This window comes from Mycobacterium senriense, from assembly GCF_019668465.1.
Classification (GTDB): domain Bacteria; phylum Actinomycetota; class Actinomycetes; order Mycobacteriales; family Mycobacteriaceae; genus Mycobacterium; species Mycobacterium senriense.
This window is the reverse complement of sequence record NZ_AP024828.1, coordinates 1,140,624-1,197,874: the sequence shown is the minus strand read 5'-3', so window position 1 is coordinate 1,197,874 and position 57,251 is coordinate 1,140,624. Positions and strand designations below refer to the sequence as shown.

The following is a 57,251-nucleotide window of genomic DNA, read 5'->3' as shown; positions in this document are numbered from 1 at the left end:
AGCCAATGTGAGCTAGATTTCATTGTCTAATTAACCAACCGGTTGGGAACCTGCAGGTCATGCCGTCGGAATCCGATTTACCTGCGACGATGCCGCGCACATGACCGGTGTGCGTGGCGTCACTGCGCTGCCCGTCGTAGACCTGCGGGCCGACCCCGGCCGGCTGCGCGACGGTCTGCGCGAGACCGGCCACGAGGTCGGCTTCTTCTATCTGACCGGGCACGGCGTACCGCCGGACTTGGTGACACGCGTCCTGGACGCCGCGCGCCGGCTGTTCGCGCTGCCGCACCCCGACAAGGACGCCGTCGCGATGGTGCGCAGCCCCCACTTCCGCGGATACACCCGGCTCGGCGGCGAGCTGACCCGCGGGGAGGTGGATTGGCGCGAGCAGATCGACGTCGGGCCGCAACGCCCGCCGATCGGCGGGCTGGACAAGTCCGACTATCGGTGGCTGCAGGGCCCCAACCAGTGGCCGGCCGCGCTGCCGGACCTGCCCGGGATCGTCGCGGAGTGGGACGCCGCGCTGTCCGCGGTGGCCCGCACCCTGCTGCGGCACTGGGCGGCCGCGCTGGGCAGTCCGTCCGACGTGTTCGACGCGGCCTTCGCCGAGGCGCCGGCCACGCTGATCAAGATCATCCGCTACCCGGGCAGCGCCGCCAGCGCGCAGGGCGTGGGCGCGCACCGCGACTCTGGGGTGCTGACCCTGTTGCTGGCCGAGCCGGGCAGCACGGGCCTGCAGGTGCGGCCGGCCAGAAACTCCGATGACGGCTGGATCGACGTGCCGCCGCGCGAGGGGGCGTTCATCGTCAACATCGGTGAATTGCTGGAGGTGGCCACCCGCGGGTACCTGCGGGCCACCGAGCATCGGGTCAACTTGGCGGGGCCCGCGGGCGAGCGCATCTCGGTGCCCTACTTCTTCAATCCGCGCCTGGACGCGCGGATCCCGGTGCTGTCGCTGCCCGACGAGCTCGAGGCACACGCGCAGCGCGTGGACGATCCATCGGATCCGATCTTCGCGGTCTATGGTCGCAACGCCTGGAAGAGCAGGCTGCGGGCCCATCCGGATGTGGCCGCCGCGCACGGATATTCGGCAGAACGCTTAGAAAACGGGTAAGGGTGGCCGTGCCGGAGTGAGCGGCGCCGGGTAGGGTCGTTTGCGATAAATCCCGTCTCCGGCTGTAGGGGCAAATAGGTCCGGTGAACTCGAACAACAAGCTGACAGCGTCGTCACTTCGTGAGGCCTTCGGTCATTTCCCATCCGGAGTGGTGGCGATCGCCGCCGAGGTGAACGGAACCCGGGAAGGCCTGGCGGCCAGTACCTTTGTCCCCGTCTCGCTGGACCCGCCGCTGGTGTCGTTCTGCGTGCAGAACACCTCGACGACATGGCCCAAGCTCAAGGATCGGCCGATGCTGGGCATCAGCGTGCTCGGCGAGGAGCATGACGAGGCCGCGCGCACGCTGGCCGCCAAGACCGGCGACAGGTTCGCGGGATTGGAGACGGTTTCCCGCTCCACGGGTGCGGTTTTCATCAAGGGCACCGGCCTCTGGCTGGAGAGCGCGATCGAGCAGCTGATCCCTGCCGGCGATCACACCATCGTGGTGCTGCGGGTCAGCGAGGTCACGGTGGACGCCGACGTGGCGCCCATCGTGTTCCATCGGAGCGTTTTTCGCCGACTCGGCGCGTAATCGCCTCGCCCGGCTAGGGGCGGTGGCTCAGCTCGTCCCGAAAGCCCTGGATGCGGCTCTCGAGTTCGGCAGCGTCGCTGTACCGGCCTTCTTTGTTCGCGAGCTGGGCGCGCACCGACAACTGCCGAATGGCGGTGCGAATGTTGTTGATGCTGGCGGTTTCTCGCCTGGGGTCCATGAACTGCCTTCCCGGTCGTGAGTAGCTGGCCGCACGAGGCGGCCCGACAGGATGCAGTTTGGTTACCCGGGTCCCGCGACGGCCTAACGTGCCATACCGGATCGGGCCCGGATTACCGCGGCGTGGAGCTCAGCGACGGAACAGCTTGTTACCGAGCCACACCACCGGGTCGTACTTGCGATCGGCGACCCGCTCTTTCATCGGGATCAGCGCGTTGTCGGTGATCTTGATGTTTTCCGGGCAGACCTCGGTGCAGCACTTGGTGATGTTGCAGTAGCCCAGGCCGTGCTCGTCCTGAGCGTCGTTGCGCCGGTCGCGGGTGTCCAGCGGATGCATCTCCAGCTCGGCGATCCGCATCAGGAAGCGGGGGCCGGCGAACACCTTCTTGTTCTCCTCGTGGTCGCGGACCACGTGGCACACGTTCTGGCATAGGAAGCACTCGATGCACTTGCGGAACTCCTGGGACCGCTGCACGTCCTCCTGCGCCATCCGGTACTCCCCGGGCTGCAGGTCCTTGGGCGGCGCGAAAGACGGGATCTCGCGGGCCTTTTCGTAGTTGAACGACACGTCGGTGACCAGGTCGCGGATCACCGGGAACGTCCGCAGCGGCGTGACGGTGACGACCTCGTCCTCGGCGAACGTGGACATCCGGGTCATGCAGAGCAGGCGCGGCTTGCCGTTGATCTCGGCCGAGCAGGAGCCACACTTGCCCGCTTTGCAGTTCCACCGGACCGCCAGGTCGGGCGTCTGGGTCTGCTGCAGGCGATGGATGATGTCGAGGACGACCTCGCCCTCGTTGACCTCGACCGTGAAGTCCTGCAGGCCGCCGTCGGCAGCGTCGCCGCGCCACACCCGCATCGTCGCGTTGTAGGTCATTTGCCACTCCGTCCTGGGTGCCCGGCGAGTTCTTCGTCGGTGTAGTACTTCTCCAGCTCGGCGATGTCGAACAGTTCCAGCAGATCGGGCCGCATCGGCGTCTGATCCTTCTTCGTGATGGTGATGTCGGGAATCACCTCGTCGCCGCCGCCGGCCGCCTCGCAGACCAGCAGCACCTTGCGCCACGACGAGTCCATCGCCGGGTGGTCGTCGCGGGTGTGCCCGCCGCGGCTCTCGGTGCGCTGCAAGGCGGCCTTGGCGACGCACTCGCTGACCAGCAGCATGTTGCGCAGGTCGATGGCCAGGTTCCAGGCCGGGTTGTACCGGCGCTGCCCCTCCACGTACAGGTTCTTGAACCGCTCACGCAGCTTGTCCAGCCGCGCCAGGGCCTCCGCGACTTCGTCGGCGTTGCGGATGATGCCGACCAGGTCGTTCATCGACTGCTGCAGCTCCAGCTGCAGGGTGTAGGGGTTCTCCGGTGCGCCGCTGGCCGGTGCCTCGAAGGGGGACAGTGCCCGTTTCGCCGCCCCGTCGACGGCGCCGTCGGCGATCGTCGGGCGGCTGCTCAGGGCCCGCACGTAGTCGGCTGCGCCCAGCCCGGCCCGCCGGCCGAACACCAGCAGGTCCGACAGCGAGTTGCCGCCGAGCCGGTTCGAGCCGTGCATACCGCCGGAGCATTCGCCGGCGGCGAACAAGCCGGGGACGGTGGCCGCTCCGGTGTCGGCGTCCACTTCGACGCCGCCCATCACGTAGTGGCAGGTCGGCCCGACTTCCATCGGCTCCTTGGTGATGTCGACCCCGGCCAGCTCCTTGAACTGGTGATACATCGACGGCAGGCGGCGGTTGATCTCCGCGGGCGCCAGCCGCGACGCGATGTCCAGGAAGACGCCACCGTGTGGGCTGCCCCGGCCGGCCTTGACCTCGGAGTTGATCGCGCGCGCGACCTCGTCGCGCGGCAGCAGGTCCGGAGTGCGGCGGGCGGAGTCGTTGTCCTTGAGCCACTGGTCGGCTTCTTGTTCGGACTCGGCGTACTGGCCCTTGAACACCGACGGGATGTAGTCGAACATGAACCGCTTGTCGTCGGAGTTCTTCAGCACCCCACCGTCACCGCGGACACCTTCGGTGACCAGGATCCCCTTCACGCTGGGCGGCCACACCATGCCCGTCGGGTGGAACTGGACGAACTCCATGTTGATCAGCGACGCGCCCGCCCGCAGGGCCAGGGCGTGGCCGTCGCCGGTGTACTCCCAGGAGTTCGAGGTGACCTTGAACGACTTGCCGATCCCGCCGGTGGCCAGCACCACCGCGGGCGCCTCGAACAAGATGAAGTTCCCGCTTTCGCGGATGTAGCCGAACGCCCCGGCGATCGCGTCGCCGTCCTTGATCAGCTCGGTGATCGTGGTTTCGGCGAACACCCGGATCCGGGCCTCGTAGTCGCCGAGCTCGGCGTAATCCTCTTGCTGCAGCGAGACGATCTTCTGCTGCATGGTGCGGATCAGCTCCAGGCCGGTGCGGTCACCGACGTGGGCCAGCCGAGGGTAGGTGTGCCCGCCGAAGTTGCGCTGGCTGATCTTGCCGTCCTTGAGGCGATCGAACAGCGCGCCATAGGTTTCCAGCTCCCAGACCCGGTCCGGTGCTTCCTTGGCGTGCAGTTCGGCCATGCGCCAGTTGTTGAGGAATTTCCCACCGCGCATCGTGTCGCCGAAGTGGGTCTTCCAGTTGTCCTTCGGGTTGGTGTTGCCCATGGACGCCGCGCAGCCGCCCTCTGCCATCACCGTGTGAGCCTTGCCGAACAGGGACTTGCACACCACCGCGACCCGCAAACCCCGTTCGCGCGCTTCGATTACCGCACGCAGTCCGGCGCCGCCGGCACCGATCACGACCACGTCGTACGTGTGCCGCTCGATTTCAACCATGAAACCCTCGCTAGCTAAATCTGATTTATTCGGGAATGGCTTGTCAGCCAACAAATCTCAGGTCAGTGATGGCGCCGCTGGCCACTAGCGCGATGTAGAAGTCGGTGAGCATCAGGGTGCCCAGCGTGATCCACGCGTACTGCTTGTGCCGGGTGTTAATTTTGCTGACCTGGGTCCAGATCCAGTACCGCACAGGGTGTTTGGAGAAGTGCTTGAGCCGGCCGCCGGTGATGTGCCGGCAGGAGTGGCAGGACAGCGTGTAGACCCAGAGCATGATGACGTTGCCGACCATGATCACGTTGCCCAGGCCAAACCCGAATCCACCGGGTCCGTGATCGGAATGGAACGCCACGATCGCGTCGTAGGTGTTGATCACAGAGATGATGCCGGCGATGTAGAAGAAGTACCGGTGGGAGTTCTGAATGATCAGCGGGAGTTTGGTCTCGCCGCTGTAGTGCACGCGGGGCTCGGCCACCGCGCAGGCGGTGGGCGACTGCCACACCGTGCGGTAATAGGCGCCGCGGTAGTAGTAGCAGGTCAGCCTGAACAGCAGCAGGAACGGCAGTGTCAGCGCCGCGAACGGCAACCACCAGACGTTCGGCAGGATTTGCGGCCAGAAGTCGCTGGCACCGCCGCAAGCGTTGCTGAGACATGGTGAGTAGAACGGCGTCAGGTAATGGTATTGCGCGACGAAGAAGTCACCCCGCTGGAACGCCCGCGCTGTCGCATAAATAATGAATGCGGCGAAGCCGAGATCGATTCGCAGCGGCGACATCCACCACCGGTCGGTGCGCAGGGTGCGTTGCTGGATACGGGCGCGCGTGGGTGAAAAGACACCGGACGCAGGACGGTTCGCCGTAGGTGCGCTCATTTAGTGTGTTCCTCTTCGAACGGGCTGTAGGTCGAAGGGTACACAGATACAAGGCCCCCTTTTCTGGGGGGCTTGACTTGTTCAGGCCCTGTTGTGACCGCCGACACCCTCGTCGTCGACGTCGCGCCAGAATTCGCTGTCGTACTGGGTGTCTGGAATGACGATCTTCTCGCCGGACTGCTGCACGGTGGCGCCTGCCAGGTCCAATTCGGACACGTCGGTGTCGAGCAGCTCGACGTCGGACATGATGCGGTCGGCGTCGATGACGATGCGCCGCATGGCCGGGCTGTCACCGTATCGGGCCCGCAGGGAGCTCACGCACCGCCGCAGGCCGCCGATGAGGTCGTGCAGTTCGGCGAATTCGGTCGTGCCAGTCGTGCTCGTCAACGGATCTCCTCGGCAGTGTTTCGGATCACAGTACGCCCTCGATACTATCCACGGCATACGCCAGACGTCAGGCCGTTGAGCCCGGATGCCGAGGGAGCAAACACCTATGACGGGACCCGCCACACCCGCCGAGCGCGCCGCCACGCTGCTGGAACTGCACCGGCCGGGCGACCCGGTCATCCTGCCGACCGTGTGGGATGCGTGGTCGGCGCGGCTGGCCACCGGTGCCGGGTTCGCCGCCCTCACGGTGGGCAGTCACCCGATGGCCGACTCGATCGGCAAACCCGACAACGAGGGCATGTCGTTCGACGACGTCCTCACCCGGGTCGCACAGATCACCGCCGCGGTCGACGTCCCGGTGTCGGTGGACATCGAATCCGGCTACGGGCAGCCGGCGGGCCGGCTGATCGAGGGCCTGCTGAGCGTAGGGGCCGTCGGGCTGAACATCGAGGACACCGTGCACTCGGAGGGCAAGCGGTTGCGGTCTGCCGACGAACACGCGGAGCTGGTCGGGGCGCTGCGGTCGGCCGCCGACGCGGCCGGGGTGCATGTCGTCATCAATGCCCGGACCGATCTTTTCCTGCGCCAGGACGGCGAGGCGTCCGATCGCGTCGACCGCGCGGTGGCGCGGTTGAATCAGGCGGCGGCCGCCGGCGCTGACGTGCTGTATCCGGTGGGCCGCCACGACCCCGACACATTGCGGCGCTTGACCGCCGAGTTGGACCTGCCCGTCAACGCCATCGCCCTGCCCGACCAGGACGACCCCTCGTCCTTCGGCCCGCTGGGCGTGGCGCGCATCAGCTTCGGGCCGTTCCTGCAGGCCGCGCTGGCGGCCCGGGCCAAGGAGCTGCTGGCTCGCTGGGGCTGATGCGCTGAATCCGGCGGAGTCGTTGCGGCTCCGCCGGATTCGGCTACTTGTCTCCGAACTGGCGGAGACTATTTGGTGATCTCGATGCGCTGAGCCTGGTTCCCGGCTGGATCTTTCAGGGCACCGGCGACCCGCACCGTCAGCACGCCGGCGTCGTAGGTCGCCGTGATGGCGTCGCCGGTGACGTGGGCGGGCAGCTGGAACGACCGGCGGAACGATCCGTATGCGCTGAGCCTGGTTCCCGGCTGGATCTTTCAGGGCACCGGCGACCCGCACCGTCAGCACGCCGGCGTCGTAGGTCGCCGTGATGGCGTCGCCGGTGACGTGGGCGGGCAGCTGGAACGACCGGCGGAACGATCCGTACCGGATCTCCCGCAGCGTGCGGGCTTCCTTCTCTTCCGAACGCTGATCGCGGTGCTCGCCGTGGATGACCAAGCGCCCGCGGTCGACCTCCACGTTGACGTCCTGGTCGACGTCAACGCCCGGGAGCTCGACACGTACGATCGCGTCGTCGCCGTCCTTGACGATCTCGGCGCCGGGCTTGAAACCGCTGTTCGCCGGAGTGTTCCAGTCCGCCGCGGCGGCGGGGCCGAAAAGTCGCGCAACCACCGGTCGGTGTCCCAGGCCGGCCGAGACCACAATGCGAGGCCACTCATGGCGCTTCCCTTCTAATTCCTTGAGCTTCGTTGTGAGATTCCTGTGACCGGCGCCTGCGCGGCCGGCTATTAGGGCAAACCTGAGTCGACCCCGCTGAAGTTCCACCTCGTCGTTCGCCGCCGGCGAACGATCACTCACAGACCTTCCTGTGAGTTGTGAGATCCTCGTCATAGGACCGTGACATTGCGCGAAAAGAACGTAATTTCTGGCCGTTACTCTCAAAGCCATGTCTGCAGACGGGATTTCGCGAGCCAGCTGTGCGCCTCGTCACATCATCGTAGTCGGACATGGCATGGTGGCTCACCGGTTCGTCGAGGCGCTCCGCGCCCGTGACACCGAGGGACTGTGGCGCATCACGGTTTTCGCCGAGGAGACCGACGCGGCCTATGACCGCGTGGGACTGACCTCCTACACCGAAAGCTGGGATCGCAAGCTATTGGCATTGCCGGGCAACGAATACGAGGGTGACGAGCTGGTCCGGCTGGTGCTGAACCAGCGGGTTACCGAAATAGACCGCGCCGCAAAGACGGTGGTCACCGCCGACGGCCAGCGGCACGGCTACGACACCTTGGTCCTGGCGACCGGGTCGTACGCCTTCGTGCCGCCGGTGCCCGGCCACGATCTGCCCGCCTGCCACGTGTACCGCACGCTGGACGACCTCGACGCCATCCGCGCGGACGCCCAGCGCACGGTCGAAACCTCACACGTCACCGCGGCTGTCGTGATCGGTGGCGGCCTGCTCGGGCTGGAAGCCGCGAATGCGTTGCGTCAGTTCGGATTGCAGACCCACGTCATTGAGATGATGCCGCGGCTGATGGCCCAGCAGATCGACGAGGCCGGCGGCGGGCTGCTGGCCAGGATGATCGGCGAGCTCGGCATCTCGGTGCACGTCGGCACGGGCACTGAATCGATCGAGGCGGTTGACCATTCGGACGGCACCACCTCGGTGCGGGTAAGCCTGACCGACGGCCAGGTCATCGACGCCGGCCTGGTGATCTTCGCGGCCGGCATCCGGCCGCGCGACGAGCTGGCCACCGCCGCCGGGCTGACGCGCGCCGAGCGCGGCGGGGTGCTCACCGACGTGGCCTGCCAGACAAGCGATCCCGACATCTACGCGATCGGTGAGGTCGCCGCGATCGGCGGCCGCTGCTACGGCCTGGTGGGGCCGGGCTACACCTCGGCGGAGGTGGTGGCCGACCGGCTGCTGGACGGCGTCGCCGAGTTCGGCGAGGCAGACCTGTCCACGAAGCTCAAACTGCTGGGCGTCGACGTGGCCAGTTTCGGCGACGCGATGGGGACGACCGAGAACTGCCTCGAGGTCGCCATCAACGATGCGGTCAATCGGACCTACGCCAAGCTGGTGCTCTCCGACGACGCCAAGACGCTGCTCGGCGGCGTGCTGGTCGGCGACGCCTCGTCCTACGGGGTGCTGCGGCCCATGGTCGGCAGCGAGCTGCCCGGCGACCCGCTGGCGCTGATCGCGCCGGCGCAGTCCGGCTCCGGCGCGGCGTTGGGCGTTGGGGCGCTGCCGGATTCGGCACAGATCTGCTCGTGCAACAACGTCACCAAGGGCGACCTGAAGTGCGCGATCGCCGACGGCTGCGCCGACGTTCCCGCGCTCAAGGCGTGCACCTCGGCCGGCACCTCGTGTGGGTCGTGCGTCCCCCTGCTCAAGCAGCTGCTGGAAGCCGAGGGCGTGGAACAGTCCAAGGCGCTGTGCGAGCACTTCAGCCAGTCGCGCGCGGAGCTGTTCGAGGTCATCTCGGCCACCGAGATCCGGACCTTCTCGGGTCTGCTGGAGCGTTTCGGCCGCGGAAAGGGTTGCGACATCTGCAAACCCGTGGTGGCCTCCATTTTGGCTTCCACCGGGTCGGATCACATCCTGGAAGGCGAGCAGGCCTCGCTGCAGGATTCCAACGACCACTTCCTGGCCAACATCCAGAAGAACGGCAGCTACTCGGTGGTGCCGCGGGTTCCCGGTGGTGACATCAAGCCCGAGCATCTGATCCTGATCGGTCAGATCGCCCAGGACTTCGGGCTTTACACCAAGATCACCGGCGGGCAGCGGATCGACATGTTCGGGGCCCGGGTGGACCAACTGCCGGAGATCTGGAAGCGCCTGGTCGACGGCGGCATGGAATCCGGCCACGCCTACGGCAAGGCGCTGCGCACGGTGAAGAGCTGCGTGGGCACGGACTGGTGCCGGTACGGGCAGCAGGATTCGGTGCAGCTGGCCATCGATCTGGAATTGCGTTACCGCGGACTGCGGGCGCCGCACAAGATCAAGATGGGCGTCTCGGGTTGCGCGCGCGAGTGCGCCGAGGCCCGGTCCAAGGACGTCGGCGTCATCGCCACCGAAAAGGGCTGGAACCTCTACGTCGGCGGCAACGGCGGTATGACGCCCAAGCACGCGCAGTTACTGGCCAGCGACCTGGACACCGAAACGCTGGTCCGCTACGTCGACCGGTTCGTCATGTACTACATCCGGACGGCCGACCGGCTGCAACGCACGGCGCCGTGGGTCGACTCGCTCGACGGCGGGCTCGACCACGTGCGCGAGGTGGTGTGCGAGGACTCGCTCGGCCTTGCCGAGGAATTCGAGGCCGCAATGGAGCGGCATGTCGAGAACTACAAGTGCGAATGGAAGGGCGTGCTGGACGACCCGGACAAGCTGTCGCGGTTCGTGTCGTTCGTCAACGCCCCGGACGCCGTCGACTCGACGGTGGCGTTCACCGAGCATGCCGGCCGCAAAATCCCTGTGTCCATTGGCATGCCGCGGGTTCGTGAAGCGACAACTCCGGAGGAATGAGGAAGGCATCATGACACTTCTCAATGACATCCAGGTGTGGACCAGCGCTTGCGCTTACGACCACCTCATTCCGGGTCGCGGCGTCGGCGTGCTGCTGGACGACGGTTCCCAGGCTGCGTTGTTCCGGCTTGACGACGGCTCGGTGTACGCGGTGGGCAACGTCGACCCGTTCTCCGGTGCCGCGGTGCTCTCCCGCGGAATCGTGGGCGACCGCGACGGCTGCGTCACGGTTCAGTCGCCCATCTTGAAGCAGGCGTTCTCGCTCGAAGACGGTTCCTGCCTGGACGATCCAGCCGTTTCGGTGCCGGTCTACCCGGTGCGGATCACCGACGACGGCTACGTTCAGGTCGCGCGCGACTACCAGCCGCGGGCTGCCTGAGCCCGACCGCCCGGCTCACCGGGTGATGTCGCCGACCAGGTAGCGCTGCATCGTCGGCCCGATCGCGTCGACGAGCGCGTCCACCGACATGGAGTGCAGCGGCTCGGAGCGGATGCCGTAGCGCATGATGCCCAGGCCCACCAACTGCGAGGCGCACAACGAGGCCCGCTGGGCCACCTTGTCCGCGCCAAGAATTTTCAGCAGTGGGCCAAAGACCGGGCCGATGAACATGCCCTGCACGATTTCGGCGGTTTTCGCCATCCCCGTCGACGCGATGGCGCTGGCCGCGAACGGGCCACCGCCCGCGGCGTCCCACGTCGTGATCAGCGTGCGCAAGGTCCGCCGGCCCACCTGGTTTACCCCACCGGTGACGATGCGGTCGATGAATTCCGGTGTGCCAAAGGGCAACCGCAGCATCTTGGCGACCGGGTCGAGGATCCCGGGCGATGGCTCTTGGCGGCGGGGCATGGTGTCAGGATCACCCGTCTGCGATCAAAGATCAAGGAACGCCGGACATCGGCGCGCCTTACCAGCAGGCGTTTTGCGCTAGGGCGCGGACCGCACGGTGCGGCCGTGGGCCAGCTGGTGCGGGCTCGGTCGGCGCGACGACTGCCGGGCGGTGGGCGCGAGGACCGTCGGCAGGGCCCGCCGGAATCGGTTCGCGACCAACCGTGCCAGCCCGGGATGGGTGCCCAGCGGCTCACTGACCAGGTCGGCACCGCAGGCGTGCAGCCGTTGCTGGAACAGGCCGTCGGCCAGTAGATATGAGGCGACGACGACGCGTCCGCCGGCGCGGCGCGCCCGGGTCCGGGCCCGGTCTACCGCCTCGGGCAGCTGCGGCTCACCGGTGGCCGCGAACGCCAGGCTCACCCGCGATCCGGTCAGCGCCGACACCAGAGTCGCGGTGGTGTGCAGGTCGGTGCGCGCCTTGACGTCCGAGGTCCCCGCGGCCGCCAGGATCACCGAATCACCCGGTCGCCAACCGCATTTCACCAACTGATCGCCGACGATTCGGGCGATTTGACCGCTCGGGCCCAATGCCGGGGTGACGAGAACGTTCGGGTGTCCACTGATCTCCACGTGGGCGGGCAGATCGGCCCGGACGTGGTATCCGCGCGACAGGAACGCGGGCACCACGATGGCGGGGCGGTCGGAGGCCTTCGCGCGCACCAGGACTTCGCTGGGGGTGGGGCCCACCACGTCGACGAACGCAACGTCCACCGTGCTGCGCACCAGCGTACTCACCTGTGCCGCAAGGTCTTCGATCATCGACACGCCACCCGGCCTACGGGTGCCGTGCGCCACCAGAATCAGTGCCATGGGGAATCTTCCGAATGGTCGATCGCGAGCCGGTAGCCGCGCTTGACCACCGTCGCGATGATGTTCTTGTCGCCCAACGCCGTTCGCAGCCGCAGCACTGCGGTGTCGACGGCGTGTGGGTCATTGCTGTTGCCGGGAAGCACTCGTAACAAGTCGTTGCGCGCGACGACATCGCCGGGGCGCTGGGCCAGCGCGCGCAGGGTGGCCATGCCGGATCCGGACAGCGACTTCACCGAACCGTCGACCAGCACGCAGGTTCCACGGATCTCGATGTCGTGACCGGCCGCCCGGATGGCGCACGACCGCAGGGGCGGGAGCTCCTGCGCGATGTGGCGGGCCAACGCCCCCAACCGCATTCGCTCGGGCGACGACGTCGGGATCCCGGCTCGGATCAAAGGCTGCGCGGTGACCGGACCGACGCACATCGCGTGCACGTCGCTGCGAAGCGCTTGCAGCAGTTGATCTTCGATGCCCAGCTCGCGGCTGCGCTCCAGCAGCGCCGCGCCGGCGGGTGCCGAGGTGAAGGTCACCGCGTCGAATTGCCGCCGCGCGACCGAGGCGACGAGTTGGTCGAAGTCGCCGCCTGGCGGCGTCGGCTTCCAGCGGTATACGTGGATGGGGACCACCTGCGCGCCCGCCGCCCGCAATCCGTTGATGAATTCCGGGAACGGGTCCCATCCGTTGGCCGCGCCGTGCAGCTGGACGGCGATCCGCTTACCGGCGACATCCGACTCGAGGAGGTAGCGCAGGACCTCGCGTGACGATTCGGATTTGGGTGACCATTCCTCATGCAGCCCGGCGGCGCGCAACGCGCCGGTCGCCTTCGGCCCGCGGGCCACGATCCGCGACTTGGCGAGCGAGGCCAGCAGTTGGGGGGCAAGCCCCCAGCCGTCGGCCGCTGCGACCCAGCCGCGAAAGCCGATGCCGGTGTGCGCCACCAAGATATCGGGTGGCTGGGCGATCACCGCTTCGGTGTGAGTCTGCAGTTCGTGGTCTTCGGGCAGCGCGATGATGTTGATGGCCGCGGCACTGGAGACCTCCGCGCCGTTACGGCGCAACAACGCGCACAGCTCTTCGGCGCGGTTCGCCGACGTGACGGCGATCCGATAGCCGGTGAGCGGCGCGGAGTCTGGCGGAGCCAGTTGCGGGGCCATATGAAGTGTGTATGCCTGTGACGTTTCGGTTGCGTTACCGGTCAATTGCTGCGGCATTGCCCGTGTTGCGAGTCCGCTCACACACCGGCGGCCTCGGTTTCCGGCGCCGACCCGGACAGGCTCTGGGCCGACGCGGGACGGCGCACGTAGACCATCCACGTCATGATCGCCGCCACGACGTAGGAAGCCAGAAACGCCCAGTATGCCGACGTTTCCGTGCCAGTACTCAGATAGGACTGGCGCAGCGCCAGGTTGATTCCCACCCCGCCGAGCGCCCCGACGGCAGAACAGATGCCGATCAGCGACCCCGACATCGCCCGGGCCCAATGACGGCGCTCGTCCTCGCTCGTGTCCAGCGAACGGCTGCGCGCCTCGTAGACCGAGGGGATCAGCTTGAAGACCGAGCCGTTGCCCATGCCGGACAGGACGAACAGCACCATGAAACCGGCGATGTAACCGATCATGCTGGCGGTGTGCGTCGCGGCGTGGTGATCGTCGAGCGTGCTGACGGTGACCAGGAGCCCGGCTCCCAGTGTCATGCCGGCCAGCACGCCAAGGGTGACGCGGCTGCCACCGAGGCGGTCGGCCAGCCGGCCGCCGTAGATCCGCGCCAGCGAGCCCAGCAACGGCCCGACGAAAGCCAGCTGCGCGGCGTGCAGCGCCGCATGTTTGGGGCTCTCCCCGCTGTCGGCGAAGTTGACCTGCATCACCTGCCCGAAGGCGAAGGCGAAGCCGATCCAGGAGCCGAAGGTGGCGATGTAGAGCAGTGAGATCACGTGGGTATCGCGCTCGAACAGGATCTTGCGCATGGTGCTCAGCTGGGTGCCGTGGTTGATGTTGTCCATGCACAACGCGGCCGCGATGCCCACGACGACCAGGAACACCAGGTACACCGCGCACACCCAGTAGGGCGCCTCGTGCCCGGCGGTGGCCAGCACCAGCAGGCCGACCAGCTGGATCACCGCGACCCCCAGGTTGGCGACGCCGGCGTTGACGGCCAGCGCGCCGCCCTTGAGCCGCTGCGGATAGAAGGCGTTGACGTTGGCCAGCGAGGCCGCGTAATTCCCGCCGCCCAGGCCGGTCAGGGCCGCGCACAACACGAACGGCCACAGCGGCAGACCGGGATTGGCCAGCAACACGATCGTGCCGGCCGTCGGGATCAGCAATACGAAGGCCGAGAACGTCGTCCAGTTGCGGCCGCCGAAGGTGGCGATGCCCAGGGTGTAGGGGATCCGGGCGCACCCGCCGACCAGGGTGGCGACCGCGCCCAGCAACAACTTGTCGCCGGCGGAGAAGCCGTAGACGGACCCCGGCATGAACAGTGCCATGACGGGCCACAGGGTCCAGATCGAGAACGCCACGTGATCACCGGCGATGGTGCACAGCAGGTTGCGCCGGGCGACCTTCTTGTTGCCGGCCTCCCAGGCCACCGTGTCTTCCGGGTTCCAGTCCGCGATGCGGTGGTCGCGGCGCAGCAACCGGCCTGCCTTCGGCGCGACGCTCATGCCCGTCCACCTTTCGCGAAAATGGACTGCGTCCCAACGGCATCGCACCGATCGATGTGCATACAGCTCCCTCTCGTCAGGCCCCACGAACCGCCGCGTCCGGCCGCCACCACGCCAGGGGTCACCACGCTCGCCCGGTATCGGGAAAGCTGTTCGGAGGCTGGCTTTCGACGCTTGGGCGCCCCGAATGAAGGGGCGTGCCCCGTCGCACGGTCCGATGCTCACATTTACGACGCGAGCGGGTCAACCGAAACGGGCCGATATCGCCTGTTAGTTGTTTACCAGTTATCTGGTAAATCCCTGAGGGGCAACCAGATCGCGAGCGCACAGTTCATCGTGCCCGAATGAGGGCCGGCATCAAGTGATTTCACACATACCACCCGCCATGTGTGAGCTGTAATACATTGTGATTGCGGCGCCGACAAATTGTGCGCGAATTGCGTTAGGAAAACGGCCAACTCGCGGCGCCGGAGTGGGCGCCCACCAAGGCCCTGGGCCGCGCCCAGTGCAGTCGCACCGTCTGGCCGGGCCGCACCTGGGCGATCTTGTCGACGTCCTCGTCGACCACCACGCCGATCACCGGGTAGCCGCCGGTGACGGGATGGTCGGGGCCCAGGATCACCGGTAAACCGTTGGGCGGCACTTGAATTGCGCCGCGGGTCGCCCCCTCACTGGGCAGCTGACGGTCCGGATAGCAGTGCTGCAGGGGACGGCCGGTCAACCGCATTCCCACCCGGTCGCTGCGATCGGACGCCACCCAATCGGTGTGCACCAGGGCGTCGGGGTCGACGAACCAGTCATCGCGCGGCCCGGGCACCGCGAACAGCTCGACGACGCCGCCGGTGATGGCCGCCACCGGCGCCTGGTCCAATTCGGGGTAGGCGTCGGTGTGCTCGCCGATCGGGAGCCGGTCGCCGGCCTGCAGCGGCGACGGGCCGATGCCCGACATCACGTCGTAGCTGCGCGAGCCCAGCACCGGCTCCACGCAGATGCCACCGCGGACCGCCAGGTAGCTGCGCAGGCCGGCGCGGGGCGCGCCCAGCGTGATCACCTCGCCCTCGCGCACATGATGAATGCTGTTGGTGCCGAACTTGATTCCGTTGACGGTGGGATCGGCGTCGGCGCCCGTCACCGCGATGTCGACGTCGCCGCCGGACACCCTGGCCGCGAAACCGCCGAACGTCACCTCCACGGTGGCGCGGTCGTCGGGGTTGGCCACCAGCCGGTTGGCCAGCCGGTGCGCGCGCCGGTCGGCGGCGCCGGACCGGCTCACGCCCAGATGGGCCAGTCCCGGACGGCCGAGGTCTTGGACGACGGCGAGCGGTCCAGTGCGGAGGATCTCCAGGATTGCCACGGTTGTCTCCTTAGCTATGGTGATGATCCGCTTCGCCGGCCAGCGCCGCGCTCCCGATCGTCACTGGCTAGACGGCCCGGAACTGAACCCACATGCCCTGCGTCAGCAACGCAGGGTTCGGGCGCTGCAGGTCCCACAGCACCGCGTCGGTGCGGCCGATGAGTTGCCAGCCACCGGGGGACTGACGCGGGTACACCGCGCTGAAGTCACCGGCGAGGCCCACGGAGCCGGCCGGCACCGAGGTCCTCGGCTCGGCGCGGCGTGGCACCCGCAGCCTCGGGTCTCCGTCGACCAGATACGCGAAACCGGGTGCGAATCCACTGAATCCGACCCGCCACAGCGTCGAAGTGTGGGCGTCGATCACCGCCGCGATGGTCAGTCCGGTGTGGCCTGCGACCTCGGCCAGATCCGGACCGTCGTAGACGACATCGATGACCACGTCGGCGCGGCGCTTTGAGGCGGTGTCCGGGGCGGCGACGACGTCCATCTTGCGCAGCCGCCGGCGGATGACGCCTTGGCGGCGCGGGCCGTCCAGCTTCACCAGCACCGTGCGGGCGGCCGGGACGACGTCGACCACGCCCGGGATCGCCGCGGCTCGCAGCGCGTCCGCCCACGCCAATACCTCAGCGGTACTTCCGCATTGCACCATCAGCGCGCGGTCGCCGTAGTCCACGACGGTGTTGCCGACCAGCTCGGTCGGCAGGTTGTGGGCCAGGTCGCCGCTAAGGTCCGTCACGCTCATTACTCGACGGTAACCCCGGGATCGGGGCATGTGCGAGGGTCGCCGACGGAATTTCGAGCTCTGCCAGAGCTGCCTTAGCAAACGCTCAAACAGCCCCGGCATGCCCGCGCGGCTAGCCCAGGATCTTGGTGATCAGCGGCGGCAGTTGATCGGCGATGACGGGGTAGCTCAGCGGCGACCCGAACGCGATCGCCCCGGCCTGGTCCTTGGAGGTGAAGATGTTGCGGTTCTGCGCGGTGGTCAGCGACCCGGCCACCTCGGGGTCGGCCAGTATCGCCTTCTGGTCGTCGGGGTTCTGCGTCGTCCAGATCACGACGTCGGCGGACTCGAGCACCGATTTGATGTGATCGCGGGGGATGACCGCCCGCTGGTCGGTGCCGAACGGCTTGATGGCGTCGGAGATGACCAGTCCCATCCGGTTCAGGAAGTCCGTCCGCCAGCCCGCCATGGTGGCGACGACCGTGCCTTGCCACAGCGCGCCGTGCATCAGCAGCGCCTTCTTGCCGGTCCACTGCTGATTCTTTTTGCCGATGTCGGTGAACTTCTGGTCGACGCCGTCGATCAGCGACTTCATCTGGTCGGCCTGGAAGACCGCCTGGCCGACGATGGTGGCCTGCTCCTTCCACGGCTCGAAGAAGGCGTCGCCGTCCGATTGCGCGACGGTCGGGGCGATCGCGGACAGTTTCTGATACGTGTCGGCGTCCAGGCCGGCGTTGACGGCCACGATCAGGTCCGGTTTGAGACCGGCGATCTGGTCGACGGGAATGCCGTTGTCGAGGTTCAACACCGTCGGCTGCGCGCCGTTGAGTTTGGGTGTGGCCCATGGCCAGACGGCGGAGGGCTGGTCACCGAACCAGTTGGTCACGGCGATCGGCACCACGCCGACCGCGAGCAGGTCGTCCTGCTCGGTGTAGCCGGCGCTGACGACGCGCTTGGGTGGTTCCTTGATGACGGTCTGACCGAACAGGTGGGTGACCGTCACCGAACCCGGGGTGGCGCCCGGAGCCGGTTCGCGAGACGAGCATCCCGAAGCGAACGTGGTCGCGCCACCGATCGCGGCAACCCCGGCGGCCCCTGCGAGCTGCAAGAATCCCCGTCGATTCCATCCCTGTCGCATCGCGTGAGAGTATCGCGTTCCGCCCGCTCAGATGCATCGCCGCGCTGTTGAAGCCGGTCAGCCCAGCGGCATGCCGGCGTCCATGAAGTCCAGGGCGCGAAAGATGGTGTCGGCGGTCTTGGGTGCGCTGTCGAAGGCGGCCATCATGGCACCGGTCAACGCCCCCGCGTACACCCGGACTTCGAAATCGTCTGCGGCACGGCCGATCCGGTGCGCGATCGCCGCGGCCGCCACCGTGACGGTGCGGTAGTACTCGTCGTACATCGCCGCCTTGAGCTCGGGTATCGAGAACATCAGGCGCTGCCGGGTGCTCTCGAACTCCAGTTGGTCGTCGGGCAGTTGGTCGATGACGGCCTGATAGGCCCGGCGGAAGGCCTGCGCCGGAGACAGGCTGCGCGGCTGGGCCTTCAACGCGTCCAGGATCAGCGGGTCCAGGTCGTCGGCGAGCAGCAGCGATTCCTTGGATCCGAAATAGCGGAAGAAGGTGCTCGGCGACACGTCGGCCGCCTCGGCGATCTGTTCGACCGTGGTCGCGGCGTAGCCGTTCTCTTCGATGAGGCGAAACGCCTCGCGCCTGATGGCGCGGCGGGTCTTGATCTTTTTGCGCTCCCGTAGGCCCAGGGGAGTCTCAGGCACCTGCATGGCGCCGATTGTCGCGCATCCAGCCCCGCCGTGGTCTCGCTGCGTCGTTGCGTTGCAGAGTTCTGACAAACGTGACCGGGGCGTTGCGATTTCTGCGTATTGCCCGCGTAACTGTGCACACCCAGTCCGGTAACAGTGCGTCTTTAGCGTCGAGTGGTCACTGCCCGCGCCCTCATCCAACTCAGGAGTCCCACCAGATGACCACGACCATCAACCCGGTATCGCAGCCCGCGCCACCGCGTGAGCGTCATACGGGACGGCACTGGATCGATGACTGGCGGCCCGAGGACCCCGAATTCTGGGAGACGACCGGCAAGCCGATCGCTCGCCGGAACCTGATCTTCTCGATCTTCGCCGAGCACGTCGGGTTCAGCGTGTGGATGCTGTGGAGCATCGTGGTCGTGCAGATGACGGCCGGGGCCCACGGGCACCCCGCCGCGTCCGGGTGGGCGCTGACCGCCAGCCAGGCCCTCTGCCTGGTCGCCGTCCCCAGTGGCGTCGGGGCGTTTCTGAGATTGCCCTACACCTTCGCCGTGCCACTGTTCGGCGGCCGCAACTGGACGACCATCTCCGCGGCGCTGCTGCTCATCCCGTGCCTGCTGCTGGCGTGGGCGGTGAGCCATCCCGGCCTCCCGTTCGGCGCCCTGGTGGCGATCGCCGCGACCGCCGGCTTCGGCGGCGGCAACTTCGCCTCGTCGATGGCCAACATCTCGTTCTTCTACCCGGAGAAAGACAAGGGCTGGGCGCTGGGCCTGAACGCAGCCGGCGGCAACATCGGCGTGGCGGTGGTGCAGAAGATCATTCCGCCCATCGTCATCGCCGGCGGCGGGATGGCGCTGTCGCGCGCCGGACTGTTCTACGTGCCGCTGGCCGTGGTGGCCGCAATTTGCGCGTTCCTGTTCATGAACAACCTCACCGAGGCGAAGGCCGACGTGAAGCCGGTGCTGGAGTCGCTGCGGCACCCCGACACCTGGATCATGTCGCTGCTGTACATCGGAACCTTCGGCTCGTTCATCGGCTACTCGGCCGCGTTCCCGACCCTGCTCAAGACGGTCTTCGGGCGCGGCGATATCGCCCTGGCGTGGGCCTTCCTGGGCGCCGGCATCGGATCGGTCATCCGGCCCCTCGGCGGCAAGCTGGCCGACCGGATCGGCGGCGCCCGCATCACCGCCGCCAGCTTTGTGATGCTGGCGATCGGGGCGGCGGCGGCGCTGTGGTCGGTGACGGCGGTGAACCTGCCGGCCTTCTTCGCCAGCTTCATGTTCCTGTTCGTCGCGACCGGCATCGGCAACGGCTCGACCTACCGGATGATTTCGCGGATCTTCAAGATCAAGGGCGACCTGGCCGGGGGAGATCCCGACACCATGGTCGCCATGCGCCGCCAGGCGGCCGGGGCACTGGGCGTCATCTCGGCGGTGGGCGCGTTCGGCGGGTTCGTGGTTCCGCTGGCCTATGCGTGGTCGAAGTCGGAGTTCGGCAGCATCGAACCCGCGCTGCGGTTCTACATCGCGTTTTTCCTCGGCCTGCTCGCCGTCACTTGGTACTGCTACCTGCGCAAGCACAACGCGATAACGCGGGTGGGGATCTAGGCGGCCGGAGGTCAGCTCGACGGCTTCTGCTTCCCGCCGTAACCCTCCCAGGGGCTGTAGTCGGCGATCAGCTCTTCCTGGGGTGGCCGCTGGTCTTCGGGAACGTGCTGCAGGTTGATCCTGATCCGGTACCAGATCGAACTGGGCCCGCGCATCCCGTCGACCAGGACGTCGACCGGCTCCAGCCGGCGGGCCACCGCGGGATAGCGGTCGCGCCAGACGTCCAGCGCGGCCAACGCCTCGTCCTTGGTCTTGGTGCGGGCGATCTCGATCAGCGGCATCTTGGACTGCCGCCTGCCACTGGTGCCCTTGCCGCGCTTGCCCGACCCTTTCGGCGCACGTTCGGGTGGACCCATCTCCTCGGCCAGCACCAGCAGCCGGTCGAGCTCGCCGACGGCGTCGTCCATTCCCGCCCAGGGGTCACCGATCTCGGCAAATCGGGCGGGCACGGTGTCGATGGTGAACACCCCGGGGTCGCAGCCGGCGACCTCGTCCCAGTGCAGCGGCGTCGAGACCCGGGCATCGGGGGTCGCACGCACGGAGTACGCCGATGCGACGGTGCGGTCCTTCGCGTTCTGGTTGAAGTCGACGAACACCCCCTCGCGCTCTTCCTTCCACCAGCGGCTGGTCGCCGCCTCGGGCACCCGCCGCTCGACCTCGCGGGCCACGGTCTGCGCGGCCAGCCGCACCTGGCGGAACTCCCAGCGCGGCGCGATGCGGGCGTAGATGTGAAAGCCGCGCGATCCCGACGTCTTCGGCCACGCCGTCAGGCCGTAGTCCTCGAGCACCTCGCGCGCAACCAGCGCGACGTCCACGATGCCCCGCCAGGAGACCCCGGGCATCGGATCGAGGTCGACCCGCAACTCGTCGGGGTGATCGAGGTCGTCGGCCAGCACCGGATGCGGGTTCAGGTCGACGCAGCCCAGGTTGACCGCCCAGGCCAGGCCCGCGGCGTCATGGATCACCGCCTCGGCGGCGGAAGTGCCTCGCGCGTAATGCAGTTCGGCAACGTCGACATAGTCCGGCCGCTTGGCGGGCGCGCGTTTCTGGAAGACGGCTTCCTCGGCGATGCCCTTGACGAATCGCTTCAGGATCATCGGTCGGCCCGCAACGCCGCGCAGCGCCCCGTCGGCGACGGACAGGTAATAGCGGACCAGGTCGAGCTTGGTGTACGGACCCGAGCCGCGGTGCGCTTCGAATACGACCTTGTCGGGATGGGTGATGGTGACCTCGCGCCCGGCCACTTCCAGCGAAACCGGACCCATGTTCATCATCGTAAGTGGATGGGTACTAACCCCTGGTAATGCGACGGACGTCACATAGGGTGGATCCATGCCTAATCTGATCGGCCTGCCCGGGCAGGCGGTTTCCAAGGTTCAGCAGTATGCGGAGCGCGGCTTAGCCGAGCTGCACTATGTCCGCAAAATTCTCGAAGCCGGAGGCTTTCCGCTGGAGCCTCCCCAGAACCTTGCCGCGATGGTGAGCGACATCCGCAAATGGGGCGAGATCGGCATGCTTCCGGCCATGCACGCCCGGCGCACCCCGGACAAAGTGGCCATCATCGACGATGACGGCGAGTTGACCTGGAAGGAACTCGACGACGCCGCCAACGCGGTTGCCCACGCCCTGCTGGACAAGGGCGTCAAAGGCGGCGACGGTGTCGCGATCCTGGCCCGCAACAGCCGCTGGTTTTCCATCGCCGAGTTCGGGTGCGCCCGAGTCGGTGCTCGCATCATCCTGTTGAACAGCTCGTTCTCCGGGCCGCAGATCAAAGAGGTGTCTGAGCGCGAGGACGCCAAACTGATCATCTACGACGACGAATATTGCGAGGACGTCAGCAAGGCCGACCCGCCACTGGGCAAGCTGCGGGCGCTGGGCACCAACCCCGACTCGGATAAGAAGTCGGGCAGCAAAGACGAGACACTCGCCGACCTGATGGAACGCAGCAGCGGCAAGCCCGCACCCAAGGCGGGTAAGCATTCGTCGATCATCATCCTGACCAGCGGCACCACCGGCACGCCGAAGGGTGCGAACCGCAGCACCCCGCCGACCCTCGCACCGATCGGCGGCATCCTGTCGCATGTCCCGTTCAAGGCCGGCGAGGTGACGGCGCTTCCCGCGCCGATGTTCCATGCGCTGGGATTTCTGCACGCCACCATAGGAGCGTTCCTGGGCTCGACGTTGGTGCTGCACCGAAAGTTCAAGCCCGACGTGGTGTTGACGGACATCGCGAAGTACAAGACGACCGCAATCGTCGTCGTCCCGGTGATGTTGTCCCGGATGCTGGAAGCCCTGGAAAAGATGGATGAGAAGCCCGATTTGTCTTGCCTGCGAATCGTGTTCGTCTCCGGCTCCGCGTTGAACGCCGATGTGGCCGAGAGGGGTCTCAAGGAGCTTGGCGACGTTATTTACAACATGTACGGCTCGACGGAGATCGCCTTCGCCACGATCGCCGAACCCAAGCACCTCAAGCACAACCCGTCGACGGCGGGACCGGTGGTCAAAGGCGTCAAGGTCAAGATCTACGACGAAAATGGCAAGGAGTTGCCGCAGGGCGAAGTCGGTCGCATCTTCGTCGGAAACGCTTTCCCGTTCGAGGGTTACACCGGCGGCGGCAAGAAGCAGATCATCGACGGACTGTTGTCCTCGGGCGACGTCGGCTACTTCGACGAGCACAATCTGCTCTTCATCAGCGGCCGCGACGACGAGATGATCGTCTCCGGCGGCGAGAACGTCTTCCCCGCGGAAGTCGAGGACTGCCTAAGCGGACATCCCGACGTGGTGGAGGCCACGGCGATCGGTGTCGAAGACAAGGAGTGGGGTCACCGCCTGCGCGCCTTCGTGGTCAAGAAGGACGGCGCCGACCTCGACGAGGACACCCTCAAGAAGCACGTGAAGGATCAGTTGGCCAAGTACAAGGTGCCGCGTGAGGTCGTTTTCCTCGACGAGCTGCCGCGCAACCCCACGGGCAAGATCCTCAAGCGCGAGTTGCGCGAAATGGACGTCGACTAGCCCATTCGGGCCGGCGAGCCCCCTGATGGGCGGGGTCAGCGGCGGTCTTTGATGGCTCGGGTGATCTGCGCCGTCAGCTTGGGGTCGACCAGCAGTTGGTCGATGAGCGCGGTGAGGACCTCTTGCCCGGTCACCCGGGCGACTCCCAGCCGGTCGGCGGCCTCGCGCTGCCAGATGTCGAGGGCCCGGTGAGTGGCCGCCGACAGGTCGACGGTTCGGCGTGTCCGCTGCGTGCGTCCCTGTGGGCCGGCCGCCGGCGGGCTGGCGATCCGCGGGGCACCCTGCTGGCCGAGGCTGGTGAGCCGCTCGGTGGGGGCGGCGTCTCCGGAAGGCCCGGGGGCCGAGTTGGGGGCGCGAAAGGCTCCGGCGCTGTGTCCGCTGTGGCTGCTGTTGAAGTTCACTTCGGTTCTTCCTCCGTGAGTGCCAATCAGTAAATCAGCGCTCGGTGCCGTTGTGTCAATACTGATTCTGTCACCGACGCCAGCGTAAGTCGCGTCGCCGGGCCCGCCCACCTCCCGGCCGGCCACCCCACGGGCGGGAACGCAGATGCGTGGCGACGCGGCGGCCCGCCCCGCAGATCGTGTCGTCAAAAGATAAAAAGTAGCTGTTTGCTCGGAATCCTTCCTCCGGGTACATGCAATGCGTTGGCTTATTTTTCACGAAAAGTCCGGAAGTCAGAATAGTCGTTAATGCGGAAAGCCTGACTTCAGTAGGTACGCGCTCCGTAGCACAGTACATCAGTAGATGGCCGATTTACTCGTCTAATAGCGGGTTGGGGCCTTCGTGTCAGTATCTGCAAGGGAAATGAATTGCGCAAATACGCATTAGCAATGCCGCCGATTATTCGTCGGATTCAACACCGTTGTTAGCCAATTCACAATGGACAAATAGCGAATTGCCCTTGTTTGCCCAGAAATGTCCAACTAACGTTATTGCTAACGGTGGCAAGGGGTTGGAAAGGAAAACTTCGATGATCCTCGGGCGATCATTATCCGGCGGGGCCGCAGGTGTCCTAGGTGCCGGGGTTGTGGCCGGCGCGCTGCTTTTCGGCAGCGCCCCCACGGCCCAGGCCGCTCCTGCGCCCGCAGCCACCACGAGTTTCGCCAGTGCTGGGCCGCACAGCGGACCGGGCTTCATCCCCGATCGCCCCGGCGGTCGTGGATGGGGCGGCCATGATGGTCGGGGAAATGGCAATTGGGGGCACGGCAACTGGGGCCGTGGCGGTGGCTACTGGGGCCCCCAGCACTGGTGGAACTGGTGGTGGTGATCACCATCTCCGCGCGGTAGGGCCATCGCCGACACGCCAACCCCCGGGATGGCCGACCGCGTTATGGGGGGACCCATGCCGACCTGACCTAGTCAGGTCGGCATGGCCCTGTTCGGGGCCCTTTTCGCGACGCTCTACGGGTCGCGGGGCAGGCCCAGCAGCCGCTCGGCGATGATGTTCAACTGCACCTCGGAGGTGCCGCCGTAAATGGTGGTGGCACGGCTGGCCAACAGGTATTCGCCCCATTTACCGGGTAGCTGGTCTGGGTCGCCGATAGCGGCGTCGGTGCCGAACGACGAGACCGCGAATTCGGCGTAACCCTGGCCGGTACGCATGGACAGCAACTTGGAGATGGCCGCTGACGGCATGGCGTCCCCACCGGCCAGCGTCAACAGCGTCGAGCGCAGGTTGAGCACCTTGGCTGCGTGGCCCTCGGCGATCAATTGACCCGCCCGATGCTGGGCGATCTGATCGAAGTGCCCATCACGAACGAACTCGACGAACTGCGCCAGCGTGGCCAGAAAGTTCGCCTCGCTGCTGCCGATCGACACCCGCTCGGCGGTCAGGGTGTTGCGGCTGACCTCCCAGCCCCGGTTGACCTCACCGAGCACGCACGCGTCGGGCACGAACACGTCGTCGATGTAGACAGTGTTGAACATCGCGTTGCCGGTGAGCTCGCGCAGCGGCTTGACGTCGACGCCCTCGCTCTTCATGTCCAACAGGAAATAAGTGATCCCGGCGTGTTTCGGGGCGCTGGGATCCGTCCGGGCCAACAGCGCCCCCCACTGCGAGAACTGCGCGGCGGTGGTCCAGATCTTCTGGCCGGTGATGCGCCAGCCACCGTCGGTCCGGGTGGCCTTGGTGGTGAGGCCGGCCAGATCCGATCCGGCGCCCGGCTCGGAAAACAGCTGGCACCAGATCATCTCGCCGCGGAAGGTCGGCGGCAGGAACCGCTGCTTTTGCTCCTCGGTCCCGAACGCCACGATCGACGGGACGATCCACGTCGCGATTCCGGTCTGCGGCCGCTTGACCCGCCCGGAGGCGAATTCCTGGGCGATGATGATCTGCTCCACCGGGCCGGCGCCCCGGCCCCACGGCTTCGGGAGATAGGGCAGGACCCAACCGCCCTCGGCGATGGCGACCTTGCGCTGCTCCCGCTCGATCTCTTTGAGCGCGGCAACCTCGGCCCGGATCTCCGCCCGCAGCTTCTCGGTGTCGGGGTCGAGGTCGATGTCCACAGCCCGCATGCCGGTGGTGGTGGCGGTGTCGACGACCTTTTGGGGGTAGTCCGAACTGCGGCCGAATGAGGCGGCCAGCATCAGCGCCCGGCGGTAGTAGACGTTGGTGTCGTGCTCCCAGGTGAAGCCGATCCCGCCGTGCACCTGAATGCAATCCTGGGCGCAACGCTGGGCGGCCGCCGGCGCCAGCGTCGCCGCGACGGCGGCCGCGAAGTCGACGTGTGAACCGGCTGTGTCCCAACCGTTTTCGCGGGCCTCGTCGATCGCGCGGGCGGCATCCCACACGGCCGCGGTGGCCCGCTCGGTGTCAGCGATCATCTCGGCGCACTTGTGCTTGATGGCCTGGAACTGGCCGATCGGGCGGCCGAACTGCTCACGGATCTTGGCGTAGTGCGAGGCCGTGTCGGTCGCCCAGCGCGCCACACCGATGGCTTCGGCGGACAACAGCGTGGTCATCACCGCGTGCGCCGTGGCCATGCTCAGGTTCGTCAGCACGACGTCCTCGCCGACCTCGACGGCGTTGGCCCGCACATCGGCGATGGGGCGCAGCGGGTCCAGGCTCTTCACCGGCTCGATCTCGAGCTGGTCGGCGCGCAGCACCACCCACGCCTCACCGCTGTCGATCGCGACCGGCAACACCAGCAGCGTGGCCTGCGCCGCGGCGGGGACCGCCCGAACCTCGCCGCGGATCACGAGCGAATCGCCCTGCCGGGTTGCGGTCAGCGCACGGCAATTCAGGCCGTAGGAGGCGATTTCGGCGCCCGACGCCAGTTCGGAGAGCACTTTTGCGTCCGGGTCGTGCGCGGAGATCAGGGCACTGGCGATCGCCGACGGCACGAACGGCCCCGGCACCGCCCCGTAACCGAATTCGGCCAGCACGATGGCCAACTCGAGGATGCCGAAGCCCTGACCGCCGACGGATTCGGCGAGATGGACACCGTGCAGTCCCTGGTCGGCTGCCGCCTGCCAGTACGGCGGAGGGTTGTCTACGGGCGTCTCCATGGCCGCATGCAGCGTCTCGGACGGCGCGACTCGCGCCACCAGTGACCGCACGGAATCGGCCAGGTCTTGATGCTCGGGATTTATTGCGATCGGCATTGGTCGCCTTCCGTTGCTGCAGGTCGCCGTTTCGGCCCAGTACCTTCCAAGCTAACAACCAGTCGGTTGGTTGACGACACGGGCCAGTGGCCGTCCGTCGCAGGCGCCCGGGACGATATGGACAAGGATTTTCAGCGCCACCGTTGGCCGATCCACTGGGTGATCATGTCGGCCTGCTCGCCGCGCGCCCCCGGAGTGGTGAAGTAGTGGTCGGTGTCCACCGAGCCCTGCGTCTTGTCGGTGCCGGCGAGCGCGTCGAAAATGCGTTGGGCGTCAGAGGGAAACACCCCGGTGTCGGCCTCGGCGTTGATCACCAAGGCGGGACAGCTGATCCGGGCCAGGTGCGGTTCGGCGCGGGTTTGGGCCATCCGCAGGCTCCACATGCTCAGCCAGTTGCGCAGCGTGCAGGCCGCCGCGATCCCGTGGGCCGAGCGGTTCGCCTTGACCGGGACGCCCGCGTAGCACATGTTGGCTTGCCGCTTGGTGGGCTCGATGCCGGGGTCGACCATGCGGGGATCGGCCCAGGTCCGCATCACGCTGAACGGGCGATCGGAAAACCCCGCCGCGCGAACGCGTTTGAGCTCGGTTTCGGCCCAGTCGGTGATCGCGTTGTTGCGCGCGGTCTGCGCGCTGCGGTAGCGGGCGAGGAACTCCGGCGAGTAGGGCGGGCCGTTGCGCTCGTTGAACAGGTCGAGGTCGGCGTCGGTGGCCACGGGGTCGTTCTCGTCGACGACGGCGGCGTCCATCCAGGCGGTGAGGACCTCGGGGCGCCCGGGATGGGCGGCGGTGGCCACGTAGCCGTCGGCCGGCGGCAATTCGGTCAGCCCGGCGGCCGGGCGCATCCCGTCCAGCGGAGTCACGTTCGGCTCGACCGCCTGCGACTGGTAGGCGGCCATCAACGAGCCGCCACCCGAATTGCCCAACAGCACGACGGTATCCACGCCCTGGACCTCGCGCAGCCAGCGCACCCCGACGCCGATGTCGACCAGCGCGTGGTCGAGCAGAAAGCTGCTTTCGAAGCCGCGGAACCTGGTGTTCCAGCCCAGAAAACCGACGCCGCGCGTTGCCATGTAGTCGGCGAGATAGTGCTCGGAGAAGTCGATCTGATAGTGCGTGGCGATCATCGCCACTTTGGGTTTGCGTCCCACCCCCCGGTGATACAGCCCCTGGCACGGGTGCCCGCCCGCGCCCGCGCGCCCCGCGGTGGGCGACGGCAGCCCGATGAATTCGCGGATCACTCCGGCACCGGTACGACGCGTCAATTCAGCGTTCCCCCTTACGTATAGATGGTCCGGTAGTAGATGTTGGCCAGGGTCTGGATGCAGGCCTGATCGTCGGGTTCCGCTGCGCGTGGCCGACCGAGCTGGATGTAGCAGAACTGGTTGAACATCGCCACGATGGCCTCGGCGATCAGCCGGGGATCGTCGCCGCGGCAGTGGCCTTCGGCCTGGGCGCGCCGGACCGACTCGGTGATGAAAGAGATCGGTATCTCACAGATCTCGGCCCAGTATTGGGCGAAATCGTCGTTGATCATCGCCAGCTGCGACACGCTGATCACCTCAGCGAGCCGGTGGCGGTAGGTGTGCCAGTGCGCGGCGGCCGCGGCATGGGCCCGCTCCCGATCGGACAAACCGTGTTCGGTCACCGCCAGCGCGCGCTCGTTGGCCTCGTCGCGGAAGCGCAGCGCCCACTGGCGCACCATCGCCTCCTTGGAGTCGTAGTAGTTGTAGAAGGATGCCGCCGAACGTCCGGCTTCCGCGGCGATGTCGGCGATGGTCGCGGCGAGGACGCCCTTGCGCGCGATGACAGTCCGGGCGGCCATGTCGATGGCGGCCTGCGTGCGCCTGCCGCGAACGGTGGGAAGTCCGGCGGGCGGGCCGGCCCGGCCGGCAGGGGACGCCGCGGTCGACACCTGCGCACCTCCCTGGGCCAAAACTGAAACTGATGTTAGATTCAGATTCGGATCTTGGCCAGGATCGTCAAGCCGGGGACCGAGGGGAGCCACCAGATGATCAAGCCGCACAACACCAACACGGAATTCGAACTCGGCGGGATCAACCATGTCGCACTGGTGTGTTCGGACATGGCGAAAACCGTGGACTTCTACAGCAACATCCTCGGTATGCCGCTGATCAAATCGCTGGACCTACCCGGCGGAGCCGGCCAGCACTTCTTCTTCGACGCCGGCAACGGCGACTGCGTCGCCTTTTTCTGGTTCGCCGACGCCCCCGACCGGGTGCCGGGGATCTCGTCGCCGGGCGCCATCCCGGGCATCGGCGACATCACCAGCGCCGTCAGCACGATGAACCATCTCGCCTTCCACGTGCCGGCCGAGAAGTTCGACGCCTACCGCCAGCTCCTCAAGGACAAGGGGGTGCGGGTCGGGCCGGTGCTCAACCACGACGAAAGCCCCATGCAGGTGTCCGCGACCGTGCATCCCGGCGTCTACGTGCGCTCGTTCTATTTCCAGGATCCCGACGGCATCACTCTTGAATTTGCTTGCTGGGTCAAGGAATTCGAAAGCGGCGACGCCCAGGCGGTGCCCAGGACCGCGGCGGACCGGCGGCCCCCGGTGGGCGCCGCCCACTGATTCGACCGGGCCGAGCCGGAGGATGTTTTCATGACCGACGGCATTCTGACCGACGCGCAGATCGCGGCGCTGACGCCCGAGCAACGGCGGCAACTGATCACCCGGCTGGAGCAGCCGCTGGGTGACGTCATCGACCCGGAGTTCCTGGCGCGGGTGCGGCGCATCCGGCTGAGCCTGATGATCGGTGGCTCCATGGCGATGGTCCCGTGGCTGGGGTATCTGTCGGTGACGCTGCCGGAGAACTACGTCGCACACAACTGGCCCATCACCTGGATCGGCTTCGACGTGCTGCTGGTCGGGTTCATGCTGACGACCGCGGTGCTCGGGTACCTGCGTCGTCAGTTGCTGGTGCTCGCCGCCTTCACCACCGGGGTCCTAATGATCTGCGACGCGTGGTTCGACCTGATGACCGCCGGACCCAAGGACATCTGGCTGTCGGTGATCACGGCGCTGCTGATCGAGGTGCCGCTGGGGATCTTCATGATCACCAGTGCGGTCCGCATCTTGCGGCTGACCATGCTGCGGTTGTGGCTGCTGCATCCCGGCATGCGACTGTGGCATCTGCCGCTGTTCCCGTGATGCCGGGCAGGTTTGGCTCGCGCCGCCCGCGTTCGAGGCCATGCCGGCGGCCCTGCGCACGGGCCGAACCATGCTATCCCGAGTTCTAGACGCGGACAGGCGATTCGGCGACAAATCGTGCGTCGCTGGATACTTTTTGGTACGCATGCGCCACTCGCCGGGTCGATCATGCGACCGGTAAGCGAAAAAGGCTACCGCCGCGCAGACAATCGCGCGGGAGAATGCGAGTCTTCGTAAAACGGCGAAATCTTCGTCGCCGTCAACTAGCGTCCACAGCAGCGACATAGGGGGTGTTAGCGACGCGGTAGTTCGGCCCAACATAGGCCAAAATTACGTCGCGAAATTTCACGCGCGAAACCAACACGAGATGCGTCAGAAGCCAAGCGCTCATTGCACTTTCACCACCTCCCAGACCGCGCAACAGATGTCGATATCTCACAGCACAAGGACTCGACGAATGGTCGCACTCGGAAACATCAACGAATGGCAACCGCCCCACGGCCCGGTTACCATGTGGATGGCCACGACTACGGCGCTTGAAGCGGCGCGCGCCGCGCGGCGAAGTGAGCTGGTTCCGAGTTATCAACAGAACCAACACCTCTGGGGCTGCTATCACGGCAAGAACCTCAACCGCCAGCTGCCCCGGCTGATGATCGTGGCGTGGGACATTCCCGGAACCTGCGACGTCGAGGCGATGACCGCGACGATCAATGCCCATGTGCGCCGCCAGGACACGTATCACTGTTGGTTCGAATTCGACAACGGAATCTTCGTGCGCCGCGAAATCGAGAACCCCGACGACATCGACTTCGTCCCGGTGGCGCTCGGCGAGATGACCCCGGACCAGGTGCGCACCCACGTCCTGACCACTACTCCGGAGACCCTGGAATGGGGCTGCTTCACCTACGGAATCATCCAGCACGCCGACTATTTCACGTTCTATGCCAGTGTCGACCACCTGCACATCGACGGCCTGTCCGCCGCCCTGATCTTCCTCGACATCCACCTGATGTATCAGGAACTGGCGCAGAGCGGGTGCCGCACCGCCGCGCTGCCCGAGGTGCGGAGCTATCGCGCCTACGTTGTGCGGCAGCGCGACAAGGCCGCGACGCTGGACCTGTCGTCGCCCGAGATCAAGGACTGGATCGCATTCGCCCGTGACACCGACGGCGACTGGCCGAGTTTCCCACTGCCGCTGGGCGATATCTGGGCGAGCACCAAGGGCGATCTGCTCACCGTCGAACTGATGGACGCCGCCGAGACCGAGGCCTTCGATGCCGCGTGCGTCGCCGCCGGCGCCCGGTTCATCGGTGGAGTTCTGGCGTGCGCAGGTTTTGCCGAGCACGAATTGACCGGCAAGGACACCTATCACGGCTTCACGGCCAAGGACACCCGGACCGCCGGTGTCGACACGATGACCGTGGGGTGGTTCGCCAGCCTGATCCCGATCACCGTGCCGACGGCCGGCGAGACGTTCGCCCAGGCGGCCCGGGCAGCGCAGAAGTCGTTCGACGGCGCCCAGCGCCTCGCCGACATCCCGGTCGAGCGGGTCCTGGAATTGGCCACACCGGAAGAACTGGGCATCAAGCTGCCCACGCAGCTGCCGATGATGCTGTCCTTCCTCGACTTCCGCAAGATTCCCCTCAACGGGTTGTGGGCGGAGACGAAGTTCGGCACCTACGGCGACAGCCTTTCCCACGGCGGGATCAACATGTGGATCAACCGTCAGGCCGAGAACACCACGGTGACGATGTCCTTCCCGGACAACGCAATCGCACGCGACTCGGTGCTGCGCTACATCGCGACGCTGACTCAGGCGTTCGTGCGTGTCGCCACGCCCACCGCGGATGATCCGGTTGTGGTTGTACCTCAGGCGAATTCGGAAGCTCCCTCTCCGCTCGAGCCGGACGCGGACGACAACGAAGCTGCATAAAGATGAGCAACGTGCTGGACCTGGCCGACCAGACGCTCTTTCTCGGCGAGCGGGCGACGGGAGCCACCAGCCTGCTGCAATCAAGAACGCGCTGATCCGCCATCAGGACGTGCCCGACGAGCGGAGGGCGTTGCTGCCGCTGGTTCCGCTGATCCCCAAGCGGCTGTTCCGGCGACTGATCAGCGTGGTCACCGGCGGCGCCACCACCGTCGTGTCGTCCAACCTCGGTGCACTCGACCCGGCGGTGAACCGGCCGGACGGCAGCGACGCCGACTACTTCGCGATGAAGTCGGTGTACCCGGGCGTGATCAGCGCGACGATGCACCGCACCAACGGCGCGCTGGCGTTGTTGTCGGGACGGGTGCACGGCCAGGTCTTCGTGTCGGACCTCGGTTATCAGTTGGGTCGCCGAAACTCGATTTCTCGCTGACCGCCACCACGGGCTGGCGCACGTTCAGCAGAGTGTGAGCCGCTAGGTATTGGAACGTGTTGCAGTGAGAGGTAGTAGTCGATGCGGCTAGCTGGACGGCGTCGATGATCAATTCGCGGCAACTCATGCATTCCACGCCTTCCCGACGTCGGGGGTCCGCGGACGTCCAATCGGCAAACACACGGTAGTGCCGTTTGGTGGCCGCGAATGTGACGATGATCACAATGGGGCTACGTTTGTGACTTAATTCGACTAGCGTCAATTTCCGCGACGCAGGGGGCCGCAAGCAAGACGGCAACGTCAGTCCGCATGCCGAGGCACGTCGTGACAATTCCCGATAAATGGGATTCATGCTGCGCGAACGGTCACCGACCTCTTCGCTGTTCCCTTGCTGCGCGACAAGTGTCGGCACTACGGGAGGGACGACTTAAGCAAATGGTCGCACTCGGCAACATCATCGAATGGCAACCACCGAACGGTCCACTCACGATGTGGACGCCCGCGCCCGCGTCGCACGACGCGGCCCGCACCGCGCGCCGCTCTGAGCTGGCTCCGAGTTACCAGCAGAATCAACATCTTTGGGCAGCCCACATCGGCAAAGCGATGAGCAGGCAGCTACCCCGCCTGATGGTTGTGGCGTGGGATATCCCCGGCGTATGTGACATTCCAGCGATGACAGCAACCATCAATGCACACGTCCGCCGCCAGGACACCTACCACAATTGGTTTGAATTCGAGGACGGCCAAATCGTGCGCCGCACGATCGACGACCCCGCCGACATCGATATGGTTCCGGTGCCGTTCGGCCAGATGAGCGCCGACCAGGTGCGCACGCACGTACTGACGACCACCCCGGAAACTCTCGAATGGGGTTGCTTCACATTTGGCGTCGTCCAACATGCCGACTACTTCACCTTCTATGCCAGTGTCGACCATCTGCACATCGACGGCTTGTCCGCAGGGCTGATCTTCGTCGACATCCACCTGACTTACCTGGAACTGTCGCAGGGCGCACGTCAGCACCAGCCTCAACTCCCCGAGGTCAGGAGCTATTGCGATTACGCCGCGCGACAGCGCGAGAAGGCTGCGACGCTGGATCTGTCGTCGCCCGAGATCAAGGGCTGGATCGCATTCGGCCGCGACACCGACGGCAATTGGCCGAATTTCCCACTGCCGCTGGGGGATACCTGGGCGAGCAGCAAGGGCGACTTGATAACGCGGGACTTGCTGGACGCGGACGCGACCGAATCTTTCGACGCCGCCTGCCGCGCGGCCGGCGCCCGGTTCATCGGGGGAGTCCTGGCCGCCACGGCGCTGGCCGACCACGAATTGACCGGCAATCAGACCTATCACGGGTTCACGGCCAAGGACACCCGGAGGGCGGGCGTCGACACGATGACCGTCGGCTGGTTTGCCAGCCTGATACCGGTCACCGTGCCGACCGGCGGTGTCTCGTTCGGCGAGGCGGCCCGTGCGGCCCAGAAGTCCTTCGACGCCGCGAGGGGTCTTGCCGATGTCCCGTTCGAGCGGGTCTTGGAGCTGGCGACCCCGGATGACCTGGGGATCAAGCTGCCGACTCAGCTGCCAATGATGCTGTCCTTCCTAGACTTTCGCAAGATCCCCCTCGCTGGACTGTGGGCTGAGACGAATTTCGGTACCTACGGTGACAACCTGTCCGCCGGTGGCATCAACATGTGGATCAACCGGCATGCCGAAAAGACCACGGTGACAATCTCGTTCCCGGACAACGAGATAGCCCGCGAGTCGGTGCATCGCTACATCGCGACCTTGGCCGAAGTGTGCGCGCACGTCGCCAAAACCGCATCGGCGGACCCGGATGTCGCCGCATCCCAGGGGGATTCGGGCGAGCAGCGGGACTTCGCCGACGAAGACGACACCGAGGCGGCCTAGGCATGAGCAATGTGCTGGATCTGGCCGACCAGACCCTGTTTCTGGGGGAGCGGGCGACCGGCACCACCAGCGTGGTGCAATGCATCTGGGTGTACGACAGACCCGTCGACATCGACGGCCTGAAGAGGTTCCATGACCACCTGGGCAGGGGGAGGTTGGCCCGCCGGATCGAGCGGTCCCCCTTGCCGTTCGGCCGGCACCGCTGGGTCTCGCCCGGCGAGCAACCCGGCCTCGAGATCGTCGCTACGCCGCGTCCGCGGGAGGAAATCGACGACTGGTGCGACGAGCAGGCCGGTACGCGGCCGGATGCCGAGCATGGCCCCGGATGGCACCTCGCGGTGCTCCCGTTCACCGACGGCGGGGCGGCGGTCAGCTTGGTCATCACCCATTGCCTCAGCGACGGCGTCGGACTCTGCGAGGCGGTGGCGGATGCGGCGTCCGGACGCGCCACGGCGGAGCACTGGCCCGCCGCGGCGTCCCGGCGGTGGTGGCGGGCGCTGCGCGAGGACGCACGCCAAACCGCCCGCGACACACCCGATATCGGTCGCGCGGTGGCCGCGGCCGCGCGCTTGGTCCGGGCCGGCCGCCCAGATAGCGGAGGCGTAGCACCGTCGCCCGCAAAGCGGCCCGCTCCGTTTGCCGACCGGACCGTCACGCTTCCCGCCGCGACGCTCTTCATCGACGCCGACGAGTGGGACGCGCGCGCCAACGCGCTCGGAGGGAGCAGCAACGCGTTGCTGGCGGGCATGGCGGCCCGCCTCGCCCAGCGAGTCGGGCGGGTCGGCGCCGACGGTTCGGTCAACGTGGGAATGCCGGTCAACGAGCGCACGCCGGGCGACACTCGCGCGAACGCCGTCACGAATGTCGACATCACGATCGAGCCCGCGCATGCGATGGACCTACGCGAGATCCGCGCCGCAATCAAGCGAGCGCTGGTTCGCCATCAGGATGTGCCTGACGAGCGGTGGGCGTTGCTGCCGCTAATTCCGCTGATACCCAAGCGCATCTTCCGGCGGCTGATCAGCGTGGCCACCGGCAGCGCCACCGCCGTCGTGTCGTCCAACCTCGGTGCACTCGACCCGGCCGCCAACCGGCCGGACGGCAGCGACGCCGACTACTTCGCGATGAAGTCGCTGTACCCGGGTGTGACCAGCGCAACGATGCAGCGCACCAACGGGGTGCTGGCGTTGTTGTCGGGACGGGCGCACGGACAGGTCTTCGTCTCGGTTCTCGCCTACGATCCGGGCGGGGACAACTCGGATGCTGGCTTGAGACAACATATTTCGAAAACATTGAGCGATTTCTCGCTCACCGCCACGACGGACTGGCGCACGGTCAGCCCGGTGTGAGCCCCTGGTGGGGCGCTAGGCGTCCGCGCGTGTTTCGGTGAGGCGGTACAGGTTTGGTTCGGCGAGCTCGTCGAGCAGCGCCGCCAGCTGATCGACGAGCTGGTCCGGTTCGAGTTGGACGTGACCGGCCAGCCAGGCGCTGATGGTCTGCCCGACGCCACCGACCACGAAATGCGCGGCGGCCTTGATGCGTTCGTTCGCCGGTACATGTAACGCGTGGCCGACGTGCTGGCCAGACAGCATGGCGAACAGTGCGCTGGACTCGGCGCGTTTGCGCACGATGACCGGATCGGCGAGGTGCGTGCTGAACAGCAGGCGCCCCACGTGGGGTCTTTCGGTGATGGTCCGCACGATGTTGGCCATGCCCGCGCGGGTTTGCTCGCCGGCCGGCACCGCGGCCACTGCTGCCTGGGTGGTGGCCGCCAGTTCGGCGACCACCCAGTCGAATACGCACCCGACGAACTCGTCCTTGTCGGCGAAGCTCTCGTAGAAGTACCGGGCGGCGAGGCCGGCGGCTCGGCACACCCCGCGGACGGTGACCGCCGAGATGCTCTGCTGTTCCGCCCCCAGCAGGTCCAGGCCGGTGGCCAGCAACCGGTTACGGCGGGTGGCCAGGCGCTCGGCGGCCTCGACACCGCGGTACGGCCGCGCGCCGGACGTCTCGCTCATGGCAACCATCTTGACACTAACGCCCTGGCGCGACAATATCAGGAAACAAGCGTTCGCACATTAGCGGAGGAGCGCTGCGGGAGGACCTGACGATGGCAATTCACGAGCCGGTGCACCAGCCCAATGGGCACGTCGAGCGCCGAGCCACCGACCCGCCCCGCCCGCAGCGGCGCCGGCGGCGACGGGCGCTGGGGATCGACGAGGGTTTGATGGGCGTCGCATTGCTGGCTGGTCCGGCGAACGTGATCATGCAACTGGCCCAGCCCGGCGTCGGATACGGCGTGATGGAGAGCCGCGTCGAAAGCGGCCGGGTCGACCTGCACCCGATCAAGCGTGCCCGCACCACCTTCACCTATCTGGCCGTCGCGACCAACGGCAGCGACGCCCAGAAGGACGCCTTCCGCCGCGCGGTGAACCGCGCTCACGCACAGGTCTATTCGACCCCGGAAAGTCCGGTGTCCTACAACGCTTTCGATCCGGCGCTGCAGCTGTGGGTCGGGGCCTGCCTGTACAAGGGCGGGCTCGACATCTACCGCATGTTCATCGGCGAACTCGACGGCGAGGACGCCGACCGTCACTACCGCGAGGGCATTACGCTGGCCACCACCCTGCAGGTGCCGCCGAAGATGTGGCCGGCCGACCGCGCGGCGTTCGACCGCTACTGGGAAGAGTCGCTGGCCAAGGTGCACATCGACGACGCCGTGCGCGAGTACCTGTTTCCCATTGCCGCCAACCGGATTCGGGGCGTGACACTGCCGCGCCCGCTGCAGCGCCTCTCCGATAACTTCGCGCTGCTGATCACCACGGGCTTCCTGCCGCAGCGATTCCGCGACGAGATGCGGCTGCCCTGGGACGCGACCAAGCAGCGCCGCTTCGACCGGTTGATCGCCGTGTTGGCCACGGTGAACCGGTATCTACCGCGGTTCATCCGGCAGTTCCCCTTCAACGTCTTGCTGCACGACCTGGACCGCAGGATCAAGAAGGGCCGTCCACTGGTGTAGCGCTTCGGGCGCAGCGCCGCCCTCGGTTGAAAACGACAATCATATTCATTAAGCTCACGGCAGTCCCACTCAGTCCTCCAGCCCGAGGAGTTGCCGGTCATGAGCCTGCGCGTCGTACTCGAAGGACTAACCGTCGTTTACACGACCGGTGCCGCGATCGCGGCGGCGTCGTATCTGGTCGGAGCCGGCGGGCGATGACGGCGCGGATTTGGATGGCCTCGCCCCCGGAGGTGCATTCCGCGTTGCTCTCCAGCGGTCCGGGCCCCGCGTCGCTGCTTGCGGCCGCTAGTACATGGTCGGAGTTGAGTACCGAATATGCTTCTGCCGCAGAGCAATTGAGTACATTGCTGGCCGCGGTGCAGGCAGGCGCATGGGAAGGGCCGAGTTCGGAGTCGTATGTGGCCGCACATGTCCCGTACTTGGCGTGGCTGACGAAGTCGAGCGCTGACAGTGCGGCAGTGGCCGCTCAACATGAGATCGCCGCCGCCTCCTACACAGCCGCGTTGGCGGCCATGCCGACCCTACCTGAGCTGGCCACTAACCACGTTGTGCACGGAGCTTTGGTGGCAACCAACTTCTTTGGAGTCAACACGATTCCGATTGCGGTCAATGAGGCTGACTACGCCCGGATGTGGACCCAGGCCGCCACGACGATGACGACCTATCAGGCGGTCTCCACCGCCGCGGTCGCGGCGACACCGCCGGCCGACCCGCCACCGCCGATTATGAAAGCCTCTGACTCGTCCGCTAACAACAACTCTGGGACCGACTTCACGAACGACTTCCCCGACCCCACGGTCGACAACCCGCTGAACGACTTCATTGCGCAGATCCTGCGGCTCTTCGGCATCAATTGGAATCCCGGCCAGGGGACCGTCAATGGACTGCCCTACGACGCCTATACGAACCCGGGTCAACTGATGTATTGGGTTGTGCGAGCGCTGGAACTTCTCGAGGATTTCGAACAGTACGGCGCCTACCTGCAGCAGAATCCGGCATTGGCTGCTGCGTACATGGTCGCCCTTCAGACGTCGGACTGGCCCACTCATCTGGCCCAGATTGCCAGCTGGCTATCCAGCGCGCCGCAGTTGCTGCTGGTTCCGGCCCTTTTGGCGGTCGCCCCCCTGGGCGCCGCCGGCGGATTGGGGGCGCTGGGCGCGCTGGCCGCCATGCCTCAGCCCGCGGTCGTTCCGGCACCCCCGGCCCCGGCCGCGCCTGCGCCGCCCGCTGTGGCACCGACGCCCACAACAACCCCCATTGCCGCGCCGGCAGCCGCCCCCGCCACGGCGCCCGCACCGGCACCCACTCCGACGGCGAGCACCGTCGTCAGTTCCGCCCCGGCCGGGGCGCCGCCCCCAGCCGCCGCCCCACCGGGCTTCACCCCTCCCTACCTGATAGGGCCCGGCGTTGGGCTCAGCTCGGGCATGAGTGCCAGCGCCAGCTCCAGCGCCAAAAGAAAAGCACCCGAGCCGGATGCGGCCGCAGCGGCGGCCGCCGCCGCGGCGCGGGAGGCGGCCGGGGCGCGTCGGCGGCAGCGGCAGCGGAAAGGGCAGCGCGGGTATGGCGATGAGTTCATGGACATGAACGTCGAGGTCGACCCCGACTGGAGTGTGCCGCGCAGCGCCGAAACGCTGGCGTCGGCCTCCGGAGCCGGTCCGGCGGGCTTCGCCGGCACGGCGCGCAGCGCAGTGGCCCCTACCGCAAGCGGCCTGGCCACGCTGGCCGGTGACGAGTTCGGCGGCGGTCCCACGATGCCGATGATGCCGGGCACCTGGGATGCCGACGACGCCAACCAGGGGACGCAGGACGGCGAAGGCCGGGACGGCAGCCCTGGGTAGGCGGGCCGCCCCGGCTTGTCCGGGGCCTCGGTCTGCGGGCCCGCTGACATACTGAGACGGTGGCGACGCTGAAGTCCGGGCTCAGGCTGCGGCCGGGCTCGATGGAAGTACTTGTGGCCCTCCTGCTGGCCTGCGCGGCGGCCGCGACGACCCTACGCAACGCGGTCTTCAACAGTGCCGCGCTGTCGACGGTGGGCACGGTGTTCTGCGGGGTGTTCGTGCAGGCGGTGCCGTTTCTGGTGCTCGGGGTGGCCGTCAGCGGACTGATCGCCGTGTTTGTGTCGCCGGAGCGCTTGGCGCGCTGGTTGCCGCGGCGGCCCGCGGTGGCCGTGGTCGCGGCCGGCATCGGCGGGGCGGCGCTGCCGGGGTGTGAATGTGGGTCGGTTCCGCTGGCGCGACGATTGTTCGGCGACGGAGGTGCCAGCGGAGCCGCGGCATTGACATTCATGCTGGCCGCACCGGCGATCAACCCGGTCGTCCTGGTGGCCACCGCGGTGGCGTTTCCGGGTGCGCCCCGAATGGTGTTCGCCCGCCTGGCCGCCTCGTTGCTGACCGCGGTCGTCATGGGATGGGCATGGTCGCGGTGGGGCCGCCCGGAATGGATCACCCGCCGGTTACCCGCCGCGGGAACACAGAGCGAATCACGTTGGGTGGTTTTCACCGAGGCGGCCCGTCACGACTTCCTGCAAGCCGCATCGTATTTGGTGGTGGGCGCCGCCGCCGCGGCGTTGCTTCATGTGGTGGTGCCGCAGTGGGTGTTCGCGCACTTGGCGACCGACCTCATCCTCGGGGTCGCGCTGATGGCTGTCCTGGCGGTCGTTTTGGCATTGTGTTCGGAGGCCGACGCGTTCGTTGCGGCCAGTATGACGATGGTGCCGCTGCTGCCCCGGTTGGTCTTCCTGGTCGTCGGGCCGGCCGTCGATGTGAAGCTGTTCGCCATGCAGGCGGGGATGTTCGGCCGGTCGTTCGCGGCGCGCTTCGCACCCTGCACGTTCCTCGTGGCAACCGTGAGTGCTTGTGTGGTGGGGCTATTCATCCTGGGTGGTGGATAAATGAGCCGTGAAACCGAGAACACCGTGTTGCTCTTGATGGGCATCAGCATCGTCATGATCACCGTGTCCGGCGTGTTCACCCGCTACGTCAAGCCGGGATTGCTGCCGTGGCTGGCCGCATCTGCGGTGGTGCTGATCGGCCTGGCGCTCTTGGCGATCATCGGCGATATACGCCGGGGCGGCCCCCGTACGAGCGATCTGACCGAAGATCACGGCCACGAGCACTCCCATCGGACCGGCATCGTCTGGTTGCTCGTCGTTCCCATCCTGGTCTTGATGTTCGTGTCGCCGCCGGCGCTTCGGCCCTCGGCTGCAGCTCCGTCGGTGACGTCGGTATCCAATGATGTTCTCAATAGGTCATTTCCGCCGCTGCCGCCGGGCCAAGCCCCGGAAGTTTCGCTACCGGAGGTGTTGATGCGCGAGGCGCATGACATCACCGGGTCATTGACGAATCGAACTATCACCATGACGGGTTTTGTGCTCAACGAGGCACAGGGTGTGGATCTTGGTCGGGTCGTCATCATCTGTTGTGCCGCCGATGCGCAGTTGGCCCGCATCCATCTTCGTGGCCCGGCCGCCGGGGGCGCCGCCGGGCTACCGGACAATACCTGGCTGAGGGTCCAGGGCCAGGTCACACCCGCTGCGCGGCAAGCGAACTCGGATGCGATTCCGACGCTGCAGGCGACCGTCGTCACGCGGATCGACGCGCCGCCCAACCCCTACGCCTATCCGCACTGACGACCCTTCGTCAATTCCTTCGACCGCGCGCCCAAAACTGGTGGCGGCCAAGCGATCTGGGAACCGGCGTGCTTTCCCACTGCCCCCGCTCCAGCCAGTCGCTCAGCGCGGCAGCCTCATCGCTGTCGGCGATGAGGCCGACCCAATGGGGTGGCCCGCACGCCGCCCGATCACTCGTGCAGGGCTGCACCACGGCCATCACGCCGCATCCGGTGGGGCGGGAGGCGCAGGTGAGCGGCCCGAGCATGCAGGCAGCCTCCACCAGCATGGAGTGTGGGCAGCGCCGGATGGTGGGACGTAGTTCGTCGATGACCGACACGTGGTGGTCGGCCGTGCATGCGGCGCACACGATGACGGTGAACGGGCGATCGGTGCCGCGACGCGGAGACGTCACCGTGCCGTGTTCCCTCCCGGATAGGGAAGCAGCGCCATCTCGCGGGCGTTCTTGATGGCCGTCGCTACCTGCCGCTGTTGTTGAACGGTTAGACCGGTGACCTGACGGGACCGGATTTTCCCACGCTCGGAGATGAAGACTCGCAGAGTGGCGGTGTCCTTGTAGTCGACCGCGTCCAGTCCCAGGCCGCCGAGGAGGTTCCTCTTCTTGGACCTGACGGCCAGGGGGGTGGCACGACGAGTCCGTTGCGGTTTCTTGGCCATTACCAGCTCGCCTTCCGCACCCCGGGTAGCTGCCCGTTATGAGCCAACTCCCGGACCCGCACCCTCGACAGCCCGAACTTGCGCAAATGCCCGCGTGGACGCCCGTCGACGGCGTCACGATTGCGCACCCGCACCGCGCTGGCATCGCGCGGCTGGCACGCCAATTCCGTTTGCGCCGCGGCCCTTTGCCCTGCGGTGCTCGACGGGGAGCGGATGACGTGTTTGAGTTCGGCGCGGCGTTTCGCGTAGCGCGCCACGACCGCCCGACGGCGGTCGTTCTTGACGATTTTGGATTTCTTGGCCATGCTCAGCGCTCCTCTCGGAAGTCGACGTGGCGGCGGATCACCGGGTCGTACTTGCGCAGCACCAGCCGGTCGGGGTCGTTGCGCCGGTTCTTGCGGGTGATGTAGGTGTAGCCGGTCCCGGCCGTGGACCGCAGTTTGACGATTGGGCGAATCTCGTTGCGCGCCATTAGATTCGCTGCCCTTCGCGGCGCAATCGCGCCACCACGGCCTCGATGCCGTCGCGGTCGATGACCTTGATGCCCTTGGCGCTGACCCGCAGCCGAATCCGGCGGCCCTCCGTGGCCAGGTAATACGTCTTGAGCTGGACGTTGGGTGACCAACGCCGAGAAGTCCGGCGATGGGAATGCGACACCGCGTTACCGAAACCGGGTCGCCGGCCGGTGACCTGGCAATGGGCGGACACCGTGCACCTCCTCTAGCTTATTGAAAATCATTTTCGACAAGTCCTGTCAGGCACGGTACCGTAAATGTCATCTAGATGAAAATGATTATCAACAAGGAGGGTGATGCGGACACCCGTCATCCTGGTCGCCGGCCAGCAGGACACCGATACAGTCGTGGGTACTCTGTTGCGCACCCCGGGAACGGTGGTCGTCGAGCACCGTTTCGACGGCCACGTGGTACGCCGAACGACGGTCACGCTGCAGGACGGCGTCTTGACGAGCGCCGAGAGCGGACTCGAGCTAGCGCACGGCTGCGTGTCGTGCACGATCCGCAACGATCTGTTGATCCTGTTGCGGCAGTTGCATCGTCGCGACGACGTTGACCGGATCGTGGTGCATTTGGCGCCCTGGCTGGAACCCGAACCGATTTGCTTCGCCATCAAGCACGTTCGGGTGCGTGTGGCGCCGGGATATGTCGACGGGCCCGCCGCCCTGGATGTGTCGATTGCCGCGGTGGTGACCGCCATCGACTCAACGACGTGGCTGAACCAGGCGCTGGGTGAGGATGAACTCGACGACGGGCGCACCCAGGCCCAAGTCGTGATCGGTCAGGCCGAATTCGCCGATGTAGCCGTGCTCAATCGCGCCAATCCGTTCGTGGCTGCCGTGCTGCGCCGGCTGTGCCCGCGCGCCCGTGTTCTGGTGGGCGACAACGGCATCGAGGATGCGCTGAACAATCTTTACCGCGACGCGCGCCGCGGTCGCAGCGACAACCCGCACGGTCCGCTGCTGGCCGGGCAGCCGCCGTTGGAGTCCCGCGGCCCGATCAACCTGGTGGAATTCGACGCCCGGCGCCCCTTCCATCCGCAGCGCCTGCATGCGTGCCTGGATCTCCTACTCGACGGCGTGATCAGAACCCGGGGGCGGCTCTGGTTGGCGAGCCAACCCGAACAGGCGATGTGGCTGGAATCGGCCGGCGGCGGTCTGCGGGTCAGTTCCGCGGGCAAGTGGCTGGCCGCCCTGACGGGTCCGGAGCTCGACGGCATCGACACGGAGCGACGCGCGTTCGCCGAATTGGGTTGGGACGACGTCTACGGCGACCGGCACACGGCGATGGTCATTTTGGTCTGCGGCGCAAAGCCCGCCGACATTCTCGACGCCCTGCACGGCGCCCTGCTCACCGATGAGGAATTTGTGTCTCCGCACGAGTGGGTCCACTTCGACGATCCGTTCGGCGACTGGCACGAAGAACCGTGTGCAGAAGGACTGGCCGAAGCCGCTGACACCACCCGATACAGGCAGGATCCACATCGACCATGAAGCCCGACATTCATCCCGATTACCACCCTGTCGTCTTCCAGGACGCCAACACCGGTGCGAGGTTTTTGACCCGCTCCACGCTCACCAGCGCGCGTACCGTCGAATGGCAGACCCCGCAGGGGGTCTCGACCTATCCATTGGTGGTCGTGGAAGTCACCTCGGATTCACACCCGTTCTGGACGGGCGGGCGACGGATCGTGGACACCGCCGGGCAGGTGGAGAAGTTTCGCCGCCGCTACGGCAGCCGGCTCCCACGTGATGCCGCCGCTGGAACCCGTTAGCCCACAACGAAACCGGGACATTGCCGCTGCCTGGGCCCTGGCGGGCGGGACGGGACGCTCCCGCTAGCTGTTCGCCACCTCACGAGAGCCGAACGGCATCCACTTGGCGGCGCGGCTCCTCGCGAGGGACTGGCGCACAGCCGGGCTGGCCAGCCGGACGACGGCGTAAATCGCGAAGCTGATGCCGCTGATGAAGACGCTGGCTTTGACGTGGGGCTTGAGCAGGCCCAGGAGTAGCCCGCCGTCGGCAGCGATCAACGCAAATCCGATCGACAAGGCGATCAGCACCGGTGTCCGCGCGGTGAGCCGGGTGGCCGCAGCCGCGGGCGTAATAGCCAGGCTGAGGACCAGCAGCGTGCCGACTATCTGTGCGGCCTCGGTGACAGTCAGCGCGAGCAGGTAGACGAACACCAATCCGACCAACCGGGTCGGAACCCCACGCGCGAGTGCGACGTCGGGATCGACGGAGGCGAAGAGCAGTGGGCGGTACAGCAATGTCATCGTGATCAGCACGGCAATAGCGACGACGATCAGCAACGCGATCTGGCTGGGGCTGACGCCGAAGAGTTGGCCGAACAATATGTTCGTGGCGGCCGTGGCGAAGCCGGTATACAGCGAGAGCAGGTATACACCCACACCCAACCCGAAGGCCAGGATCACGCCGATCGCGGAGTTCCGCTCGCGGGGCCGATTGCCCAGCAGTCCAATGGCGGTGGCGACGACGACCGAGCCCAGCAGCGCTCCCAACACGGGGTTTTTGGCGACGAGCAAGCCGGCCGCGGCGCCGGTGAACGCGAGCTCGGCGGTGCCGTGCACCGCGAACGCGAGGTCGCGGATGATCACGAACGGGCCGATCAGGCCGGCTGTCACAGCCACCAGCGTGGCCGCGATGAGGGCGTTCTGAACGAATGTGTCGTGCAGGTAGTCCCAGAGAGTCACCGGGCCACCACCGTGTCGGCTCGATCGTCCGCGGTTCGCGCCGCATCCGGTGCGCCGACGATGATGATCCGCCCCTGAACGCGCAGCACCTCGACGGTGGTTTGATACAACTCCGAGAGGCGGGCGCTGGTCAGCACCTCCTCGGGCGCGCCGATCGCCCAGCGGGTGCCCACCAGGTAGAGGACCCGGTCGACAACCCCCAGGATCGGGTTGATCTCGTGAGTCACAAACATCACCGCGATGTCCGAGATGCGGCGTTGGCGATCGAGCGTGTCGACGACCTCGGCCTGGTATCTGATGTCCAGCGACAGCAGCGGCTCGTCACACAGCAACAGCTTCGGGTTCCCCGCCAGGGCCTGGGCGATTCGCAGGCGTTGCTGCTCTCCGCCGGAGCACCGCCCGATCGGGACGTCGGCGAAGCGGGATGCCCCGACGGCATCGATCGCCATTTCGATGCGCCGACGCCGGCCGGGGCTGGGTAACCCAATTCCCCAGCGGTGGCCGTCGACCCCGAGCCGCACCAGATCGCTACCCCTGATCGGCAGGTCATCATCGAAGCCCCGCTGTTGCGGGACGTAGCCGATCGCGTGATTGCCGCGCCGCGGCGCAGCACCGCACACCCTTGCCGATCCCGACGACAGCGCGGTCAATCCGAGCAGTACCTTGACCAGCGACGTTTTGCCCGAGCCGTTGGGGCCCAGCACGGCAACGAATTCGCCAGGGGCCACCGCGAGGTCGACGTTCTGCCACAGCGGCCGCGAACCGTAGGCCAGTCCGGCGCCGGACAGCTCGACGATTGGCTCCTTGGAGCTGGGGTCGGCGGAGATTGTCATCTTTGGCTATTTTCCTAACGCGCTGGCGAGCTCGTTGATCTGCCGCAGTTGCCAGGCTTGAAAGCTCGCGTCGCCGGCTGGCAGCGTCTCGGTAGCCCCGACGATCGGCACGCCAATTCGGAGGGCGAGGGCCTTCAGCGCGTCGGTAGCGGGACTGGTGACCTGTGCGTTGAACAACAGGACCTTGATCGCCTTATTTCTCACCGCGGCGTCCATCGCCGAGTTGTCGGCGGGGCTGGGGTCGTTGCCGTCCTCGACCGCTTGGGCGAACGAGGCGGGCGTGGCCAACTTCAACCCGGCGGCGTCCAGGAGATAGCCCGGCACCCGCTCGGTGTAGCCGACCGGGGCACCGGCGTACTTCGATTTGATATTTGCGATCGCGGCTGTGATGGGTGCCAGGCTGTCGCTGAAGGCCTTCGCGTTGCCCATGAAGGTCCGGGCATCCGCGGGGTCGATCGTGCTCAGCTGGGCGGCGATCGCAGAGCTCATCTCGGGAACCTTCGCGATGCCATACCATATGTGCGGGTTGGCGTTAGACCCCGAAATCTGCATCACGTCCGCCGCGGTGAGCATCTTGCGGCCCGGATTAGGGGACGCGGACAGCAGTTTGCCCATGAAATCGTCGTAGCCCAGACCATTGACGACGACGAGCTGCGCATGGCTTACCGACGCAGCGGTTGTCACGTCGGATTCATACAGGTGTGGATCGGCATTCGGATCGCTGATCACCGAGGTGACCGTTACATGGTCGCCGCCGATCTGCTTGACGATGTCGCCCCAGAAATTCTCCGCGGCCACAACGTTCACCTGCGTCGACGATCCCGAGCGCGGCAGCGTCGGTGAATGGGAACCGCAACCGGCCAGCGCCAAGACGAGCATCGACCGGACGACACCGCGCATCGCGGCGCGACGACACTTTCGGGCAGTCACGTGGGCTCCCGTTCGGATGACCAGTAAACACGACAATGATTTTCATTAGCATAGGTGCTGACCTTCCGAGGTGAAAGCCGGAATTACCCAGCGGGCAGACGTCGGTCACAGCCAGCGTTCGGCGATACCGCATCGAACCCCCGCCGCCCCGCTCTGCGGTTGCGCCGTCGTTCCCATTAATGTTGCGCGCCACCGGAAAAGGCGTGTCGGTGGCGCGGCGTACTGTGGTGCTCGTGCGAAGCGAAGGCGATACCTGGGACATCACCACGAGTGTGGGCTCCACCGCGTTGTTCGTGGCGACAGCGCGGGCGTTGGAAGCGCAAAAGCCCGACCCGCTGGCCGTAGATCCATACGCGGAGGTCTTCTGCCGCGCCGTGGGCGGTTCATGGGCGGACGTGCTGGACGGCAAGGATCCCGACCACCAGCTGAAGACCGCCGACTTCGGTGAGAACTTCGTCAACTTCCAGGGCGCCCGCACCAAGTACTTCGACGAATATTTCCGCCGCGCGGCCGAAGCGGGGGTGCGGCAGGTGGTCGTCCTGGCGGCAGGCCTGGACTCGCGCGCCTACCGCTTGGACTGGCCGGCCGCGACGACCATCTTCGAGCTCGACCAGCCGCAGGTGCTCGACTTCAAGCGCGAGGTGCTCACCGGCGCCGGCGCGCAACCGCGTGCCGAGCGTCGGGAGATCGCCATCGATCTACGTGAAGACTGGCCGCAAGCCCTGCGCGACACCGGCTTTGACCCCGCCAAGCCTTCGGCGTGGATCGCCGAGGGCCTGTTGATCTACCTCCCGGCGACGGCCGAGGAGCAGCTGTTCACCGGTATCGACAGCCTGGCCGGCCACGGCAGCCACGTCGCCGTCGAGGACGGAGCCCCGATGAAACCCGAGGACTTTGAGGCCGCGGTCGCGGAAGAACGGGCGGCCACCGCGCAGGGCGACCAGCGGGTGTTCTTCCAGCTCGTCTACAACGAGCAGCACGCGCCGGCCACCGAATGGTTCGCCAAGCACGGCTGGACCGCGGTCGGCACTCCGTTGGCCGACTACCTCCGCGAGGTCGGCCGCCCGGTACCCGGCCCGGACACCGAGGCCGGTCCGATGATCGCGCGCAACACCCTGGTGAGCGCCATCCGGGCCTGAGCCGTGGAAAGCCGGCCGTGATCGTCGATCGCGCGGCCGGCTTTCGATGAGTTCTCCCTGAATCGGTCGCCCGCAGGAACTTCTTCCGGCCGCCGCCCGACTACTACCGGGCTCATCCTTGCGCCGCTGACAGCCCGGCGGTTGCTGACATCGCCCGGCGAGGAGTCTCTGACATGGCGCCATGCGTTTTCCCTCATTGCCCGGTCGCGCCGCCACCTCCGGGTGAGCGGGCATGACCGCGCCGGTCTGGATGGCGCTGGCCCCCGAGGTCCACTCCACGCTGCTGAGCAGCGGACCGGGGCCAGCCGGCCTGTTGGCGTCGGCCGCATCGTGGAGTTCGTTGAGCGAGACGTATGCGTCGGCCGCCGACGAGCTCAGCGCGACGCTGGCGGCCGCCCAGGCCGGATCGTGGGAGGGCCCCACTGCGGAGCGGTATGTGGCCGCCCACCTGCCCTACCTGGCCTGGTTGGAGCGGGCTAGCGCCAACGCCGCGGCCGTGGCTGCCGAGCACGAGACCGCGGCCACCGCCTACACAACGGCGCTGGCCGCGATGCCGACCCTGCCGGAATTGGCCGGCAACCACGCCACGCACGCGGCACTGATGGCGACCAACTTTTTCGGGGTCAACACCGTGCCAATCGCGGTCAACGAGGCCGACTATGCACGGATGTGGGTCCAGGCGGCCACCACCATGTCGACCTATCAGGCGGTGGCCGGCACGGCCGTAGCGGCGGCGCCGCAGACCGATCCGGCACCAACGATCGTGAACGCCAGCGACAGCAGCGGCGAAGACAGCGACGATACCGGCATAGTCGACAATGACGGCGGCAACCCGTACCAGCTGAGCTGGTGGGTAAACCGCTTCCTCGAGATTTTCCAGACCCTGGGGAAAGATTTGGCGGAATTTCCTGAGGACCCAGCCGACGCATTAGAGGATTTAGTGGAAGACATTTTCGGGCCCGCCGGACTCATCGCAGACGAGTTCACCCACCTCGGGGAGGCCCTTCAGGCGTTCCCCCAGCTTGCTGCCCTTCCGTTCATCGTGCCGGGTGGATTGGCGGGAGGCATAGCGGGCTTGAGTCTGCTGGCGGCGATCCAACCAGCCCCAATTCCGGCGGCCGCCCCCGTGCCCGCACCGATGCCGGAGGCGCCCAGTGCGCCGGCTGTTAGCAGCACTCCGGTCGTGAGCGCTGCCCCGGTCGCCGCGCCGGCGCCGTCCCCCGTCTCCACTCCCGCTCCGGCGCCCGCCCCGGCCTCGGCACCTGCGCCCCCAACGTCGCCGCCGCCCGTGACCGGCGGCGAGACCGTCGCCTACCCATACCTGGTCGGTGGCCCCGGCATCGGGACCGGCGCTGGCCTGGGCAGCGGCGCCCAGCGCAAAGCGCCCGAGTCCGATCGGGCCGCGGCCGCGGCGTCGGCCGCGGCATCCGTCGCCGACAGGCAGCGCGCCCGACGCCGCCGTCAGGCGGCGATGAAGGACCACTACCGCGGCTATGAGTACATGGATCTCGAACCGGACCTCGGCTCGAATCCCCACCCCGGCTCGTCGGTGGCATCGGATCGGGGTGCGGGGTCGCTGGGCTTTGCCGGAACGGCGCCGGCGGAGAACACCGAGGCCGCGGGGCTCGCCACGCTGGCCGGTGACGAGTTCGGCAACGGACCCTCGTTGCCGATGTTGCCGGGCAGCTGGGGGAGCGACTAGGGGTGGAACTTTTTGGGCCCGGCGGCCGACTACTGGCTGCGTGATCGTTCCGGCGGCCACCGGCCGGCCCGGACGGTCCCGGGGCGCGAGCCGAGTTGATAATGAAAATGATTTTCATTAAGGTAAGGCCTTGTTGTGAGACCACCCGACGTGCGGCTGTGAGTATGCCGGAAATGCGGCGAATTGCTACCCGAAACATCCTCAACAGCGGTAAAAGAAGGACTGTGCAGTGGTGAGCAGGACAGGCCCAAACGCCTCGACAGTTAGCTTATGCAATGCTAACTTCAGGCAGTTAGGTTAGGGGAGGCTACATACATGAAAAGACGCGGCCGTGGAACTCGGTGACACCGGCATGCTCACAGCTCCCGTTAATTCACGGGGGGACGCGCGGGTCGACGAGGACGTCGTCAGCCGGTTCGCCACCTGCTGCCGCGCGCTGGGCATCGTCGTCTACCAGCGCCAGCGTCCCGCCGATCTGGCCGCCGCGCGCTCCGGTTTCACCGCACTGACCCGCATCGCCCACGACCAGTGCGACGCGTGGACGGGCCTGGCGGCCGCCGGCGACGCGTCCCTGCGGGTGCTCGAGGCGGTGTCGCGCAACGTCGCAACCGTGGGCACGCTGCAGCGCCAGGTCGACCTGACGCCCGGCTCGCTGGGTTTCCGCTACGACACCGGACTGTATTTGCAGTTTCGTGCCGCGACCCCCGACGACTTCCACCTCGCCTACGCGGCCGCGCTGGCAACGGCGGGACGATTTGCTGAGGCCGACGAAATCGTCACCGGCCTGACCGCCGGCCGCCCGAACTGGCGCGAGGCCCGGTGGGTGTCGGTCGTCATCAACTACCGCGCCGAGCGCTGGTCGGACGTCGTCAAACTGCTGACCCCGATCGTCAACGACGCGGATCTCGACGAGGCGTTCTCGCACGCCGCCAAGATCGCGCTGGGCACCGCGCTGGCCCGGCTGGGGATGTTCGCCCCGTCGCTGTCGTATCTGGAGGAGCCCGAGGGGCCGGTCGCGGTGGCCGCCGTCGACGGCGCGCTGGCCAAGGCGCTGGTGCTGCGCGCGCATGTGGACGAGGACTCGGCGAGCGAGGTGCTGCAGGATCTGTACGCCGCGCACCCGGAAAACGAACAAGTCGAACAAGCCCTGACCGACACCAGTTTCGGCATCGTGACCACCACGGCGGCGCGCATCGAGGCCCGCACCGACCCCTGGGACCCCGAAACCGAGCCCAGCGCAGAGGATTTCGTCGACCCCGCCGCGCACGAACGCAAGGCCGTGCTGCTGCAGGAGGCGGAGCGCCAGCTCGCCGAATTCATCGGGCTCGACGAGGTCAAGAACCAGGTATCGCGCCTGAAGAGTTCGGTCGCCATGGAACTGGTCCGCAAGCAACGCGGCCTGGCGGTCGCGCAGCGCGCCCACCACCTGGTCTTCGCGGGCCCGCCCGGAACCGGTAAGACCACCATCGCCCGCGTTGTCGCCAAGATCTATTGCGGCCTAGGGCTTTTGAAGCGGGAAAACATTCGAGAGGTCCACCGCGCCGACCTCATCGGCCAGCACATCGGCGAGACCGAGGCCAAGACCAACGCGATCATCGACAGTGCCCTCGACGGCGTGCTGTTCCTCGACGAGGCCTACGCGCTGGTTGCAACGGGCGCCAAGAACGACTTCGGGCTGGTGGCCATCGACACCCTGCTGGCGCGGATGGAGAACGACCGCGACCGCCTGGTGGTCATCATCGCCGGATACCGCGCCGACCTGGACAGGTTCCTGGATACCAACGAGGGTTTGCGTTCCCGGTTCACTCGCAACATCGACTTCCCTTCCTACGCACCGTCGGAGTTGGTCGAGATCGCAAACACGATGGCCGAGCAGCGCGACAGCATCTTCGAGACGGCCGCGCTCGAACACATGGAGGCGTTGTTCACCAAGTTGGCGACCGAGTCGACCCCGGACGCCAACGGAATCTCGCGACGCAACTTGGACATCGCCGGTAACGGTCGATTCGTCCGGAACATCGTCGAACGCTCCGAAGAAGAACGAGAGTTCCGGCTCGACCATTCGGAACACGCCGGAACCGGCGAATTCAGCGACGAGGAGCTGATGACGATCACCGACGACGACGTCGAACGGTCGGTAGAGCCGCTGCTGCGCGGCCTTGGCCTGTCGGTGCCGGCATGACCTCCAACAACGAGTCCGACGAACGCCGTTCGTTCACCTCTCGCACGCCGGTCAACGACAACCCCGACCAGGTCGAGTACCGCCGCGGTTTCGTCACCCGCCATCAGGTCACCGGCTGGCGGTTCGTGATGCGCCGGATCGCCTCCGGTATCGCCTTGCACGACACCAGGATGCTGGTCGACCCGCTGCGCACGCAGTCGCGCGCGGTGGCGATGGGCGCGGTCCTGCTGGTCACCGGCCTGGCGGGTTGCTTCGTGTTCTCGCTGATCCGGCCCAGCGGCACGGTGGGTACCAACGCCGTGCTGGCCGACCGCTCGACGGCCGCGCTGTACGTCCGTGTCGGCGACGACCTGCACCCGGTGCTCAACCTGACCTCCGCCCGGCTGATCACCGGCCACGCTGTCGACCCCACCATGGTGAAAAGTAGTGAGCTGGACCGCTTTCCGCGCGGCAACCTGATCGGCATCCCGGGTGCGCCGGAGCGCATGGTGCAAAACCCCTCGCACGACGCGAACTGGACGGTGTGCGACGCCGTCAGCGAGCCGGCCCACGGCGGGCACGCCGCCCACAGCACCGGCGTCACGGTGATCGCGGGCCAGCCGGACAGCAGCGGTGCACGCGCGGCGTCGCTCGCCTCGCAGCAGGCGCTCCTCGTCGACCGGGACGGCAGCACCTGGCTGTTGTGGGACGGCAAGCGTTCGCAGATCAACCTGACCGACCACGCGATCACGAACGCACTTGGCCTGGGGCAGAACAACTCCGAGGTGCCGGCGCCCAGGCCCATCGCGCTGGGCCTGTTCAATGCGATCCCGGAGGCGCCGTCGCTGACGGCACCCGGCATCCCGAACGCCGGTGCCCCGGCCCCGTTCAGCGTGCCCGCTCCGATCGGCGCGGTGGTGGTCTCCTACGCGCTGGAGCAGAGTTCCTCGGGTGCGCCGCGCTACTACGCGGTGATGCCCGACGGCATGCAGCAGATCTCACCGGTGCTCGCCGCGATCCTGCGCAACACCAATTCCTATGGGCTGGACCAACCGCCGCGGCTGGGTGCCGACGCGGTGGCCAAGCTGCCCGTGTCGCGGATGCTGGACACCGCGCGGTATCCGGATCAGCAGGTCAGCGTGGTTGACGCGGCCAAATCGCCTGTCACGTGCGCCTATTGGAGCAAGCCCGCCGGGGCCGCGACCAGCTCGCTGCACCTGATGTCGGGCTCAGCGCTGCCGATCGCCGAATCGATCCGCACCGTCGACCTGGTGGGCGGCGGCGCCGCGACGACGGCCACCCGCGTCGCCCTGGCGCCGGGCACCGGCTACTTCACCCAGACCGTCGGCGGCGGCCCGGACTCGCCGGGCACCGGGTCGTTGTTCTGGGTCTCTGACACCGGTGTCCGCTACGGCATCGACAACGAGTCGGAGCACTCCGCCGCCGGACACGGCAAAACGGTTGAGGCCCTTGGCCTTAACGGATCGCCGGTCCCCGTTCCGTGGTCGGTGCTGTCGCTGTTCGCGAATGGTCCGACGTTATCGCGCGCCGACGCGCTGCTGGCTCACGACGGGTTGACGCCCGATCAGAAGCCCGGCCGTGTGGCATCTGCCGAGGGAGCCGCCCGATGAGCCGACTGATCTTCGAAGCGCGCCGCCGTCTGGCGCCGCCGGCGACCCGCAAGGGCACCATCTCCATCGAGGCGCCACCCGAGCTGCCCCGGGTGATTCCGCCGTCGTTCCTGCGCCGCGCGATGCCCTACGTGCTGGTGATCCTGATCGTCGGCATGATCGTCGCCCTGTTCGCCACCGGGATGCGGCTGATCTCTCCGCAGACGCTGTTCTTTCCGTTCGTGCTGTTGCTCGCCGCGACCGCCATGTATCGCGGCAACGACAACAAGACGCGCACCGAGGAGGTCGACGCCGAACGCGCCGACTACCTGCGCTACCTGTCGGTGATCCGGGACAACATCCGCACCCAGGCCACCGCGCAGCGCGCCGCGGCGCAGTGGTCCCACCCGGAGCCGTCCGCGCTGGCGACCGTGCCGGGATCGCGACGCCAGTGGGAGCGCGACCCGCACGACCCCGACTTCCTGGTGCTGCGGGCCGGTCGCCACCACGTGCCGCTGGCCACCGCCCTGCGGGTCAACGACACAGCGGACGAAATCGACCTGGAGCCGGTGTCGCACAGCGCATTACGCAGCCTGCTCGACACCCATCGCATCGTGCGCGATGTGCCGACCGGAATCGACCTGACCAAGGTCGCCCGGATCACCGTGCTGGGCGAGGAAGACGAGGTGCGGGCGGCGCTGCGCGCCTGGGTCGCCCAGGCGGTGACCTGGCACGACCCGACCGTGCTCGGGATCGCGCTGGTCACCCCGAATCTGGACAGTCCGGACTGGTCCTGGCTGAAGTGGTTGCCGCACATCGACGTTGCGGGTGAGTTCGACGGGGTCGGGCCGGCCCGCTTCATGTCGACCAACGCGGACGACCTGGTCGCCGGCCTGGGTTCGGCCCTCGTCGACCGTCCGACGTTCACCGGCGAGCCCGCCGATGCGCTCCGTCACCTGCTGATCGTCATCGACGACCCCGACTACGACCTCAACGCGTCGACGCTGGCGCTGGGCCGGGCGGGCGTCACCGTCGTGCAGCGCAGCACCACGGCGCCCAACCGCGAGCAGTATTCGGATCCGGAAAAGCCGATCCTGCGCGTCTCCGGGGGTGCCATCGAGCGCTGGCAGACCGGCGGTTGGCAGCCCTACATCGACAACGCCGACCAATTCGGCGCCGACGAGGCCGCGCATCTGGCGCGCCAGTTGTCACGCTGGGACTCCAACCCGACCCACACCGGGCTGCGCTCCGCGGCCACCCGTGGCGCGACGTTCACCACGATGCTGGGCATTTCGGATGCCTCTCGACTGGACGTGCCCACGCTGTGGGCGCCGCGCCGCCGCGAGGACGAGCTGAGAATACCGATCGGCGTCACCGCGACCGGTGAGCCGCTGATGTTCGACCTGAAGGACGAAGCCGAGGGCGGCATGGGCCCGCACGGGCTGATGATCGGTATGACGGGTTCGGGTAAATCCCAGACCCTGATGTCGATCCTGTTGTCGCTGTTGACGACTCATCCGGCCGATCGATTGATCGTCATCTACGCCGATTTCAAGGGTGAGGCGGGAGCCGACAGCTTCCGTCACTTCCCGCAAGTCGTCGCCGTCATCTCCAACATGGCCGAGAAGAAGTCGCTGGCCGACCGCTTCGCCGACACGCTGCGCGGCGAGGTGGCCCGCCGGGAGACGCTCCTGCGGGAAGCGGGCCGCCGGGTTCAGGGCAGCGCGTTCAACTCGGTGGTGGAGTACGAGGCCGCCATCGCCGCCGGACACGACCTGCCGCCGATCCCGACGCTGTTCGTGGTCGCCGACGAGTTCACCCTGATGCTGGCCGACCATCCCGAATACGCGGAGTTGTTCGATTACGTTGCGCGTAAAGGCCGCTCTTTCCGTATCCACATCCTGTTCGCGTCGCAGACGCTGGATGTCGGCAAGATCAAGGACATCGACAAGAACACCTCCTATCGCATCGGTTTGAAGGTGGCCAGCCCTAGCGTTTCCCGCCAGATCATCGGTGTGGAGGATGCCTATCACATCGAGTCCGGCAAGGAGCACAAGGGCGTGGGCTTCTTGGTGCCCGCCCCGGGTGCGACGCCGATCAAGTTCCGCAGCACTTATGTCGACGGCATCTACGATCCGCCGCAGAAGGCCAAATCCTTTGTCGTGCCGTCCATCCCGGAGCCAAAGCTGTTCACGGCCGGTCGCGTCGAACCGGATCAGGACACCGTGATCAGCGCCCCCGAGGATGACGAATTGACCGGGCCGCCGCGCAAGCTGATCGCCACCATCGGCGACCAGCTGGCCGGCTACGGGCCGCGGGCGCCGCAGCTCTGGCTGCCGCCGCTGGACGAGCCGATCCCGTTGACCGCCATGCTGGCCCGCGCGGGCGTGCCGCCCCGGCAGTGGCAGTGGCCGCTCGGCGAGATCGACAAGCCGTTCGAGATGCGCCGCGATCCGCTGGTGTTCGACGCCGCCTCGTCGGCCGGGAACATGGTCATCCACGGTGGCCCGAAATCGGGCAAGTCGACCGCGCTGCAGACATTCATCCTGTCCGCGGCCAACCTGCACTCGCCGCGCGAGGTCACCTTCTACTGCCTGGACTACGGCGGCGGCAAGCTGCGGGCGCTCGACGACCTGGCGCACGTCGGCAGCGTGGCTTCGGCGCTGGAGCCCGAACGCATCCGGCGCACCTTCGGCGAACTCGAGCAGCTGCTGCTGTCGCGGCAGCGCCGGGAGGCGTTCCGGGACTCCCGCGGTGCGGCCCCCGACGACGGGTACGGCGAGGTGTTCCTGGTCATCGACAACCTCTACGCGTTCGGCCGGGACAACACCGACCAGTTCAACACCCGAAACCCGTTGCTGGCCAGGGTCAGCGAGCTGGTCAACATCGGTCTCGCCTACGGCATCCACGTCGTCATCACCACGCCGAGCTGGCTCGAGGTTCCGTTGGCCATGCGCGACGGCCTCGGATTGCGGCTCGAGCTCAAGCTGCACGACGCGCGGGACAGCAACGTGCGGGTGGTCGGCGCCCTGCGCCGCCCCGCCGAGGCGGTGCCGCACGACCAGCCGGGACGTGGATTGACCATGGCCGCAGAGCATTTCCTGTTCGCGAGCCCCGCGTTGGACGCGGAGATAAACCCAGTGGCCGCCCTCAATGCGCGCTACCCGGGCGTCACCGCGCCGCCGGTGCGGCTGCTGCCGACCAACCTGGCGCCGGAAGCGGTCGGGTCGCTGTATCGCGGGCCGGAGCAGGTCGTCATCGGTCAGCGCGAGGAGGACCTCGCGCCGGTGGTGGTCAACTTCGCCGAGAACCCGCTGCTGATGGTGTTCGGCGACAGCAAGTCCGGGAAGACCACGCTGCTGCGCCATCTCATTCGCACGGTGCGGGAGCATTCCACGCCCGATCAGGTGGCCTTCACGGTGCTGGACCGCCGGCTGCACCTCGTCGACGAGCCCTTGTTCGCCGACAACGAGTACACCGCCAACATCGACCGCATCATCCCGGCGATGCTGGGGCTGGCCAACCTCATCGAATCGCGCCGGCCACCGGCCGGCTTGTCGCCCGGCGAGCTGGCTCATTGGCGCTACGCGGGCCACACCCACTATCTGATCATCGACGACGTCGACCAGATACCGGATTCGCCGGCGATGAGCGGCCCCTATGTAGGGCAGCGGCCGTGGACCGCGCTGATCGGATTGCTGTCGCAGGCGGCCGATTTGGGGCTGCGGGTGATCGTCACCGCACGGGCCACCGGTTCGGGGCACGCCCTGATGACCAACCCGCTGCTGCGCCGGTTCAACGACCTGCAGGCGACCACGTTGATGCTGGCGGGTAACCCGCAGGACAGCGGCAAGATCCGCGGTCAGCGATTCGGCCGGCTGCCTGCCGGGCGGGCCATCCTGCTGGGCGACAGCGACGCCCCGACGTACGTGCAGTTGGTCAACCCGTTGGTCGGGGAGTCCGTGATAGAGGGCGCGACAGACGGTTTCGCCCACTGATGTTTATCGAAGTCCGAAAAGGACCAGGAAAGGAGTAACCATGACCCTGCGAGTGGTTCCCGAAGGTCTGGCCGCGACCAGTGCGGCGGTGGAGGCCCTGACGGCACGGCTGGCGGCCGCGCATGCGGCGGCGGCTCCGGCGATCACCGCGGTGGTGCCGCCGGCGGTCGATCCGGTATCGCTGCAAACGGCGGTCGGATTCAGCGCTCAGGGCCAGGAGCACTCCGCCATGGCCGCC

General features: G+C 67.0%; 51 protein-coding genes and 3 pseudogenes (1 of these 54 only partly in view). 25 read left to right on the top strand and 29 right to left on the bottom strand.

The features are described from left to right. Window positions 1-100 precede the first annotated feature (100 nt). Both MTY59_RS05775 and MTY59_RS05770 read left to right on the top strand, forming a co-directional pair. A complete protein-coding gene (locus MTY59_RS05775) occupies window positions 101-1,114 on the top strand; it encodes an isopenicillin N synthase family dioxygenase (RefSeq protein WP_221044824.1) in 1,014 nt (337 codons plus the stop codon). An 83-nt stretch (window positions 1,115-1,197) separates the two neighbouring features. Beyond that, window positions 1,198-1,686, top strand: a complete 489-nt coding sequence (locus tag MTY59_RS05770; RefSeq protein ID WP_221044823.1) for a flavin reductase family protein — start codon at window positions 1,198-1,200, stop codon at window positions 1,684-1,686. Window positions 1,687-1,699: 13 nt separating this feature from the next. Here the strand turns inward: MTY59_RS05770 and MTY59_RS05765 are convergent, their stop codons facing one another. The 5 genes from MTY59_RS05765 to MTY59_RS05745 form a co-directional block, all read right to left on the bottom strand. Further along, window positions 1,700-1,864, bottom strand: a complete 165-nt coding sequence (locus MTY59_RS05765) for a hypothetical protein (RefSeq protein ID WP_221044822.1) — start codon at window positions 1,862-1,864, stop codon at window positions 1,700-1,702. 129 nt (window positions 1,865-1,993) lie between these two features. Continuing rightward, window positions 1,994-2,740 (bottom strand): succinate dehydrogenase/fumarate reductase iron-sulfur subunit, encoded by a 747-nt coding sequence (locus MTY59_RS05760; RefSeq protein WP_221044821.1) that lies wholly within the window; start codon window positions 2,738-2,740, stop codon window positions 1,994-1,996. After that, window positions 2,737-4,656, bottom strand: a complete 1,920-nt coding sequence (locus MTY59_RS05755) for a fumarate reductase/succinate dehydrogenase flavoprotein subunit (RefSeq protein WP_221044820.1) — start codon at window positions 4,654-4,656, stop codon at window positions 2,737-2,739. Before MTY59_RS05755 ends, MTY59_RS05760 begins: the two co-directional genes overlap by 4 nt. A gap of 43 nt (window positions 4,657-4,699) precedes the next feature. Further along, complete coding sequence (locus MTY59_RS05750) at window positions 4,700-5,527, bottom strand: hypothetical protein (protein ID WP_221044819.1); 828 nt, start codon at window positions 5,525-5,527, stop codon at window positions 4,700-4,702. 81 nt (window positions 5,528-5,608) lie between these two features. Further along, window positions 5,609-5,914, bottom strand: a complete 306-nt coding sequence (locus MTY59_RS05745) for a hypothetical protein (protein WP_221044818.1) — start codon at window positions 5,912-5,914, stop codon at window positions 5,609-5,611. A 106-nt stretch (window positions 5,915-6,020) separates the two neighbouring features. Here MTY59_RS05745 and MTY59_RS05740 point away from each other — a divergent pair, with 106 nt between their 5' ends. After that, window positions 6,021-6,782, top strand: coding sequence for an isocitrate lyase/PEP mutase family protein (locus tag MTY59_RS05740; protein ID WP_221044817.1), 762 nt, complete (start codon window positions 6,021-6,023; stop codon window positions 6,780-6,782). Between the two features lie 68 nt (window positions 6,783-6,850). Here MTY59_RS05740 and MTY59_RS27905 read toward each other — a convergent pair. Together MTY59_RS27905 and MTY59_RS27625 are read right to left on the bottom strand one after the other, a co-directional pair. Further along, window positions 6,851-7,006 (bottom strand): annotated as a pseudogene (locus tag MTY59_RS27905) (Hsp20/alpha crystallin family protein); the annotation flags it as partial. Further along, window positions 6,999-7,438: pseudogene (locus tag MTY59_RS27625) on the bottom strand (Hsp20/alpha crystallin family protein); the annotation flags it as partial. The pseudogenes MTY59_RS27905 and MTY59_RS27625, both read right to left, overlap by 8 nt. Window positions 7,439-7,665: 227 nt before the next feature. Here MTY59_RS27625 and nirB point away from each other — a divergent pair. Further along, complete coding sequence (gene nirB, locus MTY59_RS05725; RefSeq protein WP_221044816.1) at window positions 7,666-10,248, top strand: nitrite reductase large subunit NirB; 2,583 nt, start codon at window positions 7,666-7,668, stop codon at window positions 10,246-10,248. Between the two features lie 10 nt (window positions 10,249-10,258). Next, window positions 10,259-10,627, top strand: a complete 369-nt coding sequence (nirD, locus tag MTY59_RS05720; protein WP_065027815.1) for a nitrite reductase small subunit NirD — start codon at window positions 10,259-10,261, stop codon at window positions 10,625-10,627. 15 nt (window positions 10,628-10,642) lie between these two features. Here nirD and MTY59_RS05715 read toward each other — a convergent pair whose 3' ends face one another. The 8 genes from MTY59_RS05715 to MTY59_RS05680 all read right to left on the bottom strand — a co-directional run bounded on the left by MTY59_RS05715 (window position 10,643) and on the right by MTY59_RS05680 (window position 18,461). After that, entirely contained in the window at window positions 10,643-11,095 is a 453-nt protein-coding gene (locus tag MTY59_RS05715; RefSeq protein WP_221044815.1) for a TetR/AcrR family transcriptional regulator, read from the bottom strand. 78 nt (window positions 11,096-11,173) lie between these two features. Next, window positions 11,174-11,947 carry a sirohydrochlorin chelatase gene (locus tag MTY59_RS05710; RefSeq protein WP_221044814.1) on the bottom strand — a complete coding sequence of 258 codons (774 nt, stop codon included), beginning with the start codon at window positions 11,945-11,947 and terminating at the stop codon, window positions 11,174-11,176. Continuing rightward, a complete protein-coding gene (locus MTY59_RS05705) occupies window positions 11,938-13,089 on the bottom strand; it encodes a uroporphyrinogen-III synthase (protein ID WP_221046274.1) in 1,152 nt (383 codons plus the stop codon). The genes MTY59_RS05710 and MTY59_RS05705 overlap by 10 nt, the downstream gene beginning before the upstream one ends. Before the next feature lie 89 nt (window positions 13,090-13,178). Further along, window positions 13,179-14,576 (bottom strand): nitrate/nitrite transporter, encoded by a 1,398-nt coding sequence (locus MTY59_RS05700; protein WP_221046273.1) that lies wholly within the window; start codon window positions 14,574-14,576, stop codon window positions 13,179-13,181. Window positions 14,577-15,048: 472 nt separating this feature from the next. Next, window positions 15,049-15,960 (bottom strand): 5-oxoprolinase/urea amidolyase family protein, encoded by a 912-nt coding sequence (locus MTY59_RS05695; protein WP_221044813.1) that lies wholly within the window; start codon window positions 15,958-15,960, stop codon window positions 15,049-15,051. 67 nt (window positions 15,961-16,027) lie between these two features. After that, window positions 16,028-16,702, bottom strand: a complete 675-nt coding sequence (locus MTY59_RS05690; RefSeq protein WP_221044812.1) for a 5-oxoprolinase subunit B family protein — start codon at window positions 16,700-16,702, stop codon at window positions 16,028-16,030. Window positions 16,703-16,814: 112 nt separating this feature from the next. Then, on the bottom strand, window positions 16,815-17,819 hold the full coding sequence (locus MTY59_RS05685) for an ABC transporter substrate-binding protein (protein WP_221044811.1): 1,005 nt from the start codon (window positions 17,817-17,819) through the stop codon (window positions 16,815-16,817). 57 nt (window positions 17,820-17,876) lie between these two features. Continuing rightward, complete coding sequence (locus MTY59_RS05680; protein ID WP_221044810.1) at window positions 17,877-18,461, bottom strand: acyl-CoA-like ligand-binding transcription factor; 585 nt, start codon at window positions 18,459-18,461, stop codon at window positions 17,877-17,879. 197 nt (window positions 18,462-18,658) lie between these two features. On the opposite strand from MTY59_RS05680, the gene MTY59_RS05675 reads away from it, so the two are divergent. Next, complete coding sequence (locus tag MTY59_RS05675) at window positions 18,659-20,050, top strand: MFS transporter (protein ID WP_221044809.1); 1,392 nt, start codon at window positions 18,659-18,661, stop codon at window positions 20,048-20,050. A gap of 11 nt (window positions 20,051-20,061) precedes the next feature. Here the strand turns inward: MTY59_RS05675 and MTY59_RS05670 are convergent, their stop codons facing one another. Further along, window positions 20,062-21,324, bottom strand: coding sequence for a DNA polymerase domain-containing protein (locus MTY59_RS05670; RefSeq protein WP_415823281.1), 1,263 nt, complete (start codon window positions 21,322-21,324; stop codon window positions 20,062-20,064). Between the two features lie 58 nt (window positions 21,325-21,382). Here MTY59_RS05670 and fadD2 point away from each other — a divergent pair, with 58 nt between their 5' ends. After that, entirely contained in the window at window positions 21,383-23,062 is a 1,680-nt protein-coding gene (gene fadD2 / locus MTY59_RS05665; RefSeq protein WP_221044808.1) for a long-chain-fatty-acid--CoA ligase FadD2, read from the top strand. Window positions 23,063-23,097: 35 nt separating this feature from the next. On the opposite strand, the gene MTY59_RS05660 is transcribed toward fadD2, so the two are convergent. The 4 genes from MTY59_RS05660 to MTY59_RS05645 form a co-directional block, all read right to left on the bottom strand. Continuing rightward, entirely contained in the window at window positions 23,098-23,463 is a 366-nt protein-coding gene (locus MTY59_RS05660) for an ATPase (protein ID WP_221044807.1), read from the bottom strand. 1,000 nt (window positions 23,464-24,463) lie between these two features. Further along, window positions 24,464-26,665 carry an acyl-CoA dehydrogenase family protein gene (locus MTY59_RS05655; RefSeq protein ID WP_221044806.1) on the bottom strand — a complete coding sequence of 734 codons (2,202 nt, stop codon included), beginning with the start codon at window positions 26,663-26,665 and terminating at the stop codon, window positions 24,464-24,466. 131 nt (window positions 26,666-26,796) lie between these two features. Further along, window positions 26,797-27,927: an alpha/beta hydrolase gene (locus MTY59_RS05650; RefSeq protein WP_221044805.1), complete on the bottom strand. Its 1,131-nt coding sequence runs from the start codon at window positions 27,925-27,927 to the stop codon at window positions 26,797-26,799. Window positions 27,928-27,941: 14 nt separating this feature from the next. Then, entirely contained in the window at window positions 27,942-28,487 is a 546-nt protein-coding gene (locus MTY59_RS05645; RefSeq protein WP_221046271.1) for a TetR/AcrR family transcriptional regulator, read from the bottom strand. Window positions 28,488-28,673: 186 nt separating this feature from the next. On the opposite strand from MTY59_RS05645, the gene MTY59_RS05640 reads away from it, so the two are divergent. The 6 genes and pseudogenes from MTY59_RS05640 to MTY59_RS05615 all read left to right on the top strand — a co-directional run bounded on the left by MTY59_RS05640 (window position 28,674) and on the right by MTY59_RS05615 (window position 35,457). Beyond that, on the top strand, window positions 28,674-29,255 hold the full coding sequence (locus tag MTY59_RS05640) for a VOC family protein (protein ID WP_221046270.1): 582 nt from the start codon (window positions 28,674-28,676) through the stop codon (window positions 29,253-29,255). Window positions 29,256-29,285: 30 nt separating this feature from the next. Next, on the top strand, window positions 29,286-29,834 hold the full coding sequence (locus MTY59_RS05635; protein ID WP_221044804.1) for a hypothetical protein: 549 nt from the start codon (window positions 29,286-29,288) through the stop codon (window positions 29,832-29,834). A gap of 457 nt (window positions 29,835-30,291) precedes the next feature. Further along, a complete protein-coding gene (locus MTY59_RS05630) occupies window positions 30,292-31,767 on the top strand; it encodes a condensation domain-containing protein (RefSeq protein ID WP_221044803.1) in 1,476 nt (491 codons plus the stop codon). Between the two features lie 73 nt (window positions 31,768-31,840). Continuing rightward, window positions 31,841-32,235, top strand: a pseudogene (locus MTY59_RS05625) (hypothetical protein); the annotation flags it as partial. A gap of 397 nt (window positions 32,236-32,632) precedes the next feature. Continuing rightward, window positions 32,633-34,108, top strand: coding sequence for a condensation domain-containing protein (locus tag MTY59_RS05620; protein WP_221044802.1), 1,476 nt, complete (start codon window positions 32,633-32,635; stop codon window positions 34,106-34,108). A gap of 2 nt (window positions 34,109-34,110) precedes the next feature. Next, entirely contained in the window at window positions 34,111-35,457 is a 1,347-nt protein-coding gene (locus MTY59_RS05615) for a WS/DGAT/MGAT family O-acyltransferase (protein ID WP_221044801.1), read from the top strand. Window positions 35,458-35,472: 15 nt separating this feature from the next. Here MTY59_RS05615 and MTY59_RS05610 read toward each other — a convergent pair whose 3' ends face one another. After that, the gene (locus MTY59_RS05610) at window positions 35,473-36,135 is read right to left on the bottom strand and encodes a TetR/AcrR family transcriptional regulator (RefSeq protein WP_221044800.1); all 663 of its coding nucleotides are present in this window, start codon (window positions 36,133-36,135) and stop codon (window positions 35,473-35,475) included. A gap of 83 nt (window positions 36,136-36,218) precedes the next feature. Between MTY59_RS05610 and MTY59_RS05605 the strand changes: the two genes are divergently transcribed. The 4 genes from MTY59_RS05605 (at window position 36,219) to MTY59_RS05590 (ending at window position 40,755) form a co-directional block, all read left to right on the top strand. After that, the gene (locus tag MTY59_RS05605; protein ID WP_221044799.1) at window positions 36,219-37,127 is read left to right on the top strand and encodes an oxygenase MpaB family protein; all 909 of its coding nucleotides are present in this window, start codon (window positions 36,219-36,221) and stop codon (window positions 37,125-37,127) included. A gap of 194 nt (window positions 37,128-37,321) precedes the next feature. Continuing rightward, on the top strand, window positions 37,322-38,965 hold the full coding sequence (locus tag MTY59_RS05600; RefSeq protein ID WP_221044798.1) for a PPE family protein: 1,644 nt from the start codon (window positions 37,322-37,324) through the stop codon (window positions 38,963-38,965). A 59-nt stretch (window positions 38,966-39,024) separates the two neighbouring features. After that, window positions 39,025-40,017: a permease gene (locus MTY59_RS05595; protein WP_221044797.1), complete on the top strand. Its 993-nt coding sequence runs from the start codon at window positions 39,025-39,027 to the stop codon at window positions 40,015-40,017. Beyond that, window positions 40,018-40,755 (top strand): TIGR03943 family putative permease subunit, encoded by a 738-nt coding sequence (locus MTY59_RS05590; protein WP_221044796.1) that lies wholly within the window; start codon window positions 40,018-40,020, stop codon window positions 40,753-40,755. Window positions 40,756-40,765: 10 nt separating this feature from the next. Here the strand turns inward: MTY59_RS05590 and MTY59_RS05585 are convergent, their stop codons facing one another. Genes MTY59_RS05585 through rpmB form a run of 5 tightly spaced genes read right to left on the bottom strand, consistent with a single transcriptional unit; the run spans window position 40,766 to window position 42,120 of the window. Continuing rightward, on the bottom strand, window positions 40,766-41,149 hold the full coding sequence (locus MTY59_RS05585; RefSeq protein WP_221044795.1) for a hypothetical protein: 384 nt from the start codon (window positions 41,147-41,149) through the stop codon (window positions 40,766-40,768). Next, window positions 41,146-41,412, bottom strand: a complete 267-nt coding sequence (rpsR, locus tag MTY59_RS05580) for a 30S ribosomal protein S18 (RefSeq protein WP_221044794.1) — start codon at window positions 41,410-41,412, stop codon at window positions 41,146-41,148. The genes MTY59_RS05585 and rpsR overlap by 4 nt, the downstream gene beginning before the upstream one ends. Beyond that, window positions 41,412-41,717: a 30S ribosomal protein S14 gene (rpsN, locus tag MTY59_RS05575; protein ID WP_221044793.1), complete on the bottom strand. Its 306-nt coding sequence runs from the start codon at window positions 41,715-41,717 to the stop codon at window positions 41,412-41,414. Before rpsN ends, rpsR begins: the two co-directional genes overlap by 1 nt. 2 nt (window positions 41,718-41,719) lie before the next feature. Beyond that, a complete protein-coding gene (gene rpmG, locus MTY59_RS05570) occupies window positions 41,720-41,884 on the bottom strand; it encodes a 50S ribosomal protein L33 (RefSeq protein ID WP_068275540.1) in 165 nt (54 codons plus the stop codon). Continuing rightward, entirely contained in the window at window positions 41,884-42,120 is a 237-nt protein-coding gene (rpmB, locus tag MTY59_RS05565; RefSeq protein ID WP_221044792.1) for a 50S ribosomal protein L28, read from the bottom strand. Before rpmB ends, rpmG begins: the two co-directional genes overlap by 1 nt. Window positions 42,121-42,223: 103 nt before the next feature. On the opposite strand from rpmB, the gene mrf reads away from it, so the two are divergent. Together mrf and MTY59_RS05555 are read left to right on the top strand one after the other, a co-directional pair. Next, the gene (mrf, locus tag MTY59_RS05560) at window positions 42,224-43,420 is read left to right on the top strand and encodes a ribosome hibernation factor-recruiting GTPase MRF (RefSeq protein WP_221044791.1); all 1,197 of its coding nucleotides are present in this window, start codon (window positions 42,224-42,226) and stop codon (window positions 43,418-43,420) included. Beyond that, the gene (locus MTY59_RS05555) at window positions 43,417-43,701 is read left to right on the top strand and encodes a type B 50S ribosomal protein L31 (RefSeq protein WP_221044790.1); all 285 of its coding nucleotides are present in this window, start codon (window positions 43,417-43,419) and stop codon (window positions 43,699-43,701) included. The genes mrf and MTY59_RS05555 overlap by 4 nt, the downstream gene beginning before the upstream one ends. A gap of 63 nt (window positions 43,702-43,764) precedes the next feature. On the opposite strand, the gene MTY59_RS05550 is transcribed toward MTY59_RS05555, so the two are convergent. The 3 genes from MTY59_RS05550 to MTY59_RS05540 are packed head-to-tail and all read right to left on the bottom strand — an operon-like array spanning window position 43,765 to window position 46,343. Further along, the gene (locus MTY59_RS05550; RefSeq protein WP_221044789.1) at window positions 43,765-44,640 is read right to left on the bottom strand and encodes a metal ABC transporter permease; all 876 of its coding nucleotides are present in this window, start codon (window positions 44,638-44,640) and stop codon (window positions 43,765-43,767) included. Beyond that, window positions 44,637-45,473: a metal ABC transporter ATP-binding protein gene (locus MTY59_RS05545; protein ID WP_221044788.1), complete on the bottom strand. Its 837-nt coding sequence runs from the start codon at window positions 45,471-45,473 to the stop codon at window positions 44,637-44,639. Before MTY59_RS05545 ends, MTY59_RS05550 begins: the two co-directional genes overlap by 4 nt. A gap of 6 nt (window positions 45,474-45,479) precedes the next feature. After that, window positions 45,480-46,343 carry a metal ABC transporter solute-binding protein, Zn/Mn family gene (locus MTY59_RS05540; protein ID WP_250160722.1) on the bottom strand — a complete coding sequence of 288 codons (864 nt, stop codon included), beginning with the start codon at window positions 46,341-46,343 and terminating at the stop codon, window positions 45,480-45,482. Window positions 46,344-46,636: 293 nt separating this feature from the next. On the opposite strand from MTY59_RS05540, the gene MTY59_RS05535 reads away from it, so the two are divergent. The 6 genes from MTY59_RS05535 to MTY59_RS05510 form a co-directional block, all read left to right on the top strand. Next, window positions 46,637-47,542: a class I SAM-dependent methyltransferase gene (locus MTY59_RS05535; protein WP_221044787.1), complete on the top strand. Its 906-nt coding sequence runs from the start codon at window positions 46,637-46,639 to the stop codon at window positions 47,540-47,542. Window positions 47,543-47,774: 232 nt separating this feature from the next. Further along, on the top strand, window positions 47,775-49,244 hold the full coding sequence (locus MTY59_RS05530) for a PPE family protein (RefSeq protein ID WP_221044786.1): 1,470 nt from the start codon (window positions 47,775-47,777) through the stop codon (window positions 49,242-49,244). Window positions 49,245-49,575: 331 nt separating this feature from the next. After that, a complete protein-coding gene (gene eccA3, locus MTY59_RS05525) occupies window positions 49,576-51,426 on the top strand; it encodes a type VII secretion system ESX-3 AAA family ATPase EccA3 (protein ID WP_221044785.1) in 1,851 nt (616 codons plus the stop codon). Next, on the top strand, window positions 51,423-53,036 hold the full coding sequence (eccB, locus tag MTY59_RS05520) for a type VII secretion protein EccB (protein ID WP_221044784.1): 1,614 nt from the start codon (window positions 51,423-51,425) through the stop codon (window positions 53,034-53,036). Before eccA3 ends, eccB begins: the two co-directional genes overlap by 4 nt. After that, window positions 53,033-57,013, top strand: a complete 3,981-nt coding sequence (gene eccCa / locus MTY59_RS05515; RefSeq protein WP_221044783.1) for a type VII secretion protein EccCa — start codon at window positions 53,033-53,035, stop codon at window positions 57,011-57,013. The genes eccB and eccCa overlap by 4 nt, the downstream gene beginning before the upstream one ends. A 40-nt stretch (window positions 57,014-57,053) precedes the next feature. Beyond that, window positions 57,054-57,251, top strand: the 5' portion of a protein-coding gene (locus MTY59_RS05510) for a PE family protein (RefSeq protein ID WP_065027779.1). It continues 111 nt past the right edge of the window; 198 of the gene's 309 nt are visible here — the first part of the coding sequence; the start codon lies at window positions 57,054-57,056; its stop codon lies off the right edge, out of view.

What these genes read in the sequence shown, in the direction of transcription:
- MTY59_RS05775 (WP_221044824.1), top strand. Translation starts at nt 101, where the DNA reads ATGACCGGTGTGCGTGGCGTCACTGCGCTGCCCGTCGTAGACCTGCGG.
- MTY59_RS05545 (WP_221044788.1), bottom strand. Translation starts at nt 45,473, where the DNA reads ATGACAATCTCCGCCGACCCCAGCTCCAAGGAGCCAATCGTCGAGCTG.
- MTY59_RS05610 (WP_221044800.1), bottom strand. Translation starts at nt 36,135, where the DNA reads ATGGTTGCCATGAGCGAGACGTCCGGCGCGCGGCCGTACCGCGGTGTC.
- MTY59_RS05755 (WP_221044820.1), bottom strand. Translation starts at nt 4,656, where the DNA reads ATGGTTGAAATCGAGCGGCACACGTACGACGTGGTCGTGATCGGTGCC.
- MTY59_RS05750 (WP_221044819.1), bottom strand. Translation starts at nt 5,527, where the DNA reads ATGAGCGCACCTACGGCGAACCGTCCTGCGTCCGGTGTCTTTTCACCC.
- MTY59_RS05590 (WP_221044796.1), top strand. Translation starts at nt 40,018, where the DNA reads ATGAGCCGTGAAACCGAGAACACCGTGTTGCTCTTGATGGGCATCAGC.
- eccCa (WP_221044783.1), top strand. Translation starts at nt 53,033, where the DNA reads ATGAGCCGACTGATCTTCGAAGCGCGCCGCCGTCTGGCGCCGCCGGCG.
- MTY59_RS05605 (WP_221044799.1), top strand. Translation starts at nt 36,219, where the DNA reads ATGGCAATTCACGAGCCGGTGCACCAGCCCAATGGGCACGTCGAGCGC.
- mrf (WP_221044791.1), top strand. Translation starts at nt 42,224, where the DNA reads ATGCGGACACCCGTCATCCTGGTCGCCGGCCAGCAGGACACCGATACA.
- MTY59_RS05690 (WP_221044812.1), bottom strand. Translation starts at nt 16,702, where the DNA reads ATGAGCGTGACGGACCTTAGCGGCGACCTGGCCCACAACCTGCCGACC.
- MTY59_RS05615 (WP_221044801.1), top strand. Translation starts at nt 34,111, where the DNA reads ATGAGCAATGTGCTGGATCTGGCCGACCAGACCCTGTTTCTGGGGGAG.
- MTY59_RS05675 (WP_221044809.1), top strand. Translation starts at nt 18,659, where the DNA reads ATGACCACGACCATCAACCCGGTATCGCAGCCCGCGCCACCGCGTGAG.
- MTY59_RS05620 (WP_221044802.1), top strand. Translation starts at nt 32,633, where the DNA reads ATGGTCGCACTCGGCAACATCATCGAATGGCAACCACCGAACGGTCCA.
- nirD (WP_065027815.1), top strand. Translation starts at nt 10,259, where the DNA reads ATGACACTTCTCAATGACATCCAGGTGTGGACCAGCGCTTGCGCTTAC.
- MTY59_RS05765 (WP_221044822.1), bottom strand. Translation starts at nt 1,864, where the DNA reads ATGGACCCCAGGCGAGAAACCGCCAGCATCAACAACATTCGCACCGCC.
- rpsR (WP_221044794.1), bottom strand. Translation starts at nt 41,412, where the DNA reads ATGGCCAAGAAACCGCAACGGACTCGTCGTGCCACCCCCCTGGCCGTC.
- MTY59_RS05635 (WP_221044804.1), top strand. Translation starts at nt 29,286, where the DNA reads ATGACCGACGGCATTCTGACCGACGCGCAGATCGCGGCGCTGACGCCC.
- MTY59_RS05685 (WP_221044811.1), bottom strand. Translation starts at nt 17,819, where the DNA reads ATGCGACAGGGATGGAATCGACGGGGATTCTTGCAGCTCGCAGGGGCC.
- fadD2 (WP_221044808.1), top strand. Translation starts at nt 21,383, where the DNA reads ATGCCTAATCTGATCGGCCTGCCCGGGCAGGCGGTTTCCAAGGTTCAG.
- MTY59_RS05715 (WP_221044815.1), bottom strand. Translation starts at nt 11,095, where the DNA reads ATGCCCCGCCGCCAAGAGCCATCGCCCGGGATCCTCGACCCGGTCGCC.
- MTY59_RS05655 (WP_221044806.1), bottom strand. Translation starts at nt 26,665, where the DNA reads ATGCCGATCGCAATAAATCCCGAGCATCAAGACCTGGCCGATTCCGTG.
- MTY59_RS05670 (WP_415823281.1), bottom strand. Translation starts at nt 21,324, where the DNA reads ATGATGAACATGGGTCCGGTTTCGCTGGAAGTGGCCGGGCGCGAGGTC.
- eccB (WP_221044784.1), top strand. Translation starts at nt 51,423, where the DNA reads ATGACCTCCAACAACGAGTCCGACGAACGCCGTTCGTTCACCTCTCGC.
- MTY59_RS05740 (WP_221044817.1), top strand. Translation starts at nt 6,021, where the DNA reads ATGACGGGACCCGCCACACCCGCCGAGCGCGCCGCCACGCTGCTGGAA.
- MTY59_RS05680 (WP_221044810.1), bottom strand. Translation starts at nt 18,461, where the DNA reads ATGCAGGTGCCTGAGACTCCCCTGGGCCTACGGGAGCGCAAAAAGATC.
- rpsN (WP_221044793.1), bottom strand. Translation starts at nt 41,717, where the DNA reads ATGGCCAAGAAATCCAAAATCGTCAAGAACGACCGCCGTCGGGCGGTC.
- MTY59_RS05600 (WP_221044798.1), top strand. Translation starts at nt 37,322, where the DNA reads ATGACGGCGCGGATTTGGATGGCCTCGCCCCCGGAGGTGCATTCCGCG.
- MTY59_RS05555 (WP_221044790.1), top strand. Translation starts at nt 43,417, where the DNA reads ATGAAGCCCGACATTCATCCCGATTACCACCCTGTCGTCTTCCAGGAC.
- MTY59_RS05640 (WP_221046270.1), top strand. Translation starts at nt 28,674, where the DNA reads ATGATCAAGCCGCACAACACCAACACGGAATTCGAACTCGGCGGGATC.
- nirB (WP_221044816.1), top strand. Translation starts at nt 7,666, where the DNA reads ATGTCTGCAGACGGGATTTCGCGAGCCAGCTGTGCGCCTCGTCACATC.
- MTY59_RS05710 (WP_221044814.1), bottom strand. Translation starts at nt 11,947, where the DNA reads ATGGCACTGATTCTGGTGGCGCACGGCACCCGTAGGCCGGGTGGCGTG.
- MTY59_RS05630 (WP_221044803.1), top strand. Translation starts at nt 30,292, where the DNA reads ATGGTCGCACTCGGAAACATCAACGAATGGCAACCGCCCCACGGCCCG.
- rpmG (WP_068275540.1), bottom strand. Translation starts at nt 41,884, where the DNA reads ATGGCGCGCAACGAGATTCGCCCAATCGTCAAACTGCGGTCCACGGCC.
- MTY59_RS05760 (WP_221044821.1), bottom strand. Translation starts at nt 2,740, where the DNA reads ATGACCTACAACGCGACGATGCGGGTGTGGCGCGGCGACGCTGCCGAC.
- MTY59_RS05530 (WP_221044786.1), top strand. Translation starts at nt 47,775, where the DNA reads ATGACCGCGCCGGTCTGGATGGCGCTGGCCCCCGAGGTCCACTCCACG.
- MTY59_RS05645 (WP_221046271.1), bottom strand. Translation starts at nt 28,487, where the DNA reads ATGGCCGCCCGGACTGTCATCGCGCGCAAGGGCGTCCTCGCCGCGACC.